At 61.3% G+C, this 41,832-nt stretch carries 42 protein-coding genes, 2 tRNA genes and 1 pseudogene (1 of these 45 cut by a window edge); 25 read left to right on the top strand and 20 right to left on the bottom strand.

Annotation, left to right across the window (positions count from 1 at the left end):
* Positions 1 to 163: 163 nt before the first annotated feature.
* From ACN0WV_RS05070 to ACN0WV_RS05055, 4 genes are all read right to left on the bottom strand, one after another.
* Positions 164 to 238 (bottom strand) — tRNA-Gln (locus ACN0WV_RS05070).
* A gap of 113 nt (positions 239 to 351) precedes the next feature.
* Positions 352 to 1,335 carry a diguanylate cyclase domain-containing protein gene (locus tag ACN0WV_RS05065; RefSeq protein WP_417604113.1) on the bottom strand — a complete coding sequence of 328 codons (984 nt, stop codon included), beginning with the start codon at positions 1,333 to 1,335 and terminating at the stop codon, positions 352 to 354.
* Entirely contained in the window at positions 1,336 to 1,941 is a 606-nt protein-coding gene (locus ACN0WV_RS05060; RefSeq protein ID WP_417604112.1) for a heme NO-binding domain-containing protein, read from the bottom strand.
* Positions 1,942 to 2,318: 377 nt separating this feature from the next.
* On the bottom strand, positions 2,319 to 2,606 hold the full coding sequence (locus ACN0WV_RS05055; RefSeq protein WP_084354179.1) for an SH3 domain-containing protein: 288 nt from the start codon (positions 2,604 to 2,606) through the stop codon (positions 2,319 to 2,321).
* Between the two features lie 325 nt (positions 2,607 to 2,931).
* Here ACN0WV_RS05055 and ACN0WV_RS05050 point away from each other — a divergent pair.
* A pseudogene (locus tag ACN0WV_RS05050) lies at positions 2,932 to 3,138 on the top strand (transposase); the annotation flags it as partial.
* A 182-nt stretch (positions 3,139 to 3,320) separates the two neighbouring features.
* Here ACN0WV_RS05050 and ACN0WV_RS05045 read toward each other — a convergent pair.
* From ACN0WV_RS05045 to ACN0WV_RS05030, 4 genes are all read right to left on the bottom strand, one after another.
* Positions 3,321 to 3,397: transfer RNA gene (locus ACN0WV_RS05045), tRNA-Arg, on the bottom strand.
* 58 nt (positions 3,398 to 3,455) lie between these two features.
* Positions 3,456 to 4,844 carry a sensor histidine kinase gene (locus ACN0WV_RS05040; RefSeq protein ID WP_417604111.1) on the bottom strand — a complete coding sequence of 463 codons (1,389 nt, stop codon included), beginning with the start codon at positions 4,842 to 4,844 and terminating at the stop codon, positions 3,456 to 3,458.
* Between the two features lie 20 nt (positions 4,845 to 4,864).
* Positions 4,865 to 6,283: a dihydrolipoyl dehydrogenase family protein gene (locus ACN0WV_RS05035; RefSeq protein WP_417604110.1), complete on the bottom strand. Its 1,419-nt coding sequence runs from the start codon at positions 6,281 to 6,283 to the stop codon at positions 4,865 to 4,867.
* Complete coding sequence (locus tag ACN0WV_RS05030) at positions 6,283 to 7,014, bottom strand: TVP38/TMEM64 family protein (RefSeq protein ID WP_084350331.1); 732 nt, start codon at positions 7,012 to 7,014, stop codon at positions 6,283 to 6,285. Before ACN0WV_RS05030 ends, ACN0WV_RS05035 begins: the two co-directional genes overlap by 1 nt.
* A gap of 287 nt (positions 7,015 to 7,301) precedes the next feature.
* Between ACN0WV_RS05030 and rpmH the strand changes: the two genes are divergently transcribed.
* The 4 genes from rpmH (at position 7,302) to ttcA (ending at position 9,056) form a co-directional block, all read left to right on the top strand.
* Entirely contained in the window at positions 7,302 to 7,436 is a 135-nt protein-coding gene (gene rpmH / locus ACN0WV_RS05025; protein ID WP_084350332.1) for a 50S ribosomal protein L34, read from the top strand.
* Between the two features lie 22 nt (positions 7,437 to 7,458).
* On the top strand, positions 7,459 to 7,869 hold the full coding sequence (gene rnpA, locus ACN0WV_RS05020) for a ribonuclease P protein component (RefSeq protein ID WP_417604128.1): 411 nt from the start codon (positions 7,459 to 7,461) through the stop codon (positions 7,867 to 7,869).
* On the top strand, positions 7,866 to 8,096 hold the full coding sequence (gene yidD, locus ACN0WV_RS05015; protein ID WP_084350333.1) for a membrane protein insertion efficiency factor YidD: 231 nt from the start codon (positions 7,866 to 7,868) through the stop codon (positions 8,094 to 8,096). Before rnpA ends, yidD begins: the two co-directional genes overlap by 4 nt.
* A gap of 69 nt (positions 8,097 to 8,165) precedes the next feature.
* Entirely contained in the window at positions 8,166 to 9,056 is an 891-nt protein-coding gene (ttcA, locus tag ACN0WV_RS05010; RefSeq protein ID WP_417604109.1) for a tRNA 2-thiocytidine(32) synthetase TtcA, read from the top strand.
* A 22-nt stretch (positions 9,057 to 9,078) separates the two neighbouring features.
* Here the strand turns inward: ttcA and ACN0WV_RS05005 are convergent, their stop codons facing one another.
* Positions 9,079 to 9,381 carry a hypothetical protein gene (locus ACN0WV_RS05005; RefSeq protein WP_417604108.1) on the bottom strand — a complete coding sequence of 101 codons (303 nt, stop codon included), beginning with the start codon at positions 9,379 to 9,381 and terminating at the stop codon, positions 9,079 to 9,081.
* On the opposite strand from ACN0WV_RS05005, the gene ACN0WV_RS05000 reads away from it, so the two are divergent.
* The 7 genes from ACN0WV_RS05000 (at position 9,373) to ACN0WV_RS04970 (ending at position 16,423) form a co-directional block, all read left to right on the top strand.
* On the top strand, positions 9,373 to 10,674 hold the full coding sequence (locus ACN0WV_RS05000; protein ID WP_417604107.1) for a putative bifunctional diguanylate cyclase/phosphodiesterase: 1,302 nt from the start codon (positions 9,373 to 9,375) through the stop codon (positions 10,672 to 10,674). The two genes, ACN0WV_RS05005 and ACN0WV_RS05000, sit on opposite strands and share 9 nt — an antisense overlap.
* A 303-nt stretch (positions 10,675 to 10,977) precedes the next feature.
* Complete coding sequence (gene yidC, locus ACN0WV_RS04995; RefSeq protein ID WP_417604106.1) at positions 10,978 to 12,801, top strand: membrane protein insertase YidC; 1,824 nt, start codon at positions 10,978 to 10,980, stop codon at positions 12,799 to 12,801.
* Positions 12,801 to 13,541 carry an MOSC domain-containing protein gene (locus ACN0WV_RS04990; RefSeq protein WP_417604105.1) on the top strand — a complete coding sequence of 247 codons (741 nt, stop codon included), beginning with the start codon at positions 12,801 to 12,803 and terminating at the stop codon, positions 13,539 to 13,541. Before yidC ends, ACN0WV_RS04990 begins: the two co-directional genes overlap by 1 nt.
* Entirely contained in the window at positions 13,541 to 14,191 is a 651-nt protein-coding gene (yihA, locus tag ACN0WV_RS04985) for a ribosome biogenesis GTP-binding protein YihA/YsxC (RefSeq protein ID WP_417604104.1), read from the top strand. Before ACN0WV_RS04990 ends, yihA begins: the two co-directional genes overlap by 1 nt.
* A gap of 173 nt (positions 14,192 to 14,364) precedes the next feature.
* Positions 14,365 to 15,252, top strand: a complete 888-nt coding sequence (argB, locus tag ACN0WV_RS04980; protein ID WP_084350338.1) for an acetylglutamate kinase — start codon at positions 14,365 to 14,367, stop codon at positions 15,250 to 15,252.
* Entirely contained in the window at positions 15,249 to 15,938 is a 690-nt protein-coding gene (locus ACN0WV_RS04975; protein ID WP_417604103.1) for a ferredoxin, read from the top strand. Before argB ends, ACN0WV_RS04975 begins: the two co-directional genes overlap by 4 nt.
* A complete protein-coding gene (locus ACN0WV_RS04970; RefSeq protein ID WP_417604102.1) occupies positions 15,929 to 16,423 on the top strand; it encodes a SixA phosphatase family protein in 495 nt (164 codons plus the stop codon). The genes ACN0WV_RS04975 and ACN0WV_RS04970 overlap by 10 nt, the downstream gene beginning before the upstream one ends.
* A gap of 112 nt (positions 16,424 to 16,535) precedes the next feature.
* Here the strand turns inward: ACN0WV_RS04970 and ACN0WV_RS04965 are convergent, their stop codons facing one another.
* The 5 genes from ACN0WV_RS04965 to meaB all read right to left on the bottom strand — a co-directional run bounded on the left by ACN0WV_RS04965 (position 16,536) and on the right by meaB (position 19,704).
* On the bottom strand, positions 16,536 to 16,973 hold the full coding sequence (locus ACN0WV_RS04965; protein WP_084350340.1) for a copper chaperone PCu(A)C: 438 nt from the start codon (positions 16,971 to 16,973) through the stop codon (positions 16,536 to 16,538).
* A gap of 45 nt (positions 16,974 to 17,018) precedes the next feature.
* Positions 17,019 to 17,384 carry a hypothetical protein gene (locus tag ACN0WV_RS04960; protein WP_417604101.1) on the bottom strand — a complete coding sequence of 122 codons (366 nt, stop codon included), beginning with the start codon at positions 17,382 to 17,384 and terminating at the stop codon, positions 17,019 to 17,021.
* A gap of 101 nt (positions 17,385 to 17,485) precedes the next feature.
* Complete coding sequence (gene rpmB / locus ACN0WV_RS04955) at positions 17,486 to 17,776, bottom strand: 50S ribosomal protein L28 (protein WP_417604100.1); 291 nt, start codon at positions 17,774 to 17,776, stop codon at positions 17,486 to 17,488.
* A gap of 115 nt (positions 17,777 to 17,891) precedes the next feature.
* Complete coding sequence (locus ACN0WV_RS04950) at positions 17,892 to 18,722, bottom strand: alpha/beta fold hydrolase (RefSeq protein WP_417604099.1); 831 nt, start codon at positions 18,720 to 18,722, stop codon at positions 17,892 to 17,894.
* Between the two features lie 4 nt (positions 18,723 to 18,726).
* A complete protein-coding gene (meaB, locus tag ACN0WV_RS04945; protein ID WP_417604098.1) occupies positions 18,727 to 19,704 on the bottom strand; it encodes a methylmalonyl Co-A mutase-associated GTPase MeaB in 978 nt (325 codons plus the stop codon).
* Positions 19,705 to 19,896: 192 nt separating this feature from the next.
* On the opposite strand from meaB, the gene hrpB reads away from it, so the two are divergent.
* Positions 19,897 to 22,335, top strand: a complete 2,439-nt coding sequence (gene hrpB, locus ACN0WV_RS04940) for an ATP-dependent helicase HrpB (RefSeq protein WP_417604097.1) — start codon at positions 19,897 to 19,899, stop codon at positions 22,333 to 22,335.
* A 169-nt stretch (positions 22,336 to 22,504) separates the two neighbouring features.
* Here hrpB and argF read toward each other — a convergent pair whose 3' ends face one another.
* From argF to truA, 4 genes are all read right to left on the bottom strand, one after another.
* Positions 22,505 to 23,431 carry an ornithine carbamoyltransferase gene (argF, locus tag ACN0WV_RS04935; protein WP_417604096.1) on the bottom strand — a complete coding sequence of 309 codons (927 nt, stop codon included), beginning with the start codon at positions 23,429 to 23,431 and terminating at the stop codon, positions 22,505 to 22,507.
* Between the two features lie 89 nt (positions 23,432 to 23,520).
* Positions 23,521 to 24,033 (bottom strand): GNAT family N-acetyltransferase, encoded by a 513-nt coding sequence (locus ACN0WV_RS04930; protein WP_417604095.1) that lies wholly within the window; start codon positions 24,031 to 24,033, stop codon positions 23,521 to 23,523.
* Positions 23,999 to 25,177: an aspartate aminotransferase family protein gene (locus ACN0WV_RS04925; protein ID WP_417604094.1), complete on the bottom strand. Its 1,179-nt coding sequence runs from the start codon at positions 25,175 to 25,177 to the stop codon at positions 23,999 to 24,001. The genes ACN0WV_RS04930 and ACN0WV_RS04925 overlap by 35 nt, the downstream gene beginning before the upstream one ends.
* 386 nt (positions 25,178 to 25,563) lie before the next feature.
* Positions 25,564 to 26,331, bottom strand: coding sequence for a tRNA pseudouridine(38-40) synthase TruA (gene truA, locus ACN0WV_RS04920; RefSeq protein ID WP_417604093.1), 768 nt, complete (start codon positions 26,329 to 26,331; stop codon positions 25,564 to 25,566).
* 112 nt (positions 26,332 to 26,443) lie between these two features.
* Here truA and ACN0WV_RS04915 point away from each other — a divergent pair, with 112 nt between their 5' ends.
* Genes ACN0WV_RS04915 through ACN0WV_RS04905 form a run of 3 tightly spaced genes read left to right on the top strand, consistent with a single transcriptional unit; the run spans position 26,444 to position 29,309 of the window.
* Entirely contained in the window at positions 26,444 to 27,859 is a 1,416-nt protein-coding gene (locus ACN0WV_RS04915) for a YcjX family GTP-binding protein (protein ID WP_417604092.1), read from the top strand.
* The gene (locus ACN0WV_RS04910) at positions 27,856 to 28,305 is read left to right on the top strand and encodes a GNAT family N-acetyltransferase (protein WP_417604091.1); all 450 of its coding nucleotides are present in this window, start codon (positions 27,856 to 27,858) and stop codon (positions 28,303 to 28,305) included. Before ACN0WV_RS04915 ends, ACN0WV_RS04910 begins: the two co-directional genes overlap by 4 nt.
* Entirely contained in the window at positions 28,302 to 29,309 is a 1,008-nt protein-coding gene (locus ACN0WV_RS04905; protein ID WP_417604090.1) for a YcjF family protein, read from the top strand. Before ACN0WV_RS04910 ends, ACN0WV_RS04905 begins: the two co-directional genes overlap by 4 nt.
* 231 nt (positions 29,310 to 29,540) lie before the next feature.
* Here ACN0WV_RS04905 and ACN0WV_RS04900 read toward each other — a convergent pair whose 3' ends face one another.
* A complete protein-coding gene (locus tag ACN0WV_RS04900; protein ID WP_417604089.1) occupies positions 29,541 to 29,936 on the bottom strand; it encodes a RodZ family helix-turn-helix domain-containing protein in 396 nt (131 codons plus the stop codon).
* Between the two features lie 380 nt (positions 29,937 to 30,316).
* Between ACN0WV_RS04900 and ACN0WV_RS04895 the strand changes: the two genes are divergently transcribed.
* From ACN0WV_RS04895 to ACN0WV_RS04880, 4 genes are all read left to right on the top strand, one after another.
* On the top strand, positions 30,317 to 30,646 hold the full coding sequence (locus ACN0WV_RS04895; RefSeq protein ID WP_417604088.1) for a CBU_0592 family membrane protein: 330 nt from the start codon (positions 30,317 to 30,319) through the stop codon (positions 30,644 to 30,646).
* A gap of 195 nt (positions 30,647 to 30,841) precedes the next feature.
* Complete coding sequence (gene ileS, locus ACN0WV_RS04890) at positions 30,842 to 33,811, top strand: isoleucine--tRNA ligase (protein ID WP_417604087.1); 2,970 nt, start codon at positions 30,842 to 30,844, stop codon at positions 33,809 to 33,811.
* Positions 33,812 to 33,845: 34 nt separating this feature from the next.
* Positions 33,846 to 34,682, top strand: a complete 837-nt coding sequence (locus ACN0WV_RS04885; RefSeq protein WP_417604086.1) for an EamA family transporter — start codon at positions 33,846 to 33,848, stop codon at positions 34,680 to 34,682.
* 42 nt (positions 34,683 to 34,724) lie between these two features.
* Complete coding sequence (locus tag ACN0WV_RS04880; RefSeq protein ID WP_417604085.1) at positions 34,725 to 35,177, top strand: methylated-DNA--[protein]-cysteine S-methyltransferase; 453 nt, start codon at positions 34,725 to 34,727, stop codon at positions 35,175 to 35,177.
* Positions 35,178 to 35,304: 127 nt separating this feature from the next.
* Here ACN0WV_RS04880 and ACN0WV_RS04875 read toward each other — a convergent pair whose 3' ends face one another.
* Entirely contained in the window at positions 35,305 to 36,138 is an 834-nt protein-coding gene (locus ACN0WV_RS04875) for a prephenate dehydratase (protein ID WP_417604084.1), read from the bottom strand.
* Between the two features lie 119 nt (positions 36,139 to 36,257).
* On the opposite strand from ACN0WV_RS04875, the gene ACN0WV_RS04870 reads away from it, so the two are divergent.
* The 5 genes from ACN0WV_RS04870 to ACN0WV_RS04850 form a co-directional block, all read left to right on the top strand.
* A complete protein-coding gene (locus ACN0WV_RS04870) occupies positions 36,258 to 36,779 on the top strand; it encodes a c-type cytochrome (RefSeq protein WP_084350359.1) in 522 nt (173 codons plus the stop codon).
* 175 nt (positions 36,780 to 36,954) lie between these two features.
* A complete protein-coding gene (locus tag ACN0WV_RS04865) occupies positions 36,955 to 38,883 on the top strand; it encodes an extracellular solute-binding protein (protein WP_417604083.1) in 1,929 nt (642 codons plus the stop codon).
* 1 nt (position 38,884) lies between these two features.
* Positions 38,885 to 39,982, top strand: a complete 1,098-nt coding sequence (locus ACN0WV_RS04860; protein WP_116598053.1) for a microcin C ABC transporter permease YejB — start codon at positions 38,885 to 38,887, stop codon at positions 39,980 to 39,982.
* A gap of 34 nt (positions 39,983 to 40,016) precedes the next feature.
* Positions 40,017 to 41,165 carry an ABC transporter permease gene (locus ACN0WV_RS04855; RefSeq protein ID WP_417604127.1) on the top strand — a complete coding sequence of 383 codons (1,149 nt, stop codon included), beginning with the start codon at positions 40,017 to 40,019 and terminating at the stop codon, positions 41,163 to 41,165.
* Positions 41,162 to 41,832: the start of an ABC transporter ATP-binding protein gene (locus ACN0WV_RS04850; RefSeq protein ID WP_417604082.1), read on the top strand. The gene runs 934 nt beyond the window's last position; only the first 671 of its 1,605 coding nucleotides appear in the window; the start codon lies at positions 41,162 to 41,164; its stop codon lies off the right edge, out of view. Before ACN0WV_RS04855 ends, ACN0WV_RS04850 begins: the two co-directional genes overlap by 4 nt.

Genomic DNA, 41,832 nt, shown 5'->3' with positions numbered 1-41,832 from the left:
TTCCGATACAAATCCACGGTGAAAATCCTCCCGCCCTCCCTGTCGCCAGAAAGGGTAAAGGTGGACGACTTTTACGCCGCCCGCAGCGGGCTCATCCCGCCGCTACCGTGGTCGACTTTCTCACCGCCGTTCTCACTTATTTTGTTGTGCTTTCGGAAGAAGTTGGCTGGGGTGGTAGGATTCGAACCTACGATACACGGTACCAAAAACCGATGCCTTACCGCTTGGCTACACCCCAACGTGAGCCGCTACTTACGCAATAGGCTTAGCCGTATCAAGCCCTCAAAGTCAAAAATATCTCTTCAACAATGAATGATCTGCCGGACGCGTCGAAAGTCGTGTTCGGACCTTTCACGCCGTTCGTTTATCGTGGCCGGTCTGACCATGAAAACTATAGCAGGCCCGGCCTTTTCGTTTAGAACGATAGAGCGCATCATCTGCATCCGTGATAATCTGTTCAGCGCTTTTCGGCGTCAGACCGTCATGCATTGCGATCCCGACACTGCCCGAAACCCGGCAAATGTTATCGGCAAAGGCGACTGGCCTCTCGATACGTTCGTTCAGGCGTTGGGCAAGCTGGGATAACTTTTCATTATCAGTGAGTTGTGGAAAAATCAACAAGAATTCATCCCCACCGAATCTGACCACGGTGTCGTTTTCACGGGTGACTTCCAGCATGCGCTGCGCCACTTGCTTCAGGACATGATCGCCGGCGGCATGGCCGTGTTGATCATTGACCTGCTTGAAATAGTCCAGATCGAGATGCATCACCGATACGGCCTGATCGGTGGCCAGCAGACGCGAAAGCACATGATCCATCGCGCGGCGGTTTTTCAACCCGGTCAAGGTATCCGTAAACGCCTGCTCTTCCGCAGCCATTCTTGCCCCTTGCAAACGCTCGTTGAGCAATCGCGACGCCTGCATCGCGGCCGATTTGGCTTCGACCAGATACAGCATCTCAACAGTCAGATCCGTCGGGGCGAAATCGGCATTGGTCAGGTGATAGTCGCGAACGCTATCCACCACCGAGATCCCGAATGACAGATTCAGAATCGCGCCACCCGTTTCATCTGCGACAAGCACAGCCTTCAGACTGGTATGGGGCGGCTCTCGAAACCGGAGCTGGAGCTTGCGACCGGCAATCGCCAACAGATCCGACATCATCCCGACGCCTTGCGGGCGGTGCAGATCAAACACGTCCAGCAATCGTTTCCCGACAAGCGGGTCCCCGATCCGTAATTTCGCCAGAGTTGGACCGACATGTCGAATTTGTCCGGTCGCATCCACGGTCAGATGCATCGGACAAAGAATATCAAGAATACGGTCAGACGCCATCTAGTCGCCTCCGCCCGTATGATTGACACGCGCGCCCAGATCGAAACTGCGACCGACCGAATATTCAGTCTCGAAGAGAGTGATCTCTACAAATTCTTCAGTCCCATCGCCTTTTCCGAAATCGAGGCAGGCAAGCGTGCCGTAATCATCCGCCAAGGTTCGGAGCAAACCAACCAGCACATGTCCAAAACCCGGCATCCGAGAACGACAGATCAGCCGAAATTCGGCCGACCCGAATTCGTGAAGCTCTAGCTCTGGCAGTTCAAGGTCAGAAACGGCAAGTCGCGCCCTTTCAGGAAGATCGTCCAGTGAATGCAGAAATTCGATGAAATCTCCGCCCCCGAAGCGCAACAGCCGTCGCAGGGATTCATTGTTGGGGTGGGACACAAGGTATGTCCCCATATCTTCCAACAGTCCGGCGCGAGGCTTTGCCAGTTCGGCACTGCATGCATCAAGGAAAACGCTAGTCAAGTCGTCTTCGTAGACCAACATAGACTCGAAGCTGAGAACCCCGCTATCCGTGCGATGCGCTATACGATCCCAAACCTGTGGGCCATATGTGTCACGCACGAAACACTGAATCGTCCGGTTGATTAGGCCATGCATCAATTTCATCCCTATTCTCAGGGCCAGCTTGACACGCGCTACATTAAGATTCGTTGAATCTCTGGAGGTCCTTCTTGTCTTGATCCCTCCGGTTGCGGTGCTGTCGCCGCAAGGGTGCCACAGCAATCACCTCTGCTCGTGCGCAATCAATCCTATTACGGCCGAGGCGATGGCACGCAACCTGCGGCATTCAACTTGGGAAATGCCGCACAGCATCTTGGCGCGATCATTGAAAAAAAATCGGTTCAAACGAAACAAACAATGGATAGATTTTCGGAGGCGTCAGTTGGCGGGCCCACCGTTGATCCGTAAACATCAGACTGCCGCGGGGGTCCCGATGTATCAGCGGCAGATCCGAACCGCATGGACGCAACACGTCAATGCGGCGAGAGATAGTCGGCAGAAACGTAACCGGTGACTGACGGTGCCTGTGCCAAAGAGACCCGACACCAGAGCTGGCCCAACTCGGTCACACAGTCGCGGCGGATCACTTCGGTGCCGTCCGGCAAGCCCAGAATTACTCTGAAGCCAAGTCCGGGGCCGCCTCGCAGCTTCAAAAGCTCATCCTGCCCGGCACCTTCAACCAACGTCCGCCCGCCTGCGCCATGACTGCACCCAGCGACGAGTACGAAAGCGAAAAGCACAATGATCTTAGTTCGGTTCATGGTTTGACCTCGGTCGTTCCGGGCTTGCGCCCTGTTTACACGGCTTTGCCACACGAATTCATGTTTGGACGTAAATTACCGGGTCCGTAATGGGTCTGTCGACAGAAGTATAGTGAGCTACTCCCTTTCCTCGCGACGCATTGGTATGTCGCGCAATACCATCACAAATTATTTGAATGCAGGCAGGATTGAGTCGCATTTTATGGCGCGAGAGCGGCAAAGCAAACTTGATCCGTTCGCCGAACAGCTTGCCGATCGATTAAAGAGGCTCTGTTGCGCAAGTCCGTTGAAGGGTTAGTCTTGTAAAACTAGTATGTTAGCCTGAATTCATGAGCGAATTCCCCCGACCTACAAGACCAGGAACTGGCCAAGCCATAACGAAGCGCACAAGAGACGCAGCTCGCTGATGATCTGGTTTGATCCCGAGATGAGCCGGGATGCCGCGCCGACAGGTCGGCGTGGTCGCCAGCAGACCTATAGCGATGCCGCCATTCAGACGTGCCTCTCTATGAATGCGTCGTTGGCATGGGCGGGTCATACATCGCCGCAGATGGTCCAGATTTACGCGGCCGAGGCACGGCGTGGCCTTGTGGCGGACAAGGCTTTTGCCAAGCTGCGCGGAACGAAACGGGTTCAGAAATTGACGCGCCCAACAGAAATGGTTCGACAAAATGAACAAACAACACAAAGAAATCAACGACAAAGGGGGTGAAGTGGCGGACCGAGGAGGATTCGAACCCCCGACCCCCTGATTCGTAGTCAGGTACTCTATCCAGCTGAGCTATCGGTCCGTTGGGGCGGGATTACCTTCCGATGTCGGGCTTTGCAAGGGGCAAAATACAGGAAATTTCAATCATCGAGCACGTCTTGCATGGGCAAGCTGATCTCGAAGCGGGATCCTGCCTCATCGCTTGAAACCAGACGAAGCGCGCCGCCATGGCCGCGCAGCAGTTCCTGGCTGATAGCCAGACCAAGCCCCGACCCGCCCTTCCGGGCACCGCCATGAAACGCCTGGAACAGGTGTTCGCGCGCTTTGGGCGGCAGGCCGGGGCCGGTATCGGTAATGTCGATATACCAGGTCGTGTCGTCTTCGCGGGCGGCGATGTTGATCTCGCCCGGTTTCCCGGTTCCGACGATCGCTTGACGGGCGTTTCGCACAAGGTTGGAGAGTGCGCGATACAGTTGCTCGGTATCGGCGCGGATCATCATCTGTGCGGGAATATCCTCGGACAGGCTCAGGTCGTGGTCGCCGATGGCAAGTCGCTCGCCATCCAGCACATCGCCCACGAGTTCCGCCAGATTGAACCGCGTCAACGTCGGCGCGGGTTCCTCAGCGCGCCCGAAGGCGAGTGTGCTTTCGCACAGGGAAACCGCGCGCGTGATCGAATTCACCAGCTTTGGTGCCAGCCGCTGCACGGTCGGGTCGTCGGAGGTTTCGATGCGGTCCGTAAACAACTGTGCCGAGGTCAGGATATTGCGCAGGTCATGGCTGATCTTGGCCACAGCACCGCCCAATTGCGCCAACCGCTCTTTCTGCTTTAGCGCCGAAGTCAGCTGTGTTTCAAGCGTTTGCAGCGCTTCTTCAGCCTCGCGCAATTCGCGGACGCCGGCAGTCGGACGGAGGATACGCCGGGCATCTTCGGGCGCGGCGGCATAGCTCGCCATCTGATGCACGAGTTTCTTGATCGGTTTGACCAGCAATCGACGCACGGCAAGAAACAACATCATCGCCGTAATCACCGAGATCACCGCTGACAGCGCTAGAATGCGCAACCCATAGTCGATCATCGCCATTCGCAGCGGCACAGTTTCCATCGTCACTTCAAGCAGCAACCCGGCATCGCGCAGCGGATTGCCGATGACGCGGATCATCCTCGGCTCGGGGTCGGCCAGTTGCGCAACCGCGTCGCGGATCAGGGTGGTCGCGGAGGGATCGCGCAGATCATAGGTCGCCCAGACCGCATCCGGCATCGGGGATGACAGCACCAACTGTCGAGCCTCGTCCCGTCGCAGCACCACGTTGAAAACGCCGGCGTTCAGCAACAGCTCTTCTTCGAGATCGGCACCAATATTGTCATTTGCCAGCCGTGCGAGCGACGCGATCTGAGCACGCTCCAAACGGGCCAGCAGAAAATCTTCTCGGAACCGCGCGACAGACGGCAGAAAGATCAACACCTCCGCCAGCATCACGAAGATCGTTGTCAGGATCAGGAAACGGCCGGAGAGCGAATTCAACATGGGTGGTAAGACACAATCCCTCAGGGCAGCCAGCGCTGCACAAGTCCCACGACACGCTTGACCATGTCGCTTTCAAACAATCTGGGGGAGAAATAGGCCCCCGCGGCCCGTTTGTTAACCTCCCCGATGGTTGGATAGGGCGAAACCATATTGGCAACATGGCTCATTTTCAGACCGTTGGCGATGACAAGCGACCACAGGTTGATCAATTCGCCCGCCTGATACCCTGCGATAGACACGCCAACCGGCCGCCCCTTCACGACCATGACCTTGATAAGACCGGTCGTCTTGCGTTCGGCAATCGCGCGGTCATTGTGGCTGTAGTGAAAACGGACGGTTTCAAACCCAGCCCCGTGTTTTTTCTGGGCCTCAGCCTCTGTCAGACCGACCTGCGCCAGTTCCGGGTCGGTATATGTGGCCCATGGGATATGCGCGGTTTTGGTCTTGGCCGGCAATCCGAACAGGGCAGAGCGAATGACGATACCTGCGTGGTAGCCCGCAACATGGGTGAATTGCAGCCCGCCCGCCACATCGCCAATGGCATAGATCCGCCGATTGGTGGTTTTCAGACTGTCACCAACTTTGATCCCTGTGCGAGTCGTCTCGACGCCTGCCGCCTCAAGGTTCAGTTTGTCGGTATTGGCTTTGCGGCCGACGGCGACCAGCAGATGCGTGCCATGAAAGACGCGTCCATCCTTGGCCTCGACCTCGATGGCACCTTCAGTTCCACGGACTTCCTGCGCCAATGCGTCCTCGGCAATCTCGATGCCTTCGGCGCGCAGCTTCTCCAGAACAATCTCGGCCATCTCGGGGTCATCTTTGCCAAGCGCCTTTGCCCCTTCGATCACGGTCACGTCAGACCCTAGCCGCCGATGGGCTTGCGCCATCTCCATGCCAATTGGTCCGCCACCGATGATCAGCAAATGGCCGGGACGTTCGCGCAGCTCCCACAGCGTCTCATTGGTCAGATGCGGTACTTTATCCAGTCCGGGAACCGGCGGCACCAGTGGAGAAGAGCCCGTGGCGATCACGATCCGGCGCGCAGCGATGACGGCGTCCCCTGCCTGCACCTCGTTGATGGACAGGAAGTGGCCGTATTCTCGGATGACCGTGACACCCAGATCTTCGAATCGTTCCTGGCTGTCGACCGGGGCCATCTGGCCGATCACATCGGCCACATGGCCTTGGGCTGCGGCATAATCGACCTGTGGTGACGCATTCGCCACGCCGTACACCTCGGCATGCGCCATGCCGTAAGCAGCCTTGCCGCTGGCGATCAGCGCCTTGGAGGGCACGCAGCCGTAATTCAGGCAATCGCCGCCCATCTTTCCACCTTCCAGCAGCACCACCTTGGCACCCATCTGGACAGCCCCGGAGGCCACGGACAGACCGCCAGAACCGCCCCCGATGACCAGTAGATCTGTTTCGATGCGTTTCATCAGATGTCCTTCCGCCCGCGAATTGATTTGATCACAATGGGCAGCGCTGCCAGCGCCGCCAGACCGAGAATTGGCCCGATAACCTGCGGCTCCCACAAGAGGCTCAGATCGGGCGTGTCGCCACGGTCAAAGACTTCTCCAACGCCCACGCCGATCGAGGTGAACACAATCGCACCGGGGATAATGCCCAACGCCGTGGTCCACAGGAAGTTGCGGAATTTCACCCCTACAATCGCCGGCAACAGGTTGGCCACGAAGAACGGCACCGCCGGCACCAGTCGAAGCAGGAACAGGACGCTGATCTCGTTCTCCCGCAGACCTTCGCGCAGCTTGCTCAACTTGCCTTCCGATGCGTCGATCTTGGCGCTCAGCGCCTGCCCCAGCCCCCAGCGCGCCGCCAGAAAAATGGCCCCCGCACCGATGGTCGCCGCAACCACGTTGAACCCTGTCCCTGTCCAAAGCCCGAACAGAAATCCACCGGTGACAGAGGCAACCGCAGCCCCCGGCAGCGAAAAGGCAACAATGGTGATATATGTCGCGACGAACCCAAGCGCGAGCAGCACGAAATGCGCATCCCGATACGCCAGCAAAGCCTCTCGATTGGCCCGAAGCGTTTCAAAGGTCAGGTAGTCGCGCAGCATAAAATAGCCCGCGATCGCCACGACCAGAATCACGATCAGGGGCACATGTCGGGCCGCGCTGGGGAATTTCGTATCGGTCATATCGCTCATATCCGGGTTCCTGATGTGGGGCATGGTGACAGATACATGCGCAAAGCGATGCAGAAACGATACCCGCCTCACGGGCGCTTGATCCACAGTGACAGGTTTGGCAGTGAATTCGGCGCTTGTGCGGGGTATTGAAACATTCCGCGCCACGTCCTGACGGAAAATGTTGCAAAACCCTATTGCGGCGTTTGACTTATCCGCAGCACCTGCCTATAGCACGGGCTTCGAATAAACGGCCCTGCGAAACGAGTCTCGCGCCTCGGGCCCAAGACTCAGACGGAGACGGAGCGATGAAACGCACCTTTCAACCCTCGAACCTGGTTCGCAAACGCCGCCACGGCTTTCGTGCGCGCATGGCCACCAAGGCCGGCCGCAAGATCCTGAACGCGCGCCGCGCGCAGGGCCGGAAGTCGCTGAGCGCGTAATCCGCGTCTCGGGATGGACGATATGACACCGCCGGTGGCTTCCGTGGATGGCAATTCTGCCAAAAACACGGTCAAGCCAGCGGCGGTTTCGTCATGTCCGCAACTTGTCGTGTTGCAAAAGCGGTCGGATTTTCTGGCTGCTGCCCGCGCGCGCAGGCAAGGCTCTGCCTCTATGATGGTTCAGGCGCGGGCACGCGGTGACGGGGATCCGACGATTCGCGTGGGGTATACCTGCTCCAAGAAGGTCGGCAACGCGGTTGCCCGCAATCGCGCCAAACGTCGGTTGCGCGAGGCCGCTCGATTCGTCCTGCCCCATGAAGGGCTGCCGGGCCACGACTACGTCCTGATCGGCCGGGCCGAAGCCACGGCCGCGCGCCCCTTCGAGGCGCTGAAGGCCGATCTTTCCCAAGCGCTTGCAAAGTTGCACAAATGACCCCGCTGGCCCATGTTGCCGCCCTGCCCGTGCGCGCCTATCGCCTGCTGTTTTCGCCATGGGTCGGGCACGGCTGCCGCTACCAGCCCACCTGCTCTGCCTACGCGCTGGAAGCGTTGGAAAAACACGGCGGCCTTCGTGGCAGTTGGATGGCGGCATGCCGCATCGCGCGTTGTCATCCGTGGGGCGGATCCGGCGTCGATAACGTGCCCGAACGCCGAAGATAGCCGCGTGTCCGCTGGCCGAATCCCCCCTGCCCCCGCTATCACAGAATGACTTTGCCGAAGGTCCAAACCATGCTTGACGAGTCCGACGACATTCATCCCTTGTTTCACGGCGCCCCGTCAGGCACCGAATTCAAGAAACTGCGCAAGCGGATTGTCCGTCAGACCCGCGAGGCGATCGAGCAATACGGCATGGTGACGCCCGAGGCACGCGATGGGGCCGCCCGCCCAAAATGGCTTGTGTGCCTGTCCGGCGGCAAGGACAGCTACACCCTGTTGGCCGTGCTGTACGAGCTGCAATGGCGCGGATTGCTTCCCGTGGACCTGCTGGCTTGCAATCTGGATCAGGGGCAACCCGGCTTTCCCGCCACCATTCTGCCCGAATTTCTGAAGAAGATGCAGGTTCCGCACCGCATCGAATATCAAGACACCTATTCCGTCGTCGTGGACAAGATACCCGCCGGTCGCACGTTCTGCGCGCTGTGTTCGCGGCTGCGACGCGGCCATCTGTATCGGATTGCGCGCGAAGAAGGGTGCTCTGCCGTTGTTCTGGGCCACCACCGGGACGACATTTTGGAAACATTTTTCATGAATTTGTTCCATGGCGGGCGGCTGGCGACAATGCCGCCAAAGCTGGTCAACGAAGAAGGCGATCTGTTCCTCTATCGCCCCTTGGCCCATGTCGCCGAAGCGGATTGCGAGAAATTTGCCCGCGCGATGAACTATCCGATCATCCCCTGCGATCTTTGCGGCAGCCAGGACGGGCTGCAACGGCAGCAGGTGAAACAGATCCTCGATGGCTGGGAAAAGAACAGCCCCGGCAGACGACAGGTGATGTTCCGCGCGTTGACCAATGCGCGGCCCTCACATCTTCTGGATCCGAAACTGTTCGATTTTGTCGGACTGGCGCTCAAAACAGACGAAATTGAAGAGAATTCGCCAGAGATTCCTCGCCTGAGTTAATCTTTGCACCACCCCCGGCGCGCTATTGTCCACCCATCAAAGTGGGACCGGCCGACAGCGCCACCATGGGGGCAGGATGAGCAACTTCGTCAGGAACATTTTTCGCGGCAACAAACATCTTCGCGCGGCGTTTCAGGGGCCGCAGGTTGTTGCGTTTGTCCCGGCAATGGCATTGGCGGCTTTCTGGTTGCTGGGTGAAATGGCAATGCTGACTATCGCGCTTGGCGTACCTTGCATTCTCTCTTTGACAGGTTTTTTCCGTGCGACCGATGCGGACACTGGTGGCGTACATGTAGCCGAAGTCATCACCTTGAACATGCTGCATCCGCTGGCATCCGAGGTTCTGTCGATCGCCCGCTGCCAGAAAAAGATGACTGCTTGTCTGCTGCTGGGGTTCGAGAACACGCAGGCACTGGCGAGCCGACATGGCCCTGAAACCATTATCAAGCTGCGTGATGCGGCGGCGGAACGGTTGCGCAGCGTATTGCGCCCCGGCGACGACATTTATGTTCTGGAAAGTGATCAAATCGCAATATTGCTTGGTCCTGTGATGCGCCTGGATCTGGAAAGCGCCCTGCAACTTGCGACTCGTGTTCAGGCCGCCGCCGAAGAACCCGCAGCCATTGACAGAATTGCCGTCTATCCAAGTTGTTCCGTCGGCATCAGCCTGTCATCCCGCCTTGAGGAAAACGATGCCGGCGAACGCCTGTTGGCGAATGTCGAGGCGGCATTGGCAGAGGCACATTCCAACGGCCCCTCAGCAATTCGCGCCTGGTCTCGGCACAGCCGGAACACGAATGCCGATGCCTACCCTCTCGAATCCGAAATCCGCGCAGCACTCGAAACGGGTGAGATCGTACCGTGGTTCCAGCCCCAGATCAGCACCGAAACCGGGCGCGTGACCGGGGTAGAGGCATTGGCCCGCTGGAATCATCCCGATCGCGGCATCCTTCCCCCCGCCGCCTTCCTTCCCTCGATCGACGCAGCCGGTCTGCTGCCGCGCTTGTCCGAAATCGTGTTGCAGGAAACGCTGGAGGCAATGCGCGGCTGGGACAATGCCGGGCTGACCATTGCGACTGCGAGCATCAACATGACCACGCAGGACCTCGATGATCCGCGCCTGACCGAACGTTTGGCATGGCAGCTTGACCGCTTTAATCTGACGCCTCACCGTCTGAATATCGAAGTGTTGGAAGATGTCGTGGCAAACGGTCCAGATGATGTGATCGCTCGCAATATCCGTGCGCTGGCGGCATTGGGCTGTGGCATCGACCTTGACGATTTTGGCACCGGTCAGGCCTCGATCAGTGCTTTGCGCCGGTTCGATGTCTCGCGTCTCAAGATAGACCGCAGCTTCATTACCCGTTTGGATACTGATGATGATCAACGTCTTGTGGTCGCCGCCGTAATTGGCATGGCAGAACGCCTTGGGCTGGATACTGTCGCCGAGGGCGTCGAAACCGTGGGCGAACATGCGCTTTTGGCGCAATTGGGATGTACGCATGTCCAGGGATTTGGGATCGCGCGCCCGATGCCCGCGGACCGTATCCCTCAATGGATCGAGGCTCATAATACAAAACTGGTACAGGCACCGCGGCTGCCTCGGGCCACCGGATAGAAACGCGACCAGACCACCTAATGCATCGGCAACCACGCAGAAACCGGTGATACACGAGAACGCCGCATCCACCGTGCAAATGCCCCACGCAACGCTGTTCTGCGCATCGGCGCTGCGGAACGTCGACGACAAAACCTGCCCCGCACGGACCAAACACGCTGCATGGTCAACAAAACTTGTGCTTGAAAGCGCGAAGACACTGCCAACTCAAGCCGCTTTGGGGGATAATCCGCTTGACCTTTCCCCCTAGGGTCTGTTGAACCCAAGCCTAATTTCAGGAACAGGCACAGGTGGCGTTCCCCCATGGACGATCAGAATAAAAACCTCATTCTTGCGACGGCGCTTAGCTTCGCGGTGATCCTGGCTTGGTTCGTACTTTTTCCGCCGCCCGAGCAGGTCACCCCTGATCCAAACGCCCCGACCGTCACTCAACAGGACACTGCATCAGATGCGGCAGCGGTGCCCATGGCAGCGCCATCCTCTGGCACGAACGCGGGTGCTGCCGAAGCCGCGACGCCGCAAAACGCCGACGAAGCGCCGCGGATTGCCATCGAAACGCCGCGGCTGAGCGGGTCCATTTCCTTGGCAGGTGGCCGCATTGATGATCTGTTCCTCAGCGACTACCGGGTCACTTTGGACCCCGGCGCTGAAACTGTTCACATGTTGCGCCCCGTCGGATCTGACGCGCCCTATTACGCACTGTTTGGCTGGGCACCCGGTTCCGGCCTGTCGGTTGATGACGTGCCTGGTGCCAACACGCTGTGGCAGACCGAAGGCGCGGCAACGCTCACCCCTGAGGCCCCCATCACCTTGACATGGCAAAGCCCGGCTGGCCTGGCGTTCCGCCGCACCATCGCGGTGGACAACGATTTCATGTTTACTGTGACGCAGACGGTTGAGAACACCTCCGGTAACACGACAGCGCTGGCCCCTTACGGCATTCTCGCCCGCCACGGTGAACCCCAGGATCTGAAGAATTTCTTTGTTCTCCACGAAGGTGTCGTCGCGATGGCGGATGGCGAGCTTTCCGAGATCGACTATGACGATATCGTCGATTACGCCATCAATGCCAACGAAGGTGCCAGAGCAGAGGTCACGCAGGTCGCCTCCAACGGCTGGGTCGGGTTTACCGATCATTACTGGATGTCGACGCTCGTCCCGACCCCCGGCGCCGCCTACAAATCGGTCGTGAAATATGACGACCGGCGCGACATCTATCAGACAGAGGCGGTTCGCCCGACAATCACGCTTGCGCCAGGTGAAACGTCCGAAGTCTCAACCCAGCTCTTCGCCGGTTCAAAAGAGTGGGAAACCATCCGCGAGTATCAAAAGGGAGGTGTCGAACGCTTCGTCGACTCCATCGACTGGGGCTGGTTCTTCTTCCTGACCAAACCGATCTTCGCGGTCCTGCACTGGCTGAACGCGATGATCGGCAACATGGGCTGGTCGATCATCCTGCTGACCTTCCTGATCAAGGCACTGCTTTTTCCGCTGGCCTATAAATCCTATGTCTCCATGGCGAAGATGAAAGAGCTTCAGCCGCAGATGGAAAAGCTCAAGGAAAAGGCAGGCGACGACCGCCAGAAGATGCAGCAGGAAATGATGGCGCTCTACAAGCGCGAAAAGGTGAACCCCGCTTCGGGCTGTTTGCCGATCCTCTTGCAGATCCCGATCTTCTTTTCGCTCTACAAGGTGATTTTCGTCACGCTGGAACTGCGTCACGCGCCCTGGATCGGCTGGATTCGCGACCTGTCCGCGCCTGACCCGTCGTCGATCCTGAACCTCTTTGGCTTGCTGCCCTACGCCCCGCCGGACCCCAGTTCGATCTTCGCGATTGTCAGCCTGGGCATTCTGCCGATCCTGCTGGGTATCTCCATGTGGCTGCAGCAGAAACTGAACCCGGCCCCTGCCGACAAGACCCAGGCGATGATCTTTGCCTGGATGCCTTGGGTCTTCATGTTCATGCTGGGAACCTTCGCCTCCGGGCTGGTCCTGTACTGGATCGCGAACAACACGATCACCTTCACCCAGCAATATCTGATAATGCGCAGCCAGGGCTACAAGCCCAATGTCTTTGGCAACATCTTGTCGTCCTTCAAGAAAAAGCCAAAGCCGGACGAAAAGTAATGGTCCGTCTCACGCAGATCTGGCGGCACCCGGTCAAATCCCATGGGCATGAGGCATTGTCGCAGGTCAGCCTCACGGCTGGCCAGACACTGCCCTGGGACAGAACCTGGGCCGTTGCGCATGAAGCCTCCAAAGCCGATGGATCTGCTTGGGTGCCTTGCGCCAATTTTTCACGCGGATCAAAGGCGCCGAGATTGATGGCGATCAGCGCGCAGCTTGACGAAGAAACGTCGACGCTGACCCTGACCCATCCCGACTTGCCAAAATTGACGGTTCGCCCCGATGAGGAAGGTGCCCGCCTGATCGACTGGGCGCGCCCTGTCATGCCCGCAGACCGCGCGGCCTCTGCACGGGTAATCCGTGTGCCGGGGCGCGGCATGACCGACAGCGCATTCCCGTCCATATCCATCGGCAATCTCGCCACACATCGCGCGATCGAACAGAAACTGGGTCAGAGCCTTGATGTCCGGCGCTGGCGGATAAATCTTTGGCTCGACGGGCTGGAAGCTTGGAAAGAGTTCGACTGGATCGGCCAAGAGATCCGCATCGCTAATGTCAGCTTGCGTATCCGGGAACCGATTACCCGCTGCATGGCCACCACGGCAAATCCCGACACCGGGATCCGCGATGCCGATACGCTTGGCACGCTCAAGACATGGGGCCATACCGACATGGGCATCTATGCCGAGGTTTCCGCCTCGGGAAAAATCGCCATCGGCGACAGTTTGGAGACCTCCTAATGCAACTCCCTTTTCCCCTCGCGGAAGAGCCTGACGCCGCGACCCGCGAAAAGGGGCGGCTGCTGTTTGCCGCCGAATCGCAGTTCCTCAAGGGCGTCGTGGCAATGGACGGCCTGCCCGATGCCGACCGGATAGAAGTGTGCTTTGCCGGACGCTCCAATGTCGGCAAGTCCACCTTGATAAATGCCCTGACCGGAACCAAGGCGCTTGCCCGCGCCTCCAACACCCCCGGACGCACGCAAGAGATCAACTTCTTCACCCAGTCCGACAGCCATTACCTCGTCGATCTGCCCGGCTACGGCTATGCCAATGCCCCGCTGGCAGTGGTCGAAAAATGGCAGCGCTTGCTGAAGCGCTACCTCTCTGGCCGCGCCAACTTGCGCCGCGCCTTCGTTCTCGTGGATACCCGCCACGGCGTCAAAGCCGTCGACGAGGAAATCATGACCCTGCTTGATCAATCTGCCGTCACCTTCCAGGTGGTGATGACCAAGGCCGACAAGGTCAAACCCGCAGAACAGGAAAAAACCCTGACCCAGGTGCGCGCGGCACTCACCAAACACCCGGCGGCTTACCCGGAAATCGTTGTGACCTCCTCAGAAAAATCCGACGGCCTGGAAACCCTGCGCAGCATCATTGCCGGGCTCGACTGACCTCCCTTCTTCTTGGCGAAAATACTCCGGGGAGCGCGAGGGGTCGGCCCCTCGCTCCTGCACTCGCCAAGATCCCCTACTATCAACCATTCAGCGTGACGCGGCCCAAAGCACCCCTTGCACCCTCTGCCCGTGCATCCGATAAACGTTGCAGACCGACAGGGATGCCAAGGATGAAGAAGCGCGCCATGAACCAGGACTGGATCACCACCGCCCGAACGCTGTCAGAAGCATTGCCCTACATGCAGCGCTATTCAGGTGCCATCGTGGTGGTGAAATTCGGCGGCAACGCGATGGGCGACGCCGATGCGATGGCCGAATTCGCCCGTGACATCGTGCTGATGCGCCAGGTCGGCGTGAATCCGGTTGTGGTCCATGGCGGCGGCCCGATGATCAATGACCTTCTGGGGCGGCTTGGCATCGAGTCCAAATTCGTCCGGGGCAAACGCGTCACCGATCAGGCCACGGTCGAGGTGGTCGAGATGGTCCTGACCGGCCTTGTCAACAAACGAATCGTTCAGGCGATCATGGACGAAGGCGGCCGCGCCGTCGGGCTGTCGGGCAAGGATGACGACCTGATGGTCTGCGAGGCGGACGACCCGGAACTGGGCTTTGTCGGCCGCCCGATCGAGATGAACGTGCAGGTCCTGCGCGACCTCTTCTCGGCAGGGATCATCCCCGTCGTTGCACCCGTGGCAACCGGCATGGATCCGCTAGAGACGTTCAACGTCAACGGCGACACTGCAGCGGGTGCCATCGCAGGCGCGCTCAAGGCCGACCGGCTCCTGCTTCTGACCGACGTGTCCGGCGTCAAGGACGCCTCGGGCGAAGTCGTCACCTCCATGTCCCCCGATGACGTGCGCCGTATGACCGCTGATGGCACGATCGCGGGCGGCATGATCCCCAAAACCGAAACCGCGCTGAAAGCCATCGAACAGGGCGTGCGTGCCGTGGTAATTCTGGACGGGCGCGTGTCCAACGCCTGCTTGCTGGAGTTGTTCACCGATCACGGCGCAGGGTCGCTCATCCGACGGCCAAGCCCGGCACCTACGCCAGAGTGATCGCGACACGACCCGCTTCCGCGACAGGCTATGCGCGGATCGAGACGCTGGCAGCCAGCCGTTCACTAGCGATTCGCGGGGCGTTTCACCCCGGCCAAGATGATGCCGCACCCAAAGGGTGTCAGACACTGCTGCTGCTCGGCCCGGACGAGCCGCGCTTCTGGTCCGTCTTCAGCGCATCGCCAGAGAAATCCGACGGCGCGCCGCACCCTCTCGACCGCTGGTCAAAACGGCAGGCCGGCGCATTGGCGCAAGAGATCGGTGCGCAGGCCATTTACCCCTCTGACGGCCCACCATGGCCGCCATTCATTGCCTGGGCGCTTGCCTCTGGCCGGATCCACGTCTCGCCCACCGGGCTGCTGGTGCAGGATCAGGCGGGCCTCCTTGTCAGCTTCCGTGCCGCCCTTGCAATGCAGGACCGGCTGGATCTGCCATCCTCACCACCCTCCCCCTGTACGTCCTGCGCAGCACCCTGCACCACTGCCTGTCCTGTGGGTGCACTCGCCCCGGAGCAGGATTATGACATCGCCAAATGCGCGGCCCATGTGCGCTCGGCACAGGGGCAGGCCTGCCGAACGGGCTGCCTTGTGCGTCGGGCATGTCCAGCCTCCAGTCGCCTGGGCCGCGACCCGGCACAATCCGCGTTCCACATGGCCGCCTTCCTGAAAGGACAGACATGCGCCTGATCCTCATGCGTCACGCCAAATCCAGCTGGGACGACTTTACCCAGCCGGACCACAGCCGCCCGCTGAATGACCGCGGCAGACGCAACGCTCGCGCGCTCGGTGCCTGGCTGCGCAGCAACGACTATCTGCCGGATAAGGTGCTCTGCTCGACCGCGACGCGCACCCGCGAGACACTGGACCTTCTGGAACTGGGTGCATCCGTCGTCTACCCGGAGGACCTCTATCATGCCTCCCCCGAAATACTGCTGCGGTCACTGCAAGGGGCATCCGGAAATACGGTTCTCATTCTCGCACATAATCCGGGAATCGGAAGTTTTGCATCAAGAGTGGTGGCGCACCGGCCTGACCATCCGCGTTTCGGGGCCTATCCGACCGGCGCGACGCTCGTGGCCAGTTTCGATATACCGCGATGGGCCGACCTGTCGCTCAATAGCGGCACCGTCAACGCATTCATCACCCCTCGCGATCTGGCCGAACAGCCATAGTTGCACCCGGCGCTCTCCACACGCGCCAAGGCCGGACCCGAAGGCCCGGCCCACGTTTCACCGACGGCGGCTGCGCCGCCCGAGGAGAAACGTCCCCCCGGCCCGGAGACACTCAGCGGTCAAGATCGACAGGCACCTCGACAACCACCTCACCTGCCTTCTCGAAGGTCAGGGTCAGCGTGACAGTGTCGCCTTGCGCCAGCGGGTGCTTCAACCCCATCAGCATCACATGATCCGCGCCGCGTTCCAGCATGTGAACGCCGCCCGCAGGCACAAGAATCCCATCCGGCACATGGCGCATCTGCATCACGCCATTGCCGCCGTCGATATGGGTGTGCAGCTCCACCTTCTCGGCCACATCAGAGGCTACACCGATCAGCCGGTCAGCCTCATCGCCATGGTTTTCAAGCATCATGAAGGCAGCCCCCGACTTGGCACCGGGACCAGACACACGGGCATAAGAATCATGCGCATGCATCACGTTGGTGTCGGCAAACAGCGGCGTTGCGGTCAGGGCAAGCGCCAGGACGGCGCGGGAAATGAAAGACATGAGGTCTCTCCTGTCAATAATTGGGAAGTCAGTAGATAAGATAACTCAGACGGGTTTTGACAGGTCGCGCAGCGGCGGACCCCGCGCTTTTGGCGCAAAGCTGTCCGCGCCTCCCACACGCACCAGTGCCGCGCGAAAGACCAGCGTCTGTCCCACCCGGTGCGGCAGCGCCTCTACCGGGTCCGCCGCCACAGCCCTCAACAGGCTCAGCGCGCAATCGGGGCAAATATGCGACGGGGAAACCGGGTTGCCTTCGGCATCCACCTGCACCGTCACGACGCCGGTCCCGGTGCACAGCACCATCTGTCCCGCCACCATGGTCTGCCCGCGCGCCAAAGCCATGCTCTGCGCCGTCAGCGTCAAGACCAACGCAAGCATCACTGCGAAAAGGCTGCGGAAAACCGGTGTCATGGCGTCACTCTAGCCAGCAGTTCCGGGTGTTCGACGCGACAAAAGGAAACAGCCCCGCCGGTAAAGGCGAGGCTGCATATTGTCCCTCGATCATAAGCTTGTCAGGCCGTTGCGGCCAGCGCCTTTGCGATCTCTTTCTTCACTTTCAGCGCAGAGGCCGAAAGCTCGTCATCCTTGGCTTTCGCAAGGTATGCGTCCAGCCCACCACGGTGATCAACGCTGCGCAGCGCCGAAGCCGAGATACGCAGCTTGATGCCACGGTCCAGCGCTTCGGATTGCAGCGTGACGTCGTTCAGGTTCGGCAGGAAACGACGGCGGGTCTTGTTGTTGGCATGGCTGACATTGTTGCCAGTCATCGGGCCTTTTCCGGTCAATTCGCAACGGCGCGACATGTGTCCATCCTCGTCTGGTTCCGGCAAAAGCCTCGCTTTCGCCAATATTAAAAGGCACTGCCGCAGCAGCGCCCGGAAACTGGTTGGGTGTCATTAGGGCCTATGCCCCAGCCCGTCAAGAGGCATCGGGCGGATTCCGCCCTGCTTGTGCGACAGCAACCAGCCTGGCTGCCCGTTCAGCCGCGAACTCTGCCAATTCCGGCCGCTGTCTGCGCGCCGCGACCTTCGCGATATGCGACCAGTAATGGTCCGATTCGCGGCGGCGGGTCCGGTGCAGCGCGATGACGCGCGCCGGGTCTACCTCGCCGGACAGCAGAAGTGTCTGCAAGTCGCCGAAATGCCCGCCCTGCCGCAAGACGCGACTTGCCGGATGCCCGCCCCCGCCCAGGCGGCAGATGCGCAGCTTGGGGAACACCGTCTGGATCATCTCGGCATTCACCACATCCAGCCGCTTGAACGGATCGCACAGGATCACCCCTTGCAGACTGCGCCGCGCCGTGGCGTCCAGACTGCCCAGCGCATCATCAAAACCGTCCGCACAATCACGATAGCGCGCATCCCCCGGCAGCAGCCTTGGCGAGATCGTGAATTGCGGCGAGACGGCGATCAGCTGCCGCAGCCGCAACGGTTTGGAAAACCGCAGCGCTGCATAGCCACCCATCGAAAAGCCGATGGCAGAGACACGCCTGTAGCGCGCCGTCAAATCCCGCAGGACTTTCGCGATCTCCAGCGTGTCGGCATTGATGTACCAATCGTTGTGCCGGCTTTGAAGGTGCAAGTGCGCATGGTTGTGGCGAATGAAGCTGTGAACGGGGCTGGCACCGCTGAACGTTCCCGGATCATTCACTCTTTGCCGAAAGGTGACAAACAGGCGGTCAGCATCAGGATTGAACAGGCTGGCACGTATCAGATCACCGTCAAAGACGCGGTCTTCAGTCCCGGCCACGGATTCAGCCGCCCAGATAGGTCTGCATGAGTTCCACCGCCGCAGCCGAGGGAGTCGCCTGTCCCGTTTCAACCTGGCGCGCGAGTGTTTCCAGCGCGCCCTTGATGGGCTCGCGGCGCAGACGTGACAACAGGGACTGGCGCACCTCTTCCTCGAACCAGAACCGGGCCTGTGCTGCGCGGCGGCTGTCGAAATGCCCGGCGTCACGCCGCCAGTCCGTCAGGGCGGTCATCTCGTCCCAGGCATTTTGGATGCCTTCGTCTTCCAGTGCGGACACGGTCATCGCCTTGGGAAAGCCGTCCGGGTCCTGAGGCCGCTTGCGCAACAGCCGCAACGCGCCCGCATAGTCGGCGCGGGTGCGTGTCGCCGCGGGTTTCAGGTCTCCATCCGCCTTGTTGACCAAGATAAGATCCGCGATTTCCATGATGCCGCGTTTGACGCCCTGCAATTCGTCGCCGCCAGCAGGGGCCAGCAACAGCACGAAAAGATCGGCCATTTCGGCCACCATGGTCTCGGACTGGCCGACCCCCACGGTTTCGATCAACACCACGTCAAAGCCCGCCGCCTCGCACAGCGCCACCGCCTCGCGCGACCGGCGCGCAACGCCGCCCAGCTGGCTTTGGCTGGGGGACGGCCGGATAAAGGCATTGGCGTCACGGCTGAGCCGTTCCATCCGGGTCTTGTCGCCCAGAATCGACCCGCCGGAGCGGACGGAGGACGGATCGACCGCCAGAACAGCCACTTTCAGGCCTTTGCCGGTGAGAAAACAGCCGAAGGTTTCGATAAAAGTCGATTTGCCCACGCCCGGCGTTCCCGAAAGACCTATGCGCAAGGCCTGCCGGCCTGAGCCCTTGAGTTCGTCCAGCAAGGCCGCCGCAAGTTTGCGATGATCATCGCGTCCGCTTTCCACCAATGTGATCGCCCGCGCCAAGGCGCGACGTTCGCCTGCAAGGATGCGTTGCGCCGTGTCTGGAATATCCATGCCGCCCTCATTCGCTGCTTTGGCACCATTTGCATGGTTTGCGGCATGGTTGTCCAGACGACCAGCGCAAGCGCACCCGGACGGGACGGGAGCGAGGGGCCAGCCCCTCGCGCTCCCCGGAGTATTTTTACCAAGAAGAAGCAGGGGACCACGGGCTTTACGGCGGCGAGGGCGCGCTCCATAAGGCTGGGCATGGACCGGCTGCCTATTGATGATGTCTTGCCCCAGGTGATTGCCGCGCTTGCAAAGCGCGGGCGCGCGGTGCTGCAAGCCCCGCCCGGGGCGGGCAAGACAACGCGGGTTCCTCTGGCGATGCTGGAGGCGGGCCTGACGCAGGGGCGCATTCTGATGCTGGAGCCGCGGAGGCTGGCGGCGCGTGCCGCGGCAGAGCGGATGGCCGAAACCCTGGGGGAGGCGGTGGGACTGCGCGTCGGCTACCGCATCCGTGGTGAGGCGAAAGTTGGTCGCACCACGCGGATCGAAGTGGTCACCGAAGGTATCCTGACGCGGATGATCCAGTCCGACCCGGAACTTTCCGGTATTGGTGCGGTGATCTTTGACGAGTTCCATGAACGGTCCCTGAATGCCGATCTCGGCTTGGCGCTGTGTCTGGAGGTTGCGGGGGCCTTGCGCGACGATCTGTTGTTGCTGGCAATGTCGGCGACATTGGATGCAGGGCCGGTGACGGGTTTGATGGACGCGCCAGTGGTAACGTCAGAGGGCCGAAGCTATCCGGTTGAGACGCGGCACTTGGCCCGGCCGCTGGACCGGCGCGCAAGGCTGGAGCAGGCGGTGGCCGAACAAGTGGTGGCCGCGCTTGGCGAAACGTCGGGTGGCGTGCTGGTGTTCCTACCCGGCGAGGGCGAGATCCGGCGGGTGGAAAATGCCTTGTCAGGGCGTCTGCCAAAGGACTGCGTTCTGCGGCCGCTTTACGGTGCAATGCCCTTCGCCGATCAGCGTGCGGCAATCCGGCCCGACCCAACCCACCGCAAGATCGTGCTGGCCACATCCATCGCCGAAACATCGCTGACGATCGAGGATGTGCGCGTGGTGATCGACGCGGGCCGCGCGCGGCGGGCACGGTTCGATCCTGGCTCTGGCATGTCGCGGCTGGTCACGGAACGCGTCACCCGCGCCGAGGCGACGCAACGCGCCGGGCGCGCGGGACGTGTCGCGAAAGGCGTGGCCTACCGGATGTGGACCAAGGGCGAAGAAAGCGCGCTGGCCGCCTACCCGCCCGCCGAGATTGAGACTGCGGACCTGACCGGCCTGGCGCTGGAACTGGCCGCATGGGGGGCGGATGCAGCCGAGATGCCGTTCCTGACCCCGCCCAACCCCGGAGCGCTCGCCGAGGCGCAGGCGCTGTTGCGGATGCTGGGCGCGCTGGACAACGCAGGCCGGATCACGGTCCATGGCAAGGCGCTGGCCGCGCTGCCACTGCATCCGCGCCTTGGTCACATGCTGGTGACAGCCGGGCGGGATGCGGCCCCGCTGGCCGCGCTGCTGGCCGAGCGTGATCCGTTGCGCGGCGCGCCTGCGGATCTGTCGCTGCGATTGGAAGCGCTGGTCGATCCCAAGGCCCATGCAGACCGGCGGCCCTGGCCTGCCGACCGCGCCACGCTGTCGCGCATTCGCGCCGAGGCGAAACGTCTGGCGCGATCCGCCAAGCCCGCTGGTCCGCTGTCACCGGCAGCCATGGTGGCGCTGGCTTACCCTGACCGCGTTGGTCTTCGGCGCAAAGGCGAGGCACCGCGCTTTGTGCTGTCAGGCGGCAAGGGTGCTGTGATGAACGAGGCCGATCCGCTGGCAGGACAACGCCTGATCGTCGTGACCGACACCGATGGCAACCCGCGCGAGGCGCGCATTCGACAGGCCATCGTCCTGCCCGAGGCAGAGTTGCGCGGCCTATACGCTGATCGCATTACCTGGGTCGATCTGTGTGAATGGTCGCGCCGCGAGCGTCGGGTGATCGCCCGTCAGCAGGAATGCTACGGCGCACTGGCGCTGGATGACCGGCTGTGGAAGGAGGCTCCGGCGGACGCCATCGCGCTGGCCATGCTGGACGGCGTGCGCGAGCTGGGCTTCGCCTTCTCCGCCAAGGCGCAATTGTTCCGGGCACGGGTGACGCTCGCCCGCGCAGACGGGATGCACCTGCCGGATATGTCCGAAGACGCATTGATGGCGGGGCTGGAAGAGTGGTTGCTGCCCTACCTCGCCGGCATCAAAACCGCTGATGACTGGAAACGCTTCGACGCGCTCGATGCATTGCGGGCGATGCTGGACTGGGACAACATGCAGGCGCTGGACCGGGCGGTGCCTGCACATTTCACCACGCCTCTGGGGCGCAGCATCCTGATCGACTATTCCGGTGAGGCACCCGAGATCAGCTTGCGCTTGCAAGAGATGTTCGGCCAGAAAACACACCCTTCGGTCGGGGGACAACCGCTGCGGGTTACGCTGCTGTCCCCGGCGGGTCGTCCGGTGCAGATAACCATGGATCTGCCGGGGTTCTGGGCAACCTCCTATGAGGATGTCCGAAAGGACATGCGCGGCCGCTATCCAAGACATCCCTGGCCGGACGATCCCACCCAGGCCGATCCGACGCTACGGGCCAAGCCGCGCGGGCAGTAGGGCATCGGCCCCCAGACCCGGAATGGGGCGGTGAACTTGTCCAATGGACTTTAGCCACAGCCCGACCAATCATCCCAGCAAACCGACACGCCACAGTTACAGCGCCACCCGCACCGGCCCTGAGCCGGTGCCTCGCGGTCCGGCGACACGCTCTCACAAGGGCGGGCGCTCAGACGCCCAGACACCAGCGCATGACCGCCTTTTGCGCGTGCAGGCGGTTTTCGGCCTCGTCAAAGATCACCGAATGCGGGCCGTCCATCACCTCGGACGTGGCCTCATCATCGCGATGTGCGGGCAGGCAATGCATGAACAGCGCGTCGGGCTTTGCGTTGGCCATCAATCGCTCGTTCACCTGGTAGCCGCGCAGCTGATTATGCCGCCGCTCGCGCGCGGATTGCGGATCATGCATGCTGACCCAGGTGTCGGTGACGATCAGATCCGCGCCCTCAACCGCTGTCATCGGGTTGCGCTCGATCTCGACGCGGACACCCTTGGACCGCGCTTCTTCGATGAAGCCGGGTTCGGGGTCCAACGTCTGCGGCCCGGTAAAGGTGAAATCAAAGCCGAATTGTCCGGCGGCGTGAATGAAAGACGCGCAAACATTGTTGCCATCGCCCGACCAGACCACCTTCTTGCCCGCGATCGGCCCGTTATGTTCCTCAAACGTCATGATATCGGCCATGATCTGGCAGGGATGTGTCCGGTTTGTCAGCCCGTTGATCACCGGCACATCCGCATGTTCGGCCATTTCCAGCAACGTCGCCTCTTCAAACGTCCGGATCATGATCAGATCGACATAGCGGCTGAGAACGCGCGCGGTATCGGCGATGGTTTCACCATGGCCCAGTTGCATATCCGTTCCCGACAACACCATCGTCTGCCCGCCCATCTGACGCACCCCGACATCGAAACTGACACGCGTCCGGGTCGAGGGCTTTTCGAAGATCAGCGCGACCATCTGACCGGCAAGGGGCTGTTCGTCATCAGGCGCGCCTTTCGGACGGCCAAGGCGCGCCTTTTTCATCGCCTTGCCGGAATCAATAATCTGCCGAAGGTCCTCCGGCGAGGTGGTGTGAATATCGAGGAAATGGGTCATATATGGGTTCGCTTTGCTGTCTGCCGGAAAAATCTCGACCTGTCGCCGGGGCGCGCGCCCCGGGGGATGATGTTGCACGGTAGAATGGTTCAGCTTCGTCGGAAATGCATGTTCTGCACCAGTTCGCCATCCTCGCAGGGGCGTACCTCGCCGGGTATGAACCCTGCGCCGCGAAACATTGCGATGCCACGCGGGTTGGTCAGGCGCGGATCGGTCACTACCTCTGGCGCACCGCCATCCAGCAGCGATTGCGCATACTGACGAACATAGGCCTTGGCATGGCCCTGCCCAAGAAAGCTTGGGGCGCCAAGGAAGGTGTCCACGGCACGCGTGCCCTGCGCCGTATCGGTGAAATGCGGCACGCCTGCCAGATGAGGACACCAGTCCTGAATGAAGGCAAACGCCTCACCGTCCTTTGCAACGATATGCATTTTGCAGTCGCCACCATCGATTTCGGCATCGATCAGCGCAATCTCATGCTCTGGCGGCCCCCAGACAGGGGTGACATGCGCCTGCCCCAGCCATTCGCGTAGCATATCGTAATCTGCGCGTGTCACCGGGCGGAACTCATACATCAGGCCCGACGGCGCTTGCCGCTGCATCAATCCGCGTCACCGCCTCGGCGATCTCGTCTTCCGTCAGATTGAGGGGCGGCAAAAGGCGCACCACATTATCGGCGGCAGGCACAAGGATCACCAGTTTGTCATAGCCCGCCTTGACCAGATCGGCGGGGGCGACCTTGCATTTCAGCCCCAGCATCATGCCGGACCCGCGCACGCCCTCGAAAACATCGGGATGAGAGGCGACCAGCCCCTCCAGCTTTTGCCGCAACAGGCCCGACCGCTTGCGCACATCGGCAAGGAATGCAGGGTCAGAGACGATTTCCATGACCTTGCCGCCCACCGCGCAGGCCAGCGGGTTGCCCCCATAGGTGGATCCATGCGTGCCCACCACCATGCCCGCTGCCGCATCTTCGGTCGCCAGCACTGCACCCAACGGAAAACCCCCACCGATGCCCTTGGCGACCATCATGATGTCGGGCGTGACACCAGCCCATTCATGCGCGAACAGTCGACCAGTCCTGCCCATGCCACATTGCACCTCGTCCAGAATAAGCAAAACGCCATTATCATCGCAAAGTGCGCGCAGGTCCTTCAGTTCTTGATCAGCCAACGGGCGGATGCCGCCCTCGCCCTGTATCGGCTCGATCAGGATGGCGGCGGTGTTGTCATTGATGGCCGCATGCAGCCCGTCATGGTCGCCCCATTCGACATGTTTGAAACCCGGCAACACAGGACCGAAGCCTTTGACCATTTTTTCCGACCCGGAGGCCGCGATGGCGGCCGATGAGCGACCGTGGAACGACCCTGAGAATGTGATAATCTCCACCTTCTCGGGCTGACCTTTCTCGTACCAGTATTTCCGCGCCATCTTGACCGCCAGCTCGCAAGCCTCGGTGCCGGAATTGGTAAAGAACACCGTGTCGGCAAATGTCGCCGCCACCAGCTTGTCGGCCAGATCTTGCTGCTGGGGGATGCTGTAAAGGTTGGAGACGTGCCAGACCTTGTTCGCCTGATCGGTCAGCGCAGCCGTCAGATCGGGGTTGGAATGGCCCAGAACATTCACGGCAATCCCGGCACCCAGATCAAGAAATCGGCGTCCGTCGGCCTCGGTCAACCAGGGGCCTTCGCCCTTGACGAAGGACAGAGGCGCACGCGCATAGGTGGGCAGAACGGACGGGATCATGGATAGCATCCTTGTGAATGAAGCTCTTTGAGTGCCGCATGGGCAGGCTCAAGTCAATCTGATGAGGAAGGTTTGCGCCAGCAACGGACGCGGGAACAACAGGCGCGGGACGTCAGACGCAGGAGCGTCGGCGTCGGATCACGGTATTTTGGTGCCTATTGTTCATGCAGGGGTATTTATATGCGCGTGCCAGAATGCACCAGAGGATTTTTTGCGCCACCGCCCGGTTTGCGACCGAAATGTGGTCACGGGCATTTTCGGGAGTCGCAATAGCTGAGTATTCGGCCCTTGTGGCCCTGTCCGGGAACGAGGGGCCAGCCCCTCGCGCTCCCCGGAGTATTTGTGCCAAGAAGAAGGGACGGCTGCGGGCGGCGTTGTCTGCGACGTCAGGCGAACGGGTCGTCGGGGTAGCCGACGCCCATCAGGTACAGACCTTCCGGCGGGCTCACCGGGCCGCAGGCCGCACGTTCGCGTGCTTCAAGCGCTGCACTGACGTCATCTGGCGACCATTTTCCGGCACCGGCGCGTTCCAGCGTGCCCACGATGCTGCGCACCTGATTGTGCAGGAAAGAGCGCGCCCTTACGTCGAAGTGAACCTCTGGACCAGCGAAGGTGTCAACCTTGTGAATGTCGAGCCTGTCGAGGGTCTTCATCGGCGATCTGGCCTGGCAGATCGTCGAACGGAACGTGGTGAAATCGTGATGGCCAACCAGCCGATTTGCGGCCTCTTGCATGGCGTCGACGTCAAGGTCCTGGTTAACCCTCCAGACCTGGCCCGCCTCCAGCGTCAGGGGCGCGCGGCGACACAGGATGCGGAACAGGTAGCGGCGCTCTGTTGCCGTAAAGCGGGCATGCCAACCGTCCCCCACGGCCTTACAGGCGCGGATCGCCACGGGTGCGGGTTTCAGGTGGTAGTTTACCGCTTCGGAAAGGCGGAACGGATCCCAGTCCTTATCCATATCGCAATGCGCCACCTGCCCCCGCGCATGGACCCCGGCATCGGTGCGCCCGGCGGCGGCGATCTTGTGGGCGCGCGGCTCCAGTTTCGACAGGGCGTTCTCGATCGCGCCCTGCACCGAGGGCAGGCCGACCTGTCGTTGCCAGCCCGAAAACGGGCCGCCATCATATTCCACCAAGAGCGCATATCTGGGCATGGCGGCGCAGATAGCGCGCCGCGACACCCGGCACAATCCCTGTCCGTTGCACTGGTGCTTGACTCGGGGTACCCCTATCTTGCGCGTAAAGAGTGAGTGAAGGGGCAGGCTTGTGGTAATCTCGACGCTGGCAGACGGTTTGACGCGTGGGGTCGAGAACCTGGCGGGCACGTTGACCAGCCCGTTTTCGGAACCGGTGATCCGACTTGGCGTCACCGGCCTGGCGCGGGCCGGCAAGACCGTGTTCATCACGTCGCTGGTGGCCAATCTGCTGGACCGGGGCCGGATGCCGCAGCTTCTGGCGGCGGCTGACGGGCGCATCACCACCGCCTATTTGCAGCCGCAGCCCAACGACACCCTGCCGCGTTTCGAATACGAGACCCACCTGGCCGCCTTGACGGCGCGTGAACCGCATTGGCCGGACAGTACGCGCATGATCTCGGAACTGCGTCTGTCCTTGCGGGTGCAACCCACCGGGCTGCTGGCGGGATTGCAGGGGCCGCGGACGGTGCATCTGGACATCGTGGATTATCCCGGTGAGTGGCTGCTGGATCTGGGGTTGATGGAGAAATCCTATGCCGACTGGTCGCGCGAGACATTGGACCGGATCACCAAACGCGCACAGGCGGCGGAGTTCATCGCCGTTTCCGACGGAATCGACCCTACCGCGGAATTGCGCGAAACCGATGCGCAGGCGCTTGCGCGCAGTTTTACCTCCTATCTGACCCAAGCCCGGCAGGATGGCTATTCGGATTGCACGCCGGGGCGGTTCCTGCTGCCGGGCGATCTGGCGGGGTCTCCGGTATTGACCTTTGCACCGCTGCCCGATCCGGGCGGAGCGCCGCGCAAGTCGCTTTGGCGCGAGATGGAGCGGCGCTACGAGGCCTATAAGGCGCGTGTTGTGCGCCCCTTCTTTCGCGATCACTTTGCCCGCATCGACCGACAGGTGGTGCTGGTCGATGCGCTTGGCGCGATCCATCAGGGCCCGGCAGCGGTCGAGGACATGCGGTTGGCGATGGCAGATATCCTGTCGTCTTTCCGGCCCGGACGGAACGCCTTTCTGACGCAGATTTTCCGTGGCAAACGGGTAGAGAAGATCCTGTTCGCCGCCACCAAGGCCGATCACCTGCATCACACCCAACATGCCCGGCTGACCGCCATAATGGAGGCGCTGACCCGCGAGGCCCGCGACCGTGCGCGCTTTGCCGGGGCAGAGACCTCTGCCATGTCGCTGGCCGCGCTGCGCGCCACGGTCGAGGAAACGATCCAGCATGACGGGCGCACGCTGAATTGCGTGCGCGGGCGGTTGCTCGACAGCGGAAAAGAGGCGGCGTTTTACCCCGGTGCCCTGCCCGACGATCCCGGCCATCTGCTGGGGCCCGCACGTCAGGGTGCCGATGCGTGGCTGGATCAGGATTACAAGATCATGCGCTTTGCCCCCGCGCCGCTGACGTTGAAACCCGGGATCGGCCCGCCGCATATCCGGTTGGACAAGGCTGCGCAATTCCTGTTCGGGGACCGGCTATGACGATCATCCTGCGCCCGGCCCGATCGCTGGATGCCGGCAAGATCGGTGGGTTGATGAGCGATGGCAACGCCGCCAACGCCTGGAAGCCGCACCTGCATTCAGCGGCCGAGGATATCAGCTATTGCGCCAAGATGATCGACTGCGGATGGGTGACTGTCGCCTGTGAGGACCGGTTGCTGTTGGGGTTCATTGCCCGGCAGGAGGATTATATCCACGCGCTTTACGTCAGCGCGCAGGCACGCGGATCCGGGGTCGGGCGCATGTTGTTGGATGACGCCAAGATCGGCCGCAACAGGCTGAAACTCTGGACGTTCCAGCACAATATCGCGGCGCAGCGTTTCTACCTTCGCGAAGGTTTCACCGAGGACAGCCGAACCGACGGCCATTCGAATGAAGAAAAGCTGCCTGATATCAATTATATCTGGAGCCGAAAGGGCAAGACATGAGTGACCGTGATGGCCCCGTACTGATCGATCTTGATGGCAAGGGCAGCGGGCCGTCGCCCGCCGAAGCCCCGCCGGTGCCCGACACTGGCGAACCCGGCCCGCGCGGTCAGGCGATGGCTACGGTCGCGGCGCTTGCAGGTCGGCGCTCCTCTGCGTTGTCACGATGGTTCTGGGCGCTGTTGATGGCGGTCATTGGTACCGTGGTTTCGGTGGCGGCGTGGAACTTTGCCGCTGGCCTTATTGCGCAGGTGCCGCTGCTCGGATGGGCGGTGACAGTGCTGTTCGGATTGTTCGTGCTGGTACTGCTGGCCATCGCGGTCAAGGAACTGGCGGTTTTTTCGCGGCTGGCCCGGATCGACAAGCTACACCGGCGCGCGGCGCAGGCATTGGCAGAGGATGATCTTGCCGGTGCCCGCATCGTCATCAAGAAATTGACAGCGCTTTACGCAGGCCGCGAGGATACCAGCTGGGGTCGACAGCGTGTCGAGGAACTGGGGGGCGAACAGTTTGACGCAAGCGCCCTGCTGGGTCTGGCCGAAGCAGAACTGCTGCGCCCGCTGGACCGCGCCGCCCGGACCGAGGTAGAGGCCGCGGCCCGTCAGGTGGCCACCGTCACCGCGCTGGTGCCGCTGGCGCTGGCCGATGTTGCGTCGGCGCTGACGGCCAATATCCGGATGATCCGGCGCATTGCCGAGATTTATGGCGGCCGCGCGGGCACTTTGGGCAGCTGGCGGCTGACCCGCGCCGTGATGGCGCATCTGGTGGCCACCGGTGCGGTAGCTGTGGGCGACGACATGCTGGAACCGGTGCTGGGCGGCGGCATCCTGGCCAAGCTTTCGCGGCGTTTTGGCGAGGGCCTTATCAACGGCGCGCTGACCGCGCGTGTCGGCGCCGCCGCGATGGAGGTCTGCCGCCCCCTGCCCTTCACCCGAGAACCACGCCCGCCGGTGCGCAGCATGGTCAAATCCGCGCTGACCGGGTTGTTCAGGCAGGATAAGGACTGACGCTGCCATCCGCAGACATGGCAGGGTTGGCCAGTGTACCGCACCGCATAAGGTGGCGGATCCTGACTGGGCGTCCAAGCGGGGCACCGATCAGCAGCCGGTTCTGAATGTTCCGCCGACAGTAAACAGCAAGCGCGGGGTGCATCACTCGAATGCACCCCGCAGGATCTTTACGGGCAATTCTCAAATGGCAACCGCTGCGTTTTGACAGAATCGCCATTGGCAACCGAATTACTCGGCAGGTGCGGGTTGTTCCTCGGCAGCGACGCCATTGTCAGCCGGGGCCGCGCCGTCGGTTGCCGTCGCTGATCCCCCTGCCTCGGCACCGTTTGTCGTGGCTTGGGTATTGCCGGTCTCCGTCACGGGCGCTGCGGCCTCACCAGTGCCGTTTGCCGCCGGTGCAGTCGCGTCAGCGCCGCTCTCGATCATCGGGGTGCTTGCGGGCGCGGGCGGATCTGTCAGCACAGGCGCGGGCTCAGGCGAATTGCTCATCAACGAGGCACCGACCAGCACGGCAATGATCACCACAACTGCGATGGCAAGGCCGATCACGACATTGCCGCCGGACCGGGTCGTGCGGATTTCGCGCGGTTCGCGCAGGTGAGTGTCTGTCTCTTTATAGGCCATCTGGGTTCTCCTTCATTTGATGCGGTCGAATGAGGCGTTCCCATGAAAGTCCGACCGCTTGTAAGCAAAGCGCGCAGGTGGCCGATTGGTTCGATGCCGTTTTCCAATCGTCGCGGATCGGCCAGACCCTGCCGAAAACGCGGTGATCCATGCGCCAACTCTTGCCGCGTCAGTCGCAGGCGCTAGAACCGGCGGGACATTGCCGCAACCCCCGTTTCCGCGCGCTGTTTTCCGCCAGTTGCGCCAAGAGACGCGCAGGCACATGCAGGTCAGGTATCCCGGACTGTCGCGGTGTCAGACGTTAAGGCATGATACTTTCAAGGCGCGGCCTGCTTTGGCGTCATGTTTTTCAACAAGTTGCATTGTCATGGAGCCATCTGATGTCCGATTTTCTGGCACCCGTCACATCCGAGCAAATTTGCCGGGTTTTGGGTCTTTTTGGCTTTTGCCTCTATGTGACGAATTATTTACTGCTATCCACGCATGTTCTGACGGCTGAAGGTGCCCGCTATTTCGTCATCAACACCATTGCCGCCGTGGTGGTGCTGATCGGGCTGTCACAGGACTTCAACCTGGCCGCGGCGCTGACGCAGGGCTTCATGATTTGCATGGGCTCTGCCGCGATCCTGATCCGGCTGCGACGCGCGATCGTGCTGCGCAACCCTGCCGCCCCCTCGGGCCGGGCGGGTCAGGCTGTCGTCATCGCCTGATCCAGTCAGGCGACACGGCCACTGGACGCCCGCGCAACGCGCGCCTATAAGCTGCCGCATGACGCATGGCCTCGCGATCATCATTCGAATTATATGCCCGGCGCTCTAACACGCGAGCCGCCGGGACAAGGCGTATGCACCGCCGCGCCGCCCCTGACACCCTGACAATTCACACGACTTTCAAGGACGCCCCAGATGTGCGCCGAGACGCCCGACTATAAAGCAACGCTGAACCTGCCGAAAACCGATTTCCCGATGCGCGCGGGACTGCCCAAACGCGAGCCTGAATGGCTGGCCCGCTGGGAAAAGATCGGCATCTATGACCGCCTGCGCGAGAATGCCGGGGACCGGACGCCGTTCACCCTGCATGACGGCCCCCCCTATGCCAACGGCCATCTGCATATCGGCCACGCGCTGAACAAGACGATCAAGGACATGATCGTGCGCAGTCACCAGATGATGGGCCGCGACGCACGCTATATCCCCGGCTGGGACTGCCACGGCCTGCCGATCGAGTGGAAGATCGAGGAACAGTACCGCGCCAAGGGCAAGAACAAGGACGAGGTCGATGTCGTCGATTTCCGTCAGGAATGCCGCCGTTTTGCCGAGGGCTGGATCGACGTGCAGCGCGACGAGTTCAAGCGCTTGGGCATCACCGGCAAGTGGGAACGCCCCTACCTGACGATGGATTTCCGCGCCGAGCGTATCATCGCCGAGGACTTCCAGAAGTTCCTGATGAACGGAACGCTCTATCAGGGCTCCAAGCCCGTGATGTGGTCGCCGGTTGAAAAGACCGCGCTGGCCGAGGCCGAGATCGAGTATCACGATCACAAAAGCCACACGATCTGGGTGCCGTTCAAGGTGTATGCCGCCCATGGTGAGGGTTTCTGGGTAGGCCCCGGTTCAGACAAGTTAGAAGCTGAACAAAAAGAAAAAGCGCAACAACTTGTAAACGCTCGAGTGGTGATCTGGACAACGACACCCTGGACCATCCCGTCCAACAAGGCCGTCGCCTATAACCCCAAGATCAACTACGGCCTCTACGAGGTTACTGGCCGCCCCGAGGAATGTTGGTGCAAGATCGGCGACCGTTACCTGCTGGCAGATACGCTGGCCGGGGACGTTCTGAGCGCCGCTCGGCTGGACGACACGATGTATCGCCGCCTGCGCGATGTCTCGGCTGAAGAACTGTCCACTCTGACACTAGCGCATCCATTCGCAGGCGCGGACGGCGCGGATGGCTTCTGGGACTACCCCGTGCCGATGATCGACGGCGATCATGTGACTGACGAGGCTGGCACCGGCTTTGTTCACACCGCCCCCAGCCACGGCGCGGATGACTTTGAATGCTTTATGAAGCGCAACTGGCTGGACCGGATGACCCATAACGTGGGCGAGGAATCCGAATTCCTGCCGCATGTGCCGTTTTTCGCGGGCCTTCAGGTGTTCGACCGCAAGGGCAAGGAAGGCAAGGCCAACCCCACCGTGATCGCCAAGCTGGTCGAGGTTGGCGGGCTGATCGCCCGTGGCCGTGTGACCCACAGCTATCCGCATAGCTGGCGGTCCAAGGCGCCGGTGATCTTCCGCAACACGCCGCAATGGTTCGCCGCCATCGACCGCGAGGTTGGCGACGGGCAGGACACCTATGGCAAGACCATCCGCGAACGCGCGTTGACCTCCATCGACGAGCTGGTGAAATGGACGCCGCAGACAGGCCGCAACCGCCTGTTCTCAATGATCGAGGTTCGCCCCGACTGGGTTCTGTCGCGCCAGCGCGCCTGGGGTGTGCCGCTGACCTGCTTCACCCGCAAAGGCGTACTGCCCACGGATGAGGGCTTTCTTCTGCGCGATGAGGCGGTCAACGCCCGCGTGCTTGAGGCCTTCGAGGCGGAAGGCGCAGACGCCTGGTACAAACCCGGCGCGAAGGAACGCTTCCTCGGCACCGATTACAACGCCGATGAGTGGGATCAGGTCTTCGACATTCTCGATGTGTGGTTCGATTCCGGCTCCACCCACGCATTCGTGTTGCGCGACCGCGAGGACGGCACCGAAGATGGTATCGCCGATGTCTACATGGAAGGCACCGACCAGCATCGCGGCTGGTTCCATTCTTCCATGCTGCAAGCCTGCGGCACCATTGGCCGTGCGCCCTATCGCAACGTTGTCACGCACGGCTTCACGCTGGACGGCAAAGGCAACAAGATGTCCAAATCGCTGGGCAACACCATCGCGCCTGATGATGTGGTCAAGCAATACGGCGCAGATATTCTGCGGCTCTGGGTGGCGCAGGCCGACTATACCGCCGATCAGCGCATCGGGCCGGAAATCCTGAAAGGCACCGCGGACAGCTATCGCCGCCTGCGCAACACCATGCGGTTCATGCTGGGCGCGCTGTCGCATTTCGAGGAATCCGACCGGGTTGCACCCGCCGATATGCCCGAACTGGAACGCTGGGTGCTGCACCGTCTGGCTGAACTCGATCACCGCGTCCGCAAGGGCTATGCCGAGTTTGATTTTCAGGGTGTGTTTCAGGCGCTGTTCAACTTCGCCACGGTCGATCTGTCGTCCTTCTACTTCGATATTCGCAAGGACGTCCTGTATTGCGACGGCGACACGGACCGCCGCCGCGCCGCGCGCACGGTGCTGGATATTCTCTTCCACCGGCTGACCACCTGGCTTGCCCCGGTGCTGGTCTTCACGATGGAGGAGGTCTGGCTGGAACGCTTCGGCGGCGAGGACAGCTCTGTCCACCTGACCGATTTCCCGGAAACGCCCGCCGATTGGCTGGACGAACCGCTTGCCGCCAAATGGGCCAGTGTGCGTCAGGCGCGCCGGGCGGTGACCGCTGCGCTTGAAGTGCAGCGTACCGACAAGGTGATCGGCGCGTCGCTGGAGGCAGCCCCGGTCGTGCATGTGCGCGACAAGGACATGCTGGCCGCGCTGAAATCCGTCAACTTCGACGATATCTGCATCACCTCAGCGATCTCCCTGACCGGCGATCCACAGCCCGGCGAATCCTTCCGCCTGCCGGAAATCGACGGCGTGGGCGTGGTGTTCGAGAAAGCCGAGGGAGCTAAATGCCAGCGCTGCTGGAAGATCCTGCCCGATGTCGGCACCCACAAGCATCCGGGCACCTGCGCGCGCTGTGACGCTGCCCTCGGCTGACCCACCGACGCGGTGATATGAAAGGCGGACCGCGATGAGCCTGACGGTTTTCCTCGCGGTCCTCGCCGCCGCCCTGCTTCATGCGGGCTGGAACGCGCTGATCAAACTCGGCGCGTCCAAAATGACCTCGATGCTGATCCTCACGCTTGTGCAGATGGGCATGGGCGGTATCGTGGCGCTGGCTCACCCGCTGCCCTCGTCCGAAGTCTGGCTCTGGTTGCTGGCCTCCGGCGTCTTCCATTCCGGCTACAAGCTGTTCCTGGCCTATGCCTACGAACAGGGCGATCTCAGCCGCGTCTACCCCATCGCCCGGGGCGCGGCACCGCTGGTCGTAACGCTGATCTCTGCCGCCCTGCTCGCCGACATCATCCTGCCGCTGGAATATCTGGCAATCGCCGTTCTGGGCTGCGGTATCCTGATGATGGCCCGCGGCGTCTTCACCAGCGGCGAAAGCCACCGCCTTGTGCCACTGGCCTTGGGGTCGGCGCTGATGACGGCTGGCTATTCTCTGGTGGACGGCTTGGGCGCGCGGATCTCGGAAAATCCGGCAATGTATGTCGCGTGGCTTTTCATTCTGGACGCTGCGTTTTTCACACCCATCTGCATCGCGCTACGCGGGCGCGCAGTGCTGACAGCCCGCAAACAGGACTGGGTGCTGGGCAGTCTCGCCGCCGCCGGGTCCTACGCGGCCTACGCCATCGCCGTCTGGGCCATGACCCAAGCCCCCATCGCTCTGGTGACCGCCCTGCGCGAAACCTCTATCCTCTTCGCCGTGCTTCTGGGCTGGCTCTTCATGGGCGACCGGATTGACCGCACAAAAGCGCTTGCCGCCACGCTGATCATCGCGGGCGTCGTTCTGACCCGGCTTTGAACCGTTCTTGCCAAAGAGCACGCCCGACGCCACTTTACGCAAATGCCCAGTCTGACTGTCCCCACGCCCACCGGCCCCTTCACCATCACCGAAGAGCTCGGCCGGGTCACCCGCAGCGAATGGGGCAGCGGCGGTACAGATCAAACACCTTTGCTGCAACGCGCCGCCGCACAGATTACCGCCTATTTCGACGGACAGTTGACAAGTTTCGATCTGCCCCTCAACCTCGGCGGATCAAGCCTGCAACAACAGACATGTAACGCAATCCTGACCATCCGCTTCGGCGAAACCCGCACCTATGGCCACCTCGCGAAAAAGCTCGGCGTTCCCGCACAAGCAATCGGTCAGGCCTGCGGCGGCAACCCGATCCCGCTGATCATCCCCTGCCACCGCGTCCTCGCAGCGACCAATCTCGGCGGCTTTTCCGGTCGCCATGGCATTGAAACCAAAGTCTGGCTTCTGAAACACGAAGGCGCGGCCAGCCTGCTGATCTGAACCATCCACCGCGAAAACGTCAGACTTGCACGTCGCCTCGCAACGCGCGCCGAGCGTCCCGCCCGACAGGCGGGAGGCGAGACATCCTGTGCGGCTGCAAGGCCGCTCCGTTAAGGAACAGCCGCTGTCAGTCGCGCCGCGAATCGCGTGGGTAAACGCCCAGAATTTCCAGATAACTGGTGAAATAACCCAATTCGTCCAATGCCCGCGCCACTGCCGGATCGTCGGGATGCCCTTCAATATCGGCATAAAACTGCGTGGCCGTGAAAGATCCGCCCACCATGTAGCTTTCCAGCTTGGTCATGTTGACGCCATTGGTCGCAAACCCGCCCATCGCCTTGTACAGCGCCGCCGGAATGTTGCGGACCTGGAACACGAAAGACGTCATCATGCCATGCGCGCCGCGCGGCGTCATATCCGGCTCGGGCGCCATGATCAGGAAACGCGTCGTGTTGTTGCCCTCATCCTCGATATGGCGCGCCAGAACTTCCAGCCCGTAAATCTCGCCCGCCAATTCCGAGGCCAGCGCCCCCATCTTCGCGTCGCCCACCTCGGCCACATGTTTGGCCGATCCTGCGGTATCCGCGCCGGTGACCCGGTGAATGCCGTGCTCTCGCAGGAACTTATGACATTGTCCCAGAAGCACCGTATGGCTCATCGCGCTTTCGACCGCACTCAGCTGCGTTCCGGGGACGGCCAACAAGTTGATATGCACCCGCACGAAGGTCTCGTCGATGATGTGCAGACCAGATCCAGGCAGCAGCGAGTGTATGTCCGCGACCCGTCCATAGGTGGAATTTTCCACCGGCAGCATCGCTAGAGCCGCGTCGCCGTCACGCACCGCCTCGATCGCGTCCTCGAAGGTGCGACAGGCCAGCGCCTCCATCTCCGGGCGTGCCTGGCGACAGGCTTCGTGGGAATAAGCACCAGGTTCCCCCTGGAAGGCAATGCGTCTGGTCATCTCGAAAATCCTGAGGTTTAATCCCTCTCGGGCGTTTGGTCGCGGCTTCTACACCTTGCCACAGCGAAGGGGAAGCCGTAGATACGCGCCGAAACCCTATTCATACGGACAGGCGAGCGATGCTGGATACGATGACACTCACCAAGATACTCGGCGCTTTCTGCGGGGCCCTGCTGATATTCCTTGTCGGCAAATGGGCTGCGGAATCGCTGTACCATGTCGGCGCAGGCGGACACGGTGAGGAGCACGCGATGGGCTATGCCATCGAAACCGGTGGCGACAGCACCTCAGAAGAACCCGCAGAAGAGGTGGACTTTGCAGCCCTGCTCGAAGCGGCAGACCCGGAAAAAGGCGCGAAAGTGTTCAGCAAGTGCCGCGCCTGCCACAAGGTGGAACCTGACGCGAACGGCACTGGCCCAACACTGTACCAGGTTGTCGGCCGCGAGGTCGACAGCGTCGATGGCTTTGCCTATTCCGGCGCGCTGGAGAAGGTCGCAGATGTCTGGACGCCGGAGCATCTCAACGGTTTCCTCGAAAACCCCAAAGGCTATGCGCCCGGCACCAAGATGAGCTTTGCCGGCCTCAAGAAGCCCGAAGATCGCGCCGACCTGATTGCGTATCTCGATACGCTCGGCGGCTAAGCTGCACAGAACCCCCGCGCACAGGGCCGTTGTCCATCAGGACAGCGGCCCTTTATCTTTTCTGCGGCGGCAATTTGCCCGCCGATCACGCAATCTCAACTTGAATGTGGTTGGACACGCCCCTTAGCTTGTGACCAATGTCCAAAGGGCTGACTGCATAACCGGAGGTGAACCGATGATCAGGACGACTGCGCAGGCGCAAAGCCGCATTTCCAAGGGGATGTCGGTCCAACATGCCATCGCTGCCGGGCTGATGGCGGCAGGGATTGCCCTCTGGGCCGGACAGGTGCAGGCTCAGGCTGACGACGCAGGCATAACGCGCGCGCATGGCTATTCCTATTTCGGCAATCTGGATTATCCGGCGGATTACGATCATCTGCCCTATGCCAATCCCGACGCCCCAAAAGGTGGGGAACTGTCGCTGGGTGCCACCGGAACGTTTGACAGCCTCAACCCCTATTCCCGGAAGGGACGCGCGGGCGCGCTGACAGCAATTCAATATGACCAGTTGATCGAATCCACCGCTGACAGCGTCGGGCAATATTACTGCGTCCTTTGCGAAAGCCTCGAATATGACGAGGGCAAGAATTACGTCATCTTCAATCTTCGCCCCGAAGCGGTTTTCTCTGACGGCAGCCCCGTCACGGCCGAGGATGTCGTCTATAGCCACCGCCTGTTCATCGAGCAGGGCCTGCCGTCTTACGCGCAGGCCGTCGGCCGCATGGTCACGGGTGCCGAGGCGCTGGACGAACACACCGTCAAATTCACCTTCGCCGAAGGCATCACCCGCCGCAGCCTGATCGAAACCGTGGGCAACACGCCGGCCTTTTCCAAGGCGTGGTTCGAGGCGGATCCGAAACGTCGGCTCGACGAACCCCGGCTGGAGGTCGCCATCGGGTCCGGCCCCTACATCCTTGACAGCTACGAGGTGAACCGCCGCATCGTCTACAAGCGTAACCCGGATTATTGGGGCAAGGATTTGCCGTTCAACAAGGGGCGGCACAATTACGACACCATCCGGATCGAGTATTTCGCGGACAGCACTGCCGCGTTCGAAGCGTTCAAGGCCGGCGAATACACGTTCAAGAACGAAGGCGACCCCAAACAATGGGCCACCGGATATAACTTCCCGCGCGTGCAGAACGGTACGGTGGTGAAGGAGGCCCTGCCCGACGGAAGCCCACCCGATGCCGCGGGCTTTGTCTTCAACCTCGCCAAGCCGCAATTTGCCGACAAGGACGTGCGCAAGGCGCTGGCCTTGGCCTTCAACTTCGAATGGGCCAACGAATCCCTGCGTTACGGGCTTTACAGCCAGCGCAGTTCTTTTGTCGAAGGCACACCGCTGGAGGCGAAAGCCACTCCACAGGGCGCGGAAAAGGCATTCCTGGACTCGCTTGGCGATGTCGTGCCGGACGCATTGATGAACGAAGAGCCGATGATAAGCCATAGCTCGGACGCCGGGCGGCTGAATGATCGTGGCAACCTGCGCCGCGCCGCAGCCATCCTGGAAGACGCGGGCTGGTCCATCGCAGACGATAACCTGCGCCGAAACGCGGAGGGCAAGACGCTGGATATGCGCATCCCGATCCCGTCGAATATGGACCCGACGCTGGAAGCGATGGTGGAAACCTATGTCCAGAACCTTAAAATTCTGGGCGTGAACGCCAGCTATGAGAAGATCGACCCCGCGCAATACACGTTGCGGCGGCGTGAACGCGACTATGACGTGATCTATTCCACGCAATACGGTGCCTTCCTTTCCACCGGTGGCGGTCTGTCCCAGATGTACGGTTCGCGCGAGGCTGAATTCAGCCTGTTCAACCCCGCAGGCATTGCCAGCCCGCTGGTCGATGCGATCATCGAAGCATCTTTCGACACCACCAATCAGGCCGATCAGGACGCCGCCCTGATGGCACTGGACCGCGCATTGCGCTTTGAGTATTTCGTGGTTCCCACAGGCTATATCGCCGAACACTGGGTGGCCTATTTCGACATGTACGAACATCCTGACCCCCTGCCGCCCTACGATCTGGGCTACCTTGATCTGTGGTGGATCGACGCTGAAAAGGCGCAGGCCCTGAAGGACAAGGGCGCGCTTCGTTAACATGGGCGCGTATATTTTCAGACGGTTGTTGCTGATCATCCCGACGCTGTTCGGGATCATGGTGATGAATTTTGCGCTGGTGCAATTTGTCCCCGGTGGCCCGATCGAGCAGATCATTGCCCAGATCGAAGGCGGCGGTGACGTGTTTGGTGGCTTTTCCGGTGCGGGCGGATCACCTGCTTCGGAACTGGAAACCCAAGGGGCGGGCGGCGACAGCCAATATGCGGGTGCCCGCGGGTTACCGCCGGAATTCATCGAGAAGCTGGAGAAGGAATTCGGCTTCGACAAGCCGCCGCTGGAACGCTTTATCGGGATGATGTGGAACTATATGCGGCTGGATTTCGGCGAGAGCTATTTCCGGTCGATCAGCGTGATGGATCTGGTGATCGAAAAGATGCCGGTGTCGATTTCGCTGGGCCTGTGGTCCACGCTGATTGCCTATATCGTGTCGATCCCGCTGGGCATCCGCAAGGCGGTCAAGGACGGCACTGCCTTTGACACATGGACATCCGGCGCGATCATCGTGGCCTATGCCATCCCCGGCTTCCTGTTCGCGATCCTGCTGCTGGTGCTGTTCGCGGGCGGGTCCTATTGGCAGATTTTCCCGCTGCGGGGCCTTGTGTCCGACAATTGGGAAAGCCTGTCCTGGCCCGCGCGCATCGCTGATTATTTCTGGCACATCACCCTGCCGGTGCTGGCCTCGACAATCTCGGCCTTTGCCACGCTGACGCTGCTGACCAAGAACAGCTTTCTGGACGAGATCAAGAAACACTATGTGATGACCGCCCGCGCCAAAGGCCTGTCCGAACGCGCGGTTCTTTATGGGCACGTCTTCCGCAACGCCATGCTGATCGTCATCGCGGGCTTTCCGGCTGTGTTCATCGGCGTGTTCTTCTCCGGTTCCCTCATCATCGAGACGATCTTTTCGCTCGACGGTCTTGGACGATTGGGGTTCGAGGCTGCCGTGGCCCGCGATTATCCAGTGATCTTCGGCACGCTGTTCGTTTTCGGCCTTATGGGTCTTCTGGTCGGCATTCTTTCGGACCTGATGTATGTGTTCGTCGATCCGCGCATCGACTTTGAAAAGCGGGAGGGTTGAGGCCATGCAAAACCCCGACCTGATCCCCGAACCCATGCCCGGCAAGCCCGTGGCCCCCGCCCCGCGCAAGGGTTTCTTCACGCTGTCGCCGCTCAACCAGCGGCGCTGGCGAAATTTTCGCCGCAACGGCCGCGCGTTCTGGTCGCTGATCATCTTTGCCGTGGTCTTTGGCCTGTCGCTGTTTGCCGAGTTCATCGCGAACGAAAAACCGATCCTCGTCAGCTATCGCGGAGAGTTTTATACGCCGATCTTCAATTTCTACGCCGAAACCGATTTCGGTGGCGATTTCCGCACTGAAGCCATCTACCGCGACCCGGAGGTGAAATGCCTTGTCCGCACTGGCGGGCTGGATGCGTGTTTCGACACACCGGATGAGTTGATCGAACGGGTGGATGCAGGCGAGGTTCTGGACGGCGATTTCCAGAAAGGCTGGATGCTGTGGCCGCTGATCCCCTACAGCTATCAGACCACGGTGGACCGTCCCGGTGCAGCCCCGCTGCCGCCGAACTCCCAGAACTGGCTGGGCACCGATGACACCAAACGCGATGTCGTCGCCCGTGTAATCTACGGCTTCCGTCTGTCGATCCTGTTCACCCTGATCGTGACAACGCTCGCCTCTGTCGTGGGGATCGTCGCGGGCGCACTACAAGGGTTCTTCGGCGGCTGGCTGGATCTTATCTTTCAGCGCGTGATCGAAATCTGGGGCGCGACGCCCTCGCTTTACATCATCATCATCCTTTTCGCGATTCTGGGACGAAGTTTTTGGCTGTTGGTGTTCCTGACGGTCCTGTTCGGCTGGACGGCGCTGGTGGGCGTGGTGCGCGCGGAATTCCTGCGCGCCCGCAATCTGGAATATGTCCGTGCCGCCCGTGCGCTTGGTGTCAGCAACTGGACGATCATGTTCCGCCATATGCTGCCCAACGCGATGGTGGCCACGGTAACCATGCTGCCCTTCATCGTGACCGGCACGATCAGCACGCTGGCGGGGCTGGATTTCCTTGGCTTCGGCCTGCCCTCCTCGGCACCTTCACTGGGCGAGCTGACCCTTCAGGCAAAACAGAACCTGCAAGCGCCGTGGCTTGCCTTTACCGCCTTTTTCACCTTCGCTGCCATGCTGTCGCTGCTGGTCTTCATCTTTGAAGGCGTGCGCGATGCGTTCGACCCCAGGAAAACCTTTTCATGAGCACCATCCTTGAGGTCAACAACCTGTCGGTGGGCTTCCGGCAGGACGGCCAGATTTCACGCGCCGTCAATGGCGTGTCCTTCACGATTGAGAAGGGCGAAACCGTGGCACTGGTCGGCGAAAGCGGGTCCGGCAAATCGGTGACGGCCCTGTCCACCGTGTCTCTGCTGGGCGACAGCGCCATTGTCGAAGGTTCGGTTATATATAACGGGCAGGAAATGATCGGCGCCTCGCCCAAACGGCTGCGCGATGTGCGCGGCAATGACATCAGTTTCATCTTTCAAGAGCCGATGACCTCGCTCAACCCGCTGCACACGCTGGAAAAGCAACTGTCGGAATCGCTGGCGCTGCATCAGGGTCTGACCGGAGACAAGGCGCGCGCGCGCATCTTGGAACTTCTCAACAAGGTCGGCATCCGCGATCCGGAAAGCCGTCTGGGTGCCTACCCGCACCAGTTGTCGGGCGGGCAAAGGCAGCGTGTGATGATCGCCATGGCACTGGCCAACGGGCCGGACCTACTGATCGCGGATGAGCCGACAACGGCGCTGGACGTGACCATTCAGGCGCAGATCCTGGAGCTTCTGGCCGATCTCAAGCAGGATTACGACATGAGCCTGCTGTTCATAACCCATGACCTGGGGATCGTGCGGCGCATCGCCGACAGGGT

The sequence above is a fragment of the Primorskyibacter flagellatus genome (assembly GCF_048268605.1).
GTDB lineage: Bacteria > Pseudomonadota > Alphaproteobacteria > Rhodobacterales > Rhodobacteraceae > Primorskyibacter > Primorskyibacter flagellatus.
Note: the sequence above shows the minus strand (reverse complement) of the source record. Positions and strands in the feature narration are given on the sequence as shown.

Excerpts from the sequence above, each read along its gene's own strand:
- ACN0WV_RS05065 (WP_417604113.1), bottom strand. The coding sequence starts at position 1,335 with ATGGCGTCTGACCGTATTCTTGATATTCTTTGTCCGATGCATCTGACC.
- ACN0WV_RS05060 (WP_417604112.1), bottom strand. The coding sequence starts at position 1,941 with ATGCATGGCCTAATCAACCGGACGATTCAGTGTTTCGTGCGTGACACA.
- ACN0WV_RS05055 (WP_084354179.1), bottom strand. The coding sequence starts at position 2,606 with ATGAACCGAACTAAGATCATTGTGCTTTTCGCTTTCGTACTCGTCGCT.
- ACN0WV_RS05040 (WP_417604111.1), bottom strand. The coding sequence starts at position 4,844 with ATGTTGAATTCGCTCTCCGGCCGTTTCCTGATCCTGACAACGATCTTC.
- ACN0WV_RS05035 (WP_417604110.1), bottom strand. The coding sequence starts at position 6,283 with ATGAAACGCATCGAAACAGATCTACTGGTCATCGGGGGCGGTTCTGGC.
- ACN0WV_RS05030 (WP_084350331.1), bottom strand. The coding sequence starts at position 7,014 with ATGAGCGATATGACCGATACGAAATTCCCCAGCGCGGCCCGACATGTG.
- rpmH (WP_084350332.1), top strand. The coding sequence starts at position 7,302 with ATGAAACGCACCTTTCAACCCTCGAACCTGGTTCGCAAACGCCGCCAC.
- rnpA (WP_417604128.1), top strand. The coding sequence starts at position 7,459 with ATGACACCGCCGGTGGCTTCCGTGGATGGCAATTCTGCCAAAAACACG.
- yidD (WP_084350333.1), top strand. The coding sequence starts at position 7,866 with ATGACCCCGCTGGCCCATGTTGCCGCCCTGCCCGTGCGCGCCTATCGC.
- ttcA (WP_417604109.1), top strand. The coding sequence starts at position 8,166 with ATGCTTGACGAGTCCGACGACATTCATCCCTTGTTTCACGGCGCCCCG.
- ACN0WV_RS05000 (WP_417604107.1), top strand. The coding sequence starts at position 9,373 with ATGCTGCATCCGCTGGCATCCGAGGTTCTGTCGATCGCCCGCTGCCAG.
- ACN0WV_RS05005 (WP_417604108.1), bottom strand. The coding sequence starts at position 9,381 with ATGCAGCATGTTCAAGGTGATGACTTCGGCTACATGTACGCCACCAGT.
- yidC (WP_417604106.1), top strand. The coding sequence starts at position 10,978 with ATGGACGATCAGAATAAAAACCTCATTCTTGCGACGGCGCTTAGCTTC.
- ACN0WV_RS04990 (WP_417604105.1), top strand. The coding sequence starts at position 12,801 with ATGGTCCGTCTCACGCAGATCTGGCGGCACCCGGTCAAATCCCATGGG.
- yihA (WP_417604104.1), top strand. The coding sequence starts at position 13,541 with ATGCAACTCCCTTTTCCCCTCGCGGAAGAGCCTGACGCCGCGACCCGC.
- argB (WP_084350338.1), top strand. The coding sequence starts at position 14,365 with ATGAAGAAGCGCGCCATGAACCAGGACTGGATCACCACCGCCCGAACG.
- ACN0WV_RS04970 (WP_417604102.1), top strand. The coding sequence starts at position 15,929 with ATGCGCCTGATCCTCATGCGTCACGCCAAATCCAGCTGGGACGACTTT.
- ACN0WV_RS04965 (WP_084350340.1), bottom strand. The coding sequence starts at position 16,973 with ATGTCTTTCATTTCCCGCGCCGTCCTGGCGCTTGCCCTGACCGCAACG.
- ACN0WV_RS04960 (WP_417604101.1), bottom strand. The coding sequence starts at position 17,384 with ATGACACCGGTTTTCCGCAGCCTTTTCGCAGTGATGCTTGCGTTGGTC.
- rpmB (WP_417604100.1), bottom strand. The coding sequence starts at position 17,776 with ATGTCGCGCCGTTGCGAATTGACCGGAAAAGGCCCGATGACTGGCAAC.
- meaB (WP_417604098.1), bottom strand. The coding sequence starts at position 19,704 with ATGGATATTCCAGACACGGCGCAACGCATCCTTGCAGGCGAACGTCGC.
- hrpB (WP_417604097.1), top strand. The coding sequence starts at position 19,897 with ATGGACCGGCTGCCTATTGATGATGTCTTGCCCCAGGTGATTGCCGCG.
- argF (WP_417604096.1), bottom strand. The coding sequence starts at position 23,431 with ATGACCCATTTCCTCGATATTCACACCACCTCGCCGGAGGACCTTCGG.
- ACN0WV_RS04930 (WP_417604095.1), bottom strand. The coding sequence starts at position 24,033 with ATGCAGCGGCAAGCGCCGTCGGGCCTGATGTATGAGTTCCGCCCGGTG.
- ACN0WV_RS04925 (WP_417604094.1), bottom strand. The coding sequence starts at position 25,177 with ATGATCCCGTCCGTTCTGCCCACCTATGCGCGTGCGCCTCTGTCCTTC.
- truA (WP_417604093.1), bottom strand. The coding sequence starts at position 26,331 with ATGCCCAGATATGCGCTCTTGGTGGAATATGATGGCGGCCCGTTTTCG.
- ACN0WV_RS04910 (WP_417604091.1), top strand. The coding sequence starts at position 27,856 with ATGACGATCATCCTGCGCCCGGCCCGATCGCTGGATGCCGGCAAGATC.
- ACN0WV_RS04905 (WP_417604090.1), top strand. The coding sequence starts at position 28,302 with ATGAGTGACCGTGATGGCCCCGTACTGATCGATCTTGATGGCAAGGGC.
- ACN0WV_RS04900 (WP_417604089.1), bottom strand. The coding sequence starts at position 29,936 with ATGGCCTATAAAGAGACAGACACTCACCTGCGCGAACCGCGCGAAATC.
- ACN0WV_RS04895 (WP_417604088.1), top strand. The coding sequence starts at position 30,317 with ATGTCCGATTTTCTGGCACCCGTCACATCCGAGCAAATTTGCCGGGTT.
- ileS (WP_417604087.1), top strand. The coding sequence starts at position 30,842 with ATGTGCGCCGAGACGCCCGACTATAAAGCAACGCTGAACCTGCCGAAA.
- ACN0WV_RS04885 (WP_417604086.1), top strand. The coding sequence starts at position 33,846 with ATGAGCCTGACGGTTTTCCTCGCGGTCCTCGCCGCCGCCCTGCTTCAT.
- ACN0WV_RS04880 (WP_417604085.1), top strand. The coding sequence starts at position 34,725 with ATGCCCAGTCTGACTGTCCCCACGCCCACCGGCCCCTTCACCATCACC.
- ACN0WV_RS04875 (WP_417604084.1), bottom strand. The coding sequence starts at position 36,138 with ATGACCAGACGCATTGCCTTCCAGGGGGAACCTGGTGCTTATTCCCAC.
- ACN0WV_RS04870 (WP_084350359.1), top strand. The coding sequence starts at position 36,258 with ATGCTGGATACGATGACACTCACCAAGATACTCGGCGCTTTCTGCGGG.
- ACN0WV_RS04865 (WP_417604083.1), top strand. The coding sequence starts at position 36,955 with ATGATCAGGACGACTGCGCAGGCGCAAAGCCGCATTTCCAAGGGGATG.
- ACN0WV_RS04860 (WP_116598053.1), top strand. The coding sequence starts at position 38,885 with ATGGGCGCGTATATTTTCAGACGGTTGTTGCTGATCATCCCGACGCTG.
- ACN0WV_RS04855 (WP_417604127.1), top strand. The coding sequence starts at position 40,017 with ATGCCCGGCAAGCCCGTGGCCCCCGCCCCGCGCAAGGGTTTCTTCACG.